Consider the following 56,579-nt stretch of genomic DNA (forward strand, 5'->3'; position numbering starts at 1 on the left):
GACCCCGTCCGTTCAGGTCCTGATGGCAAAGCTTCTGAAGCTTGTCTTGCTGTCGATCGCAGTTTTGTTTGCGCTGTCGACCATGGGTGTCGATCTGACCGCACTCGCCGTATTTGGTGGTGCGGTTGGTGTCGGGATCGGCTTTGGTCTGCAACGCATTTTCGCCAACCTGATCAGCGGCGTGATCCTGTTGCTTGACCGTTCAATCAAGCCCGGCGATGTCATTGCGATTGGCGATACCTTTGGCTGGATTCAATCACTGGGCGCGCGTTACACCGCCGTTCGAACCCGCGATGGCACGGAATTCCTGATCCCGAACGAAGACCTGATCACCAATCAGGTCGAAAACTGGAGCCACTCGGACGTCAAGCTGCGCCTGAAGGTACCAGTCGGCATTTCCTATAACTGCGATCCCCACCTTGCGATCAAGCTGTGTAATGAGGCGGCGGCAAAATGCGCACGCGTGCAGGACAATCCGGGGCCCAATACCCTGATGCGCGGTTTTGGTGACAACTCGGTCGATCTTGAAATCCGGTTCTGGATCAACGACCCGCAAAACGGACGCGGCAATATCATCAGCGAAGTTTTGCTCAATGTCTGGGATGCGTTCATCGAACACAATATCGAAATCCCGTTCCCGCAACGCGATTTGCACCTGCGCAGCAGCGATGAACCGATCCGCGTGGAAATGACCCACGCCAAAGCCCCCTGACGCAACGACTAACTTATGATGTCAGTCATATCTTTCTGATTGATATCGTCTTGTTTCTCGTGGTCCGGGTCTTTCTCGATCTGTTCGGGGATTTTGTCTTCGGGTCGCGGGGTATCAAGCAGATCGCCCACCTTCACATCCAGAACCGTTTTGCGTTTTTCTTCCAGTTCGATCAGGCGTTCGCGCATGGCAATCGGCCAGCCGCTATCGGTCTGCACAACCAGCAACCGGTCGTAATCCAGAAACAGGCCAAGGCGGCTCATCAGATCCATCAACGAAATCCGCGACAGGTCCCCCGAAAGCAGCCAGCGATGATTTTCGGAACGATCAATCAGTTTTTCGCGCCGCAATGCTGCCAACGCCCAGTTCAGATCACGCCCACCCAGTTTGACGTCGCGCATCATCCTGCGATAGGTCGGCGGCTTGTCGGCCTCGTGGAAACGACTTTGCAGATATTCCAAAACCCGCAGCACGGCGATAATCCGTTCCATATGCCCCGGTACCGCACCGCGCGGATCAGGGATCTGGCCCGCTGCACGTGCCGCACGCCATTCGGACCGCGCGGCTGCCACCTGCGCGCCCAAAAGGATCACGATCCAGGTCAGATACATCCACAACAAAAAGATGGGCACAATCGCAACCGCGCCATAAATCGTCTGATAGGTCGGAAATGTCGTGACATAGTACGCAAACCCCTTTTTCAGGCTTTCGAACAAAACGGCCGCCACCACGCCACCGGCCACACCATCAATAATCTCGACCGAACGGTTCGGCATGCCGATAAACAGCAACGAAAAGGCCACCGCCGACAGGACAAAGGGCGCCAAGAATGTCAGTTGGCCGATATGCTGGGCAACCGCTTCGCCACCCACCAGGTATCGCATGGCAAAGAAATACGACGCCAGTGACAAGCTCAAGCCCAGCAACATCGGCCCAACCGTCAAAAGTGTCCAGAACACCACAAGGCGCGCCAGAAGTTTTCGCGGGCTGGTCACGCGAAACACATCGTTCATCGCCCCTTCGATGGCGCTGAGCAACATCACCGCCGTCAGGCCAAGCACGATCGTGCCAATCGCCGTCATCTGTCCGGTATTCTGCAAGAAATTGCCAAGATAGTCTGTGACCTGCGCGCCGGTTTCCGGCAGGAAATTGCTCAGAACCACGGTCATGATCTGGTCCTTGAACTGATCAAAAACCGGAAACGCCGACAAAACCGTTAGTGCAATCGCCAGAAACGGCACCATCGCCAAAAGCGTCGTATAGGACAAACCGGCGGCACGTTGTATGGATTTGTCATGGACAAAACGCATACCGGCATAGCGCCAGAATGCGGTTCGATCAGCGAGCAATTTCTGAATTTCGGCCATTAAACGCTTATCCCCACGCATTTTCCGGTTATACTGCACCTGATCAACAAGATAGCGTGCCTGCACACATTATGACAGGTCAGATTGACCTTGGCCGCGCTTTGTGTAGGATGCGCAAAATGTCTAATGCCTTCTGGGCCGGTCGCGGCTTTTCTTGAATGCCTCTACCTGCCAGAGAGAGATCGTGGGAACGAGAGGAAATATGAGCCTGTCCACCGACAATATTTCGGGCCTTATGGCCGGTAAACGCGGCCTGATTATGGGTGTCGCCAACGATAAATCGATTGCCTGGGGCATTGCACGTGCGGCCGCTGCGGCTGGCGCCGAGATCGCCTTTACCTTCCAGGGCGAAGCCCTTGAAAAACGTGTGCGCCCGCTCGCAGAGTCCGTTGGCAGCAACATCGTTCTGCCATGTGACGTGACCGATGCGGCCAGCATGGATGCCGTGTTCGAGACGCTTAAGGAAAAATGGGGCAAGCTTGACTTTGTCGTGCATGCCATCGGTTTCTCCGACAAGAACGAACTGCGTGGTCGCTATGTCGACACCTCGCCGGAAAACTTTGCGCTTTCAATGAACATCTCGGTCTATTCCTTTACCGCGATCGCACAGCGCGCGGAAAAACTGATGACCGATGGCGGTTCGCTTCTAACACTTTCCTATTACGGCGCAGAAAAGGTCATGCCGCACTACAACGTCATGGGCGTTGCCAAGGCAGCCCTTGAAGCCAGCGTGAAATACCTTGCCAATGACCTTGGCCCGGATCGCATTCGCGTCAACGCCATTTCGGCGGGCCCGATGAAGACGCTTGCCGCATCCGGGATTGGCGATTTCCGCTATATCCTGAAATGGAACGAATACAACTCGCCGATGCGCCGTAACGTCACGCTTGATGATGTTGGCGGATCGGGTCTGTATTTCCTTTCGGATCTTTCGACCGGTGTTACGGGCGAAACCCATCATGTCGATTGCGGTTACCACACCGTTGGCATGAAACAGGCAGACGCACCTGACATCACTGTCCAGAAATCCTGATCTGGGCCTGATACGATTTTGCGGGCTGCCCTGATGGGCGGCCCGTTTTGTCTCTTAATTATTTGAATTCTGGATAATCGGTTATGGCTGGCAACAGTTTTGGAACACTTTTCCGCTTCACCACCTTTGGCGAAAGCCACGGCCCGGCCATTGGCTGTGTCGTTGATGGTGTGCCGCCCCTGCTTGAGCTTACCGAGTCCGATATTCAGAATTATCTCGAAAAACGCAAACCCGGTCAGTCGCGCTTTACCACCCAGCGCCGCGAACCTGATCAGGTCAAAATCCTTTCGGGCGTGTTCGAAGGCAAAACCACCGGCACCCCGATTGGTCTTCTGATCGAAAACGTCGATCAGCGTTCCAAGGATTATGGCGAGATTAAAAACCAGTTCCGCCCGGGTCATGCCGATTACACCTATTGGGAAAAATACGGCACCCGCGACTATCGTGGCGGCGGCCGTTCATCGGCCCGCGAAACCGCCATGCGCGTTGCCGCCGGTGCAATTGCCCGCAAGGTGCTGGGCGACGACATCAAAATCCGTGCGGCCCTGGTCAAAATGGGCACCAAGGAAATCAACCGGGCCAACTGGGACTGGGCCGAGGTTGATAACAACCCGTTCTTCTGCCCCGATCCCGAAGCCGTTCCGGTATTCGAAGAATATCTTGATGGCCTGCGCAAGGATGGATCATCGGTTGGTGCGGTGATTGAGGTTGTCTGTTCCGGTGTTCCGGTTGGCCTGGGCGATCCGGTGTATGACAAGCTTGATGCCGATCTGGCCAAGGCGATGATGACGATCAATGCCGTCAAGGGGGTAGAGATCGGCAACGGGTTCGAGGCCGCCGAACTGACCGGTATCGAAAATGCCGATGAAATGCGTCTGGGCGAAGATGGCAAACCTGTCTTTGGCTCCAACCATGCCGGTGGCATTCTCGGCGGGATTTCATCAGGTCAGGACATTGTCGTGCGCTTTGCCGTCAAGCCGACCAGCTCGATCCTCACACCTCGCAAAAGCCTTGATATCTATGGCAAGGAAGTCGATGTCGTCACCAAGGGTCGCCATGATCCGTGTGTTGGTATCCGTGGCGTTCCGGTGGGCGAAGCGATGGCTGCGATCACGCTTGCCGACCACCTTTTGCGCCACCGCGCACAGTGCGAAGGCTGGAACACCAACAAGCATTTTCCGAGCTAGTTTTCGGGCTAGTTTTCCGACGCAATCGGAACGGGCGAATATCGCATCACAACTGGTTTCATGCCGCGTCTAAGTGGCATGAACCCGATATTGCTCAAAACCCTGATCCAACTTGCTGCATCCAACAAAAAACCGGCTCCCAGCGGAACGGTTGGCAGTGACGCGCAGCTCAAAAATCGCATCGTCCTGTTTGCGGACGAAGCCGTCGCCCTGCCTGACTGGGGGATTTCAGGGCTGCCGTCCATGATCCTCGGCGCGGCACCGCAAACCTGCCTGTTTGTCAGTGACCTCACTGTCGATGATGAGGGCGATGACAAGGACGATACCGGCAGTTCCGATAGCAGCAGTGACGACGCGGCAGATGCAACGGCCAGCGGATCGGTATCTTTTTCCCTGACCATCAAAGCCCCGCCTGCCGCTGAAAGCAGCCTTAAATCGCGCACCATTGTCTGGAAGCTGACCTTGCCCGTTGCGGGCTTTCGCGATGTGCAAACCGGCGCCAGCACCCCGCCCGTGCACGCCCCTGTGATCAAAACCCGCATCAAGCTGGGCGGCGTTATCCGTGATGTCGAAATCGGCCTTCTGGAAATGGGGCCACTGGATCAACCGCTTCTGATCGGCAAGGACACGCTGTCAAATAAATTCCTGATCCGCCCCGACCGGCCCGAAGATCAAAAGACGCCGGCCGCCCCGACAGTTGACCTGACACCACCAGTTGCCGAAGCAGCAAAACCGGACAACGACAAGACCGAGGCAAACACCGATAAAGATCCGGCCGCGTCCCCATCAGATAAGAGCCCGGAAACTTCGCCTGCGGCCACAGATGCCAAGGCACCCGACGCAGCTGTCAAGCCAGACACCACCCCGGCGTCTGAAACACCAGATGCAGCACAAGCAGATGCAGAGGCAAGCGACACCTCCAAACCCGCCCCGGATCCGCAGCAATCCTCAGACGGCACGCAATCGTCCGATGCGTCCCAAACCGCCGCATCGCAGAACACCCAGGCACCGGCAACCGACGATGACGGGAAAACGGCCGATGCTGATCCGGCCCAAGACAGCACGTCGTCAGAAGACAGCGATAAACCGGAAAACGCAGCTGAAGCCGATCCAAACGACAGTTCGAGCAAGCCAGAGCAAGACACCACTACACCAACGACACCAGCGCCCCCAGACACACCAACCGCACCAGAACCAGCGGCAACCAACGCAGACACCCCGAAAACTCAACCGGCTGAGCAGGAAAACAACTCCGCCTGAAGCAGCCCCGAACCCTGAAGCGCCAGACTTCCCTCGCGCCATCCCGTCACGGGTGGCGCATTTTTTTTGTTGATCAAAGTAATTTTCGCCCATCTCACCTTGTAGTTTCGCGCCGCGACCACATCTGTACCTCATAACAAAAAAACACGGTCCCAAACGCGGTTGGGAAAAGGCAAAACCAATGACCATCGATCTGGACTTGGCCGGTCTGTCGCGCAGGTCTGCGCTTAAGGGCTGGTTTGCTGCAGGCTCGGCACTTATCGGCAATTCCATTCTTTCACCGGTTTCCTACGCCAGTGACAGAACCCTTCCAGCGACCCCGGCCTGCGGGGAGGATATCGGCCCGACACGCGCCATGACCGAAGGCCCGTTCTATAGCGAAAACCCGCCCGAAAAGCGCAACTTCCGAACCGATACTGGCGGCACGCCGGTGACCCTGCTGGGTTATGTGCTGAACTCGGCCTGCACGCCGATTGCCAATGCGATTGTCGATCTGTGGCATGCGGATGCCGACGGCCGTTACGACAATCAGGGCTTTAACATGCGCGGCTATCAACGCACTGACGGCCAGGGGCGCTATTATTTCGATACCATCCGCCCGGCCGAATATGCCGGACGCACCCCGCACTACCACGTCAAGATCACCCCGCCGAATGGCCGAACCTTGACCACCCAGCTCTATTTCCCGGATGAACCGCTTAACGAGCTTGATCACCTGTTTGACAGCGCGCTTTTGATGAATATGCATCCGGCAAGTGACGGCGAAATCGGCCGGTTTGATTTCGTTCTGGCCTGATTGGCCAGCCCCCTCACATCACGATAACCCGCAGCCTTCCGCGATCAGATCCGTATGAAAAAACGTGATTTTTGGTCTTGCGCACTCGTGTGTCACGCTTTAATGTTAACAAAGTTAACATAAGAAAAACGAGATACGTGCAAATGGGAAAGTATCACCACGGTGATGTCCGGAATGTCCTCCTGCAACAAGCTGAAAACATCCTGACGGACGAAGGCCCGGCTGGCTTGTCGCTGCGCCGTCTGGCGCGGCTGACCGGTGTGTCGGAAGCCGCCCCCTATCGCCATTTTGACGGCAAGGATGGCATTTTGGCGGCAGTCGCGATTGCCGCCTTTGAACGGTTCGCCGAACAACTTGAAAGTGCTGCGGAAAGTCACCCCAATCACGAAGAACGCATCATGGCGCTGGGGGCTGCCTATGTGCAGTTTGCTGTTGAAAACCCGCAGCATTTCCGTCTGATCTTTGGCCGCGAACGACCGCCACTGGATCAATATCCCGAATTGCGCGATGCCGCCGATAACGCCTTTGACGTCTTGCAACGCGCCGTCACATCAGTTGATCGCAAGGCCGAAATGACCCTGGCCGAGGCCGCCAGTGCCTATAACCGCGCCCTCGCCGCCTGGAGCCGCGCACACGGCATCGCCATGCTGGTGATTGACGGCATGATCGTACCGCCCGCTGATCAGGATCTTTCAAGTTTTGTTCTGGGCCTTCTGGCCGAAGACCTGACCATGCCGGTCAACTCCACTAAAGCCCCTTAACCCATAACGGGCAGCCGCCTGTTACCAACCGGAAAATCAGATGGAATACGCAACCGTCAAACTCATACACGTCATTGGCGCCATCCTGTTTTTGGGCAACATCATCGTATCCGCCGTCTGGAAAATACAGGCAGACCGCACCAACAACCCGGTCGTTATCGCCTTTGCCTGTCGACTGATCAACGTCACCGACCTTGCCTTTACGGCACTCGGTTCGGCCCTGATCGTGATTGGTGGTATCGGACTTTTTCATGCGACCGGCATCGCGCTTTCAGACGCCCCCTATCTGATCTATGGCATTGGCCTGTTTGGCATGGCAGCGATGCTGTGGTTGGTGGGCTTGCTCCCGCTTCAGATCTATATGTCAAAGATCGCGGCCAGGACCGTCGCAAACGGCGAAACCGAAATGCCCGCAAGCTATGAGAAATGCCGCAGGCTGTGGAACATGGTCGGGCGGATTGCCATCCTGTTTCCGCTGGGCGCACTTTACCTGATGATCATGCGCCCCGACTTCTAAGTGGCGGGCGCAACATGCTGCGCCTTCCACCATACGGAAAGCCGTTTTATCTGATTGATCGACTTTTGGCGCAGGCCCTAAGATGCCGCAAGTTAATTGCATCAAAGAAAACGTCCCGGGAGAAGTCCAATGCTGACCATCAAACGCCTGTCCATTGAGGATGCCTATATCCTGATCGAAGGCGCACGCAACCGCGCCAACGAAATCGGGGTTCCGATGTGCATCGCGATTACCGACGAATCCGGTGTGCTGATCGCATTTGAACGCATGGATGGCGGCAAGGTCACCAGCACCACCATCGCCCAGGACAAATCCTTTACCGCATCGGGTGCGCGCAAGGGCACGCATGAATATGCCGCCGCTGCCCAGCCGGGCAAACCGGCCTATGGCATCGATTCCGAAATTGGCGGTCGCCTGTCGATTGTCGCGGGCGGCCTGCCAGTGTTCGTTGATGGCGAATGCGTCGGTGGTATCGGCGTCAGTTCCGGCACCCCGCCGCAAGATCAGGACTGCGCACAGGCCGGCATTGATTTCTTCATGAAGAAAATCGGCAAGTAATCTGATGAGGACGGGTGGAAATCGGGCCTGTTGATCAGGCTGCTTTCCGCCCGCAAATCAGGAATTCAACATTCCCTTCGGGACCAGTGATCGGGCTTTTGGTGATGCCCAGCACTTCCCAGCCCGGAAGATTGGCAAGCCAGTCGGAAATCGTATCGCAGACTTCCTGATGCAATTCAGGTTCGCGCACGACACCCTTTTTGCCAACCCGTTCCTTGCCGACTTCAAATTGCGGCTTGATCAACGCGATCAGATACCCGCCATCCTTTACCCGTTCCATACTGGCCGGAAGCACGGTACGAAGGCCAATAAAGCTGGCATCGCAAACGACAATATCAATGGCGTCGGGGACCTGTTCTTCGGTCAGGTGGCGCGCATTGGTCTTTTCCATGACCACAACGCGGTCATCATTGCGCAGCTTCCAATCAAGCTGCCCCTGCCCGACATCAACGGCATAAACCTTGGCCGCCCCGTTCTGAAGCAGAACATCGGTAAAGCCGCCGGTGGATGCGCCGACATCGACCGCGATAAAATCGGTCACGTCGATCTCGAACTCGGCCAACCCTTTTTCAAGCTTGAGCCCGCCACGTGACACCCACGGATGGGGCTGCCCGCGCAGCGTAATGGAAATGTCTTCCTTGCACGGCATGCCCGGCTTATCAAGCCGTTGCTCGCCGCTAAAGACATTGCCTGCCATGATGAAAGCCTGCGCCTTGGACCGGCTTTCCACCAGTCCACGTTCCACAAGCAACTGATCCAAACGTTTCTTTGCCATGAGCGCGTTTTAACGCACCCGCCCAAAAAGGTCACGCATTTGGTGTCGCTTTTAAACCGGAATTAGCTGGCCAGCGGTTCGAGGTATCCGCGCGGCACAATCGCCAGCAGATCATTAAGCGACTCACCCTGAACCGCCACATGCTGCTGCATCAGTTTGCCGGCCGTCTCGGCCTCGCCATTGGAAATGGCACTCAGGATATCGGCATGTTCGTTGTTGGATTTCTTCACACGCCCCGGACGGTGCAATTGCAGACGACGATAAGGTGCAAGTCGGTTGCGCACATTCTTGGTCTGACGTTCAAGGAAACTGTTGCGGCATCCGGCATAGATCGCCTCGTGGAAGCGAACATTGGCCTCGTAATAGGCGTCCGCATCGGCATGATCCTTAAGCCCGTTGCACTCTTCGGACAGCGCAATCAGGTTTTCGATATCCACCCGCGGCATGCGTCGTGCCGCAAGCCTCGCACACATGGCTTCAAGTTCTGCCATGACTTCGAACATTTCAATCAGTTCGGCAACCGTGATCGAGGCAACAATGGTGCCGCGGCGTGGCATGGTCGCAACCAGTCCCGAACCGGCAAGTGTCTGAAGCGCCTCACGCACAGGCGTGCGTGAAACACCGAACCGTTCGCTTAAAGAACGCTCGTCAAGTTTGTCGCCAGGCTTGAGCACACCGGTCACGATATCGCGTTCAAGTTTCTGGACCAGATCGGTGGCAAGCTTTCCGTTTTGCGACATGTGGGACCTCGTTTTTCGTCACTTACTGGTATACCAGAACACATATTCTGGTACCAATCAAAGCCTTTTCGATGCTGCTTTGCGATGATTTCCTGCTGCATCGCAAAAGTTCAGGCGCGGTTTTCCTAAATCCCCCGGCAAATACTAGGGCGCGGATTTGTGGCACTGCAAAATGACGTTCTGGTATACAAAATTGCATAGACAGCATGCCAGAAATCTGTAACGCTTTCTTCCAATGCGAAAACCGCATCAATAATAAGACGTGCAAAAAGCCGTTAAAATGCATTCAAAACGCATGCTTCATCCGGGAGGATAAAGATGAAGATTTTCAAGAAGACTCTTACGGCGTCTGTTGCCGCCATCTCCATGTCTGTTGCTGCCTTTGGCATGTCCGCATCTGCTGGCGCCGAGACGCTCAAACTGTCTCACCAGTGGTCGACCAGCGACATCCGTCACAAGGTTGCACAGATCGTCGCCGATGAAGTCAAAGCCGCAAACGTTGATCTGGAAATCCAGATCTTCCCGTCCGGCTCCCTGTTCAAGGCAAAAGAACAGTGGACCCCGATGACACGCGGACAGCTCGACATGATCGTTTATCCGCTGGCCTATGCCGGTGGTCGCGTTCCGGCAACCAACCTGACCCTGATGCCGGCACTGGTCAAAAACCACGATCATGCCAACCGCATCAACGAATCCCCGTTCATGGCTAAAATCGAAGAACTCCTGAACGAAGATGGTGTTGTAACCGTTGCCAAGGGTTGGCTGGCCGGTGGCTTTGCCTCGACCAAGGGCTGCATCCGCAAGCCGGAAGACGTAAAAGGCCTTCAGATTCGTGCCGCCGGCAAATCGTTCGAGCAGATGCTTGAAGGTGCCGGTGCATCCATCGCCGCCATGCCGAGCTCGGAAATCTATCCGGCCATGCAGACCGGCGTTCTTGATGCCACCAACACCAGCTCCTCAAGCTTCGTTTCCTATCGTATCTACGAGCAGGTCAGCTGCTACACCCCGGCCGCAGGCAACGCACTGTGGTTCATGTATCAGCCGGTCCTGATGTCGAAGAAAAGCTACGACAACCTCAATGATGCGCAGAAAGAAGCCCTGGCTGCTGCTGCGAAAAAGGCTGAAGAATACTACACCACCGAAGGCCGCAAGCAGGACTCTGACAGCATCGACGTCTTCAAGGAAAACGGCGTTGAAATCGCCGAGTTGACCGATGAAGACTTCGCTGCCTGGCAGGCTCTGGCCAAGGAAACCTCCTACAAGAAGTTCGTTGAAGAGACCCCGAACGGTCAGGAACTTCTTGATATGGCACTTGCAGTCGAATGATCGGTTCTTGACGTGAAGTGATGGTGGTGCCGGTCCGTCCGGCACCACCCCATTCCTCAAAATACAAAAATATAGACCAATACGGTTCCGTCAGAGGAGAACGCGCGTGTCGAACGCCATGTCCCCGCACCCACTTCCGATTGATCTGCCAGACGATTTCACGCAGACACCAAGTGCGTCGCATTCCGTTAAATCAGATATGCCTCCCCCGCCTGATGTCGAGCCGATCGACCATCAAAACGCCATGGCCGCAAACCGGTCTCAGGCGCCAAAGGGCCCGCTTGATGGCGTCATCTCTGCCATCCATTTCCTATCGCGCATTTGCGGGATCGCATCGGCAAGCATGTTTGCCATTGCGATGCTGATCATCTGCCAGCTGGTCTTCATGCGCTATGTGCTCAATGAATCCACCGTCTGGCAGACCGAAGCCGTCATCTTCCTGATGATCGGCGCAACACTGGTCGGCCTGCCCTATGTTCAATTGCTGCGCGGTCACGTCAATGTTGACCTGTTCCCGATGTACCTCAAACGCGGCGCACGCATGACCCTTGCCATCCTGACCCTGTCATGTGGCATGGCGATCAGCGCACTGTTTGGCTTCTATGGTCTGGAACTGGTGATCGAGGCCTATGAAGGCGGCTGGTTGTCTGAAACCATCTGGGCCGTCGCACTCTGGAAACCTTACACCGCGCTGCCGATCGGCTTTGGCTTGCTGTTCCTGCAGTTCTTTGCCGATTTCCTGTCGCTTATCACCCGCAGATCGACACCGTTCGATATTCGCGACGACATTTCCTAAGGAGGCCGCATCATGGATCCCTTGCTTCTTGCGGCCGTTGTCGGCATCGCAACCACTCTTGTTCTTTTCTCCGGCATTCCGGTCGGTATCGGCCTGCTTCTGGTCAGTGTCGGCTTCATCATCACCTTTGATGGCACCGGATCACTACCGCTGTTGCCGGAAATCCTGTTCGGCAAACTCGAAAGTTTCGAAGTTCTCGCCATCCCGATGTTCATCCTGATGGGCGCGGTTGTTGCCTCATCAAGGGCCGGTGGTGACTTGTATTCTGTTCTTGATCGCTGGCTGACCCGTATTCCGGGCGGGCTTGTGATTTCAAACCTTGGCGCCTGCGCGATCTTTTCCGCACTGTCGGGTTCGTCCCCTGCCACCTGTGCCGCAATCGGCAAGATGGGCATCCCGGCGATGCGCGAGCGCGGCTTCCCCGATACGGTTGCGGCCGGCTCGATTGCCGCTGGCGGTACCCTGGGCATCCTGATCCCGCCAAGTGTCACCATGATTGTTTACGGCATCTCGACCGAAACCTCGATCGGGCGTCTGTTCCTTGCCGGTCTTCTGCCGGGTCTTCTGGTCACCGCCCTGTTCATGGCCTGGTCGCTCTATTCGACCTGGCGTCAGGGTAACGCCCAGGCCGCCCTTGGTGTTGTCAAATACACCTGGAAGGAAAAGTTTGAAATCCTTCCGCGTGTTCTGCCCTTCCTTGTCATCATCGGTGCGGTTCTGTTCGCCCTTTATGGCGGTGTTGCGACTCCTTCGGAAACGGCTGGCGTTGGCGCACTGTTCTGCCTGATCACCGCGATGATCGTGTATCGCATGTGGAAACCGGGTCAGCTTTGGAATGTCATGCGTGACACCACCAAGGAATCCGTGATGATCCTGCTGATCATCGGGGCTGCCGGCCTGTTTAGCTACATGCTGTCATCGCTGTTCATCACCCAGTCGATTGCACAGTGGATTTCCGCCCTTGAGGTCAACCGTTGGGTTCTGATGGGCTTCATCAACGTGTTCCTGCTGATCAGTGGCTTCTTCCTGCCGCCGGTCGCAGTCATCCTGATGAGCGCGCCGATCCTGCTGCCGGTGATCATCAATGCCGGTTTCGATCCTTACTGGTTTGCCGTGATCCTGACGATCAACATGGAAATCGGCCTGATCACCCCGCCGGTTGGTTTGAACCTGTATGTCATCAATGGCATTGCACCCGACATTCGTCTGCAGAGCATCCTTAAGGGCGCCTTCCCTTATGTGATGTGCATGATCGCGGCTATCATCATTCTGTGCTTCTTCCCGCAGATCGCCACCTGGCTTCCGGAAACCATCATCGGAGGACGCTAATGTCAGGCATGTCTGTCAAAAGCTGGCTTTCAAGCATTGCCGACCGTGGTCGTGAACTGCTTGATCTGCCACTCTCGACCCCGCAGGACCCGCTCAAGCAGCTTGGCGCCATGTGTAAGGACCTTGTTTCGCAAAAGGGCGAGGCACGTGGCACCGCGGCTGCACGCGAAGTGGTGCGGCTTTGGGAAAACCTGCCCGAAGAAGACCATCTGGCCTTCTTCCGGATGATGCAAAATGACTTTAGCGCTGATCGCGCCAAGGTCACCAAGGCCGCCGAGGCCTTTGCCAAGGACCCGTCCGAGGCAAACCTCGCCGTCCTGACCCAAACGTCCGAGCCGATCCGTCAGGAACTGCTGCGCAAGATCAACATGGCACCGGGTGGTACCCGGGCCATTGTCGATATGCGTGAAACCCTGATCGCGCTTCTCAAGAACAACCGCGACCTTGAACCGCTGAATGCCGATATGCAGCACCTGCTGACCAGCTGGTTCAACCGTGGCTTCCTTGAGTTGCGCCACATTGATTGGGATACCTCGGCGGCCATCCTTGAAAAACTGATCCGCTATGAGGCGGTCCATGAAATTCAGGGCTGGGAAGACCTGCGTCGTCGTCTGGCGACCGACCGGAAATGCTTTGCCTTCTTCCATCCGGCCATCCCCGACGATCCGCTGATCTTTGTTGAAGTCGCCCTCGTGCATGGCTTGGCCGATAGCGTTCAGGCGCTTCTGGCCCCGGAAATCGATGAAAAGGCGCCGGAAACTGCCAACACTGCGATCTTCTATTCGATCAGCAACTGTCAGGCGGGTCTTAAGGGCATTTCGTTTGGCAACTTCCTGATCAAACAGGTGGTCGAGGAACTCAAACGCGAATTCCCGCAGCTCAAACAATTCGCCACCCTGTCGCCTATTCCGGGCTTCATGGGCTGGTTGCGCACCCGCCAGAAAAGCAAGGCCGATGACGCCGAGCTTGCCGGTCAGGTGCTTGACGGGCTGAGCGAAGACGACTGGATCAACGATCCGATCAAGGTCGCCAAGCTGCAAAAGCCGACTTTGGCGCTGTGTGCCACCTATCTTGCCACCTGCAAACGCGGCAAGTCCCCGCTTGACCCCACTGCCCGCTTCCATCTGGGCAATGGTGCACAGCTTGAACGCCTGAACTGGCTTGGCGATACCTCCGAAAAGGGTCTGCGTCAGGCGGGCGGCATGATGGTGAACTACGCCTATCACCTCAATGATATCGAGAAAAACCACGAAGCACTGATGAATGACGGAAAGATCGCCACATCGAAATCCGTCGCACAGCTTGCCGGAATTTAAACAGGTATGACCATGTCAGATAATCTTCTTCAAACATTTCTGGACCGTTTTCCGGCCGACAAATCCCGCACGTTTCTGATTGAACGCGACGGCACCGAACGCAGTTTTTCGTGGCTGCTTGATCGCACCGGTCGTTATGCCGCCGTGCTGGCATCCCATGGCGTGGTCAAGGGTGACCGCGTTGCCGCACAGGTCGACAAATCATCCGATGTGATCGCGCTCTATCTGGCTTGCCTGCAACTTGGCGCCATTCATCTGCCGCTTAACACCGCCTATACCGGCGACGAGATCGCCTATTTCCTCGGTGATGCCGCACCGCGTGTCTTCGTCTGCCGTCCGGCCCATATTGATGCGGCCAAGGAACTGGGCACCAAGAATGACGTGGCGGCAGTTCTGTCGCTTGGTTCAAACGGCGATGGCAGCCTCAATGACGAAGCCGCAAACGCCACCGCCATGACCGACATCGTCGCCGCCGACAAGGATGACGTTGCCGCCATCCTGTACACATCGGGCACGACGGGCCGGTCCAAGGGCGCGATGCTGACCCACAACAATCTGGGCTCGAACGCCAAAACCCTGCATCAGGCATGGGGCTTCAAGCCGGGTGATACTCTGCTGCATGCCCTGCCGCTGTTTCATACCCACGGGCTGTTTGTTGCGATCAACATCATGCTGATGAATGGTGGCAAGGTGATCCTGCTTCCGAAATTCGATGCCGATGACGTGATTGAACGCCTGCCGCAATCAACCGTTCTGATGGGCGTTCCGACCTTCTATACCCGCCTGCTGGCGCATCCGAAATTCACCAAGGATGTGACCGCCAACATGCGTCTGTTCGTCTCGGGCTCGGCCCCGCTTCTGGCCGAAACCCATGACGCATTCTTTGAACGCACCGGTCACAAGATCCTTGAACGCTATGGCATGACCGAAACCTGCATGAACACGTCCAACCCGCTCGATGGCGAACGTCGTCCGGGTGCGGTTGGTCCGACCCTGCCGGGGATTGAGGCACGCGTTTGTGACAAGGATGGCAATGTTCTGGGGGCTGGTGAAATCGGCGTGCTTGAAGTCCGTGGCCCGAACGTTTTCAAAGGCTACTGGCAGATGCCGGAAAAAACCGCGTCCGAGTTCCGGTCTGACGGCTTCTTTATCACCGGCGATCTCGCCACCATCGGTGAAGACGGCTATGTCACCATCGTTGGCCGTGACAAGGACCTGATCATTTCCGGTGGCTTCAACGTCTATCCCAAGGAAGTCGAAGAAGTCATCGCCGAATATGACGAGGTCGATGAAGTCGCGATCTTTGGCCTGCCACATCCCGACTTCGGCGAAGCCGTTGCCGGTGTGATTGTGGCGGCCAATGGCGATCAGGCCGACCCCGAAGCCATCATCAAACGCACCCAGGACAAGCTGGCGAAATTCAAGGTGCCCAAGCGCATCTGGGTGATCAAGGAACTGCCGCGCAACACCATGGGCAAAATTCAGAAGGCCCAGCTGCGCAAACAATACGAAGACACCTTTACCTCCCCTGCAGCATAAGCGTTGCAGTCTTATACTCCCGCTGCCCGGAGCCTTTCCTGCTAACAGAAAGCTCTTTCCCGCAGCACCCATCGGGTCTCTGACCCTACCTCCCCGGCCGGATTTATCTGGCCGGTTTTTTTTGTCTGCCCCCCCAAAACCCGAACGTCACGAATTCCGCCGTTATGCAATTTTTAGGGAATAACGCCAAACAATGCTAAATTAGACAACGACCAAACAGCCAATCTGAAGGCCCGTCTTGAGTACCAGCACGAAAGTAACTGGGATTGATGACCAAGCTTGATGACGCAATAGACCGGGTTTCGCGCAACATCGCCCAGACCGGCGCCCTGACGACCGAGGCCTCGCGGCGCTACGAACAGATGTTTGCCGATTTCCGCACCGAACTGGACCACGCCCTTGATGCGGCCGATACGCTTGCCGATGCCGCCGGGGCCACCATGGCGATACTCGAACAGGCATCAAGCCTCTTGCGCCAAAGCTTCCCCAATCCGCACCCGCGCGCCTGTCGCGATCAATGCAGCGCCTGCTGCCACCTGTTTGTCAGCGTCCCACCCGGTGTGACCGACCTGATCGCCGCACACATCACGGCAACTTTCACCACGCCACAGATTGATGCCCTGAAAGATCGCCTGCGCAGTGCCGCAACCGATATCGAACAATATACAAAAACCGCGGACGTCCGGGTACGTTGCCCGTTGCTTGATGAACAGGATCGTTGCAGCATTTACGCCATCCGCCCGCTGACCTGTCGCGCCTTTACCTCGGCCAATGCCGGTCTGTGCCATGCCATGGTGTTTGGCGACAGTGCGCAACAATCAACCCGCATTGATCAGGATCCCGGCCATTACCGCCTGCATATCGCAGCAACCGAGGCGCTGCAAAATCTCGCAACCCGTCGCGGCCTTAACGGGCGTCAGGAAGGCTTCGTTCATGCGCTGCTCGATCGGCTTGAAAACGGGTCAGTATCTGCCTGATACAAACGCCTTGCAATTTCGCGCAAACAAGACCATTTCCCAAAAGTTCCTCAAGGGCTGCGCATCCGCCCGGCCTTGCCATCAAAACCAAATGGGGCAGACATGGATAACCCGTCCGCAAAATCACCGCGCGTGGCCTTTGTCACCGGTGGCGCCCAGGGCTTGGGCCTTGGCATCTCAAAGCACCTTCTGGGCCTTGGCTGGAAGGTCGCGATGTTTGATCTTGATGCCGATGCGGGCGAGGACGCGCTTGATGGCCTGACGGACGCTGAACGCGACCGCACATTGTTCCTGCAGGGCGACGTCGCCAGTGAGCCCGACATCAAACTTTGCATCCAGCAATGCGTTGACCGGTTTGGCCGCATCGATGGCCTGATCAACAATGCCGGGATTGCCAATCCCCATGTTCCCAACATCGAAGACCTTGAATGGGATCAATGGCAACGCGTGATCAATGTCAATCTGGGTGGTGCGTTTCTGGCAACCAAGCACGCCACACAGCATCTGCGCGATACCAAGGGCGCGATTGTCAATATCGCCTCCACCCGCGCCTTCCAGTCAGAGGCCAACACAGAACCCTACGCCGCGTCCAAGGGCGGCATCGTTGCCCTGACTCATGCGCTGGCCGTCAGCCTTGCGGGCGACATTCGCGTTAACGCCATCGCACCGGGCTGGATCGAAGTTGGCGACTGGCAGAAAAACGCCAACAAAACCGAACCTGACCACAGCGAAGCCGACAAGACCCAACACCCGGTTGGCCGTGTCGGCACGCCCAAAGACATCGCGCAGGCCGTCTCCTTCCTGCTGGATGGTGATAAATCCGGCTTCATGACCGGCGAAACCATCCGCATCGATGGCGGCATGACGCACAAGATGATTTACGTCGACTGACGAACTTCAGGAACGAAAAAGGCCGGTCTGTCATTTCCGACAACCGGCCTTTTGTTTATCTCGAAATCTTTGACCTGATCAGGCGCGTGCCTTGCTTTCGCTCATGCCAAGCGCGCCAAGGGCGGTCTTGACGATGGACTTGGCATCAAGCCCGGCTTTCTCGTACTGAATTTCCGGCTTGTCATGATCAATCAGCGCATCCGGCAATGCCATGGTGCGGATCTTAAGCCCGTTATCAAGCAATCCGTGTCCCGCCATATGTTGCAGGACCATCGCGCCAAAGCCGTTGATCGATCCTTCTTCGATGGTGATCAGGACTTCGTGGTTGCGCGCCAGATCGGCAATCAATTCATGATCAAGCGGCTTGGCAAAGCGTGCATCGGCAACCGTGGCAGGCAAACCCCGTGCGGCAAGGTCTTCGGCGGCAATAAGCGCCTCGGCCAGTCGCGTGCCATAGGACAGGATGGCGATCTTGCCACCTTCGCGCAGGATACGGCCCTTGCCGATTTCAAGGACTTTGCCCTCGGCCGGCATTTCAACGCCAACACCCTCGCCCCGCGGATAACGGAACGCACTGGGTCGATCATCAATCGCCCAGGCGGTCGTGGTCATATGGACAAGCTCTGCCTCATCGGCCGCCGCCATCAAAACAAAGTTCGGCAAACAGCCAAGATAGGCAATGTCATAGGCCCCGGCATGGGTCGCCCCATCCGCCCCGACCAGTCCGGCACGGTCCATGGCAAAGCGCACCGGCAGGTTCTGGATCGCGACATCATGCACGACCTGATCATAACCGCGCTGCAGGAAGGTCGAATACAGCGTGCAGAACGGCTTGTACCCTTCGCACGCCATCCCGGCGGCAAAGGTCACCGCATGCTGTTCGGCAATCCCGACGTCAAAGGCACGATCGGGGAAATGATCGGCAAAGATGTTCACACCCGTGCCCGATGGCATTGCGGCGGTAATCGCGGTAACTTTCTCGTCCTTTTCCGCAAGCTTCACCAGCGTTTCGCCATACACCTTGGTGTAGCTCGGCGCATTCGGGGTCGGCTTGGCCTGTTTGCCGGTGACAACGTCAAACTTGGCAACGCCATGATATTTGTCCGCGGCATTTTCCGCCGGGCCATAGCCCTTGCCCTTTTGCGTGACGGCATGGATCAGGATCGGGCCATCAACATCGGCATCGCGCACGTTTTTCAAAACCGGCAACAGATGATCCATGTTGTGACCATCAATCGGCCCGACATAGAAGAAGCCCATTTCTTCAAACAGCGTACCGCCCGTGACCATGCCACGGGTATATTCTTCAAGCTTGCGCGCGGCCTCTTCGATCTGACGCGGCAGATGCTTGGTCAGGCCCTTCGCCGCATTGCGCAGGCCCTGATATCCCTTGCCCGAAATCAGGCGCGACAAATAGCCCGACATCGATCCCACCGGCGGGGCAATCGACATGTCGTTGTCATTGAGGATGACAATCAAGCGCTGATCGGTGGCGGCGGCATTGTTCATCGCCTCATAGGCCATGCCCGCACTCATCGATCCGTCGCCGATCACGGCAATCACGTTCTTGCGCTTGTCATCCGATAGCTGGTTGGCCACCGCCATACCGAGGCCTGCCGAGATCGAGGTGGAGCTATGCCCCGCCCCGAACGGATCATATTCGGATTCGGATCGTTTGGTGAAACCGGACAAACCGCCACCCTGACGTATGGTGCGGATACGATCACGCCGACCGGTCAGGATTTTATGCGGATAGCATTGATGACCAACATCCCAGATCAAGCGATCATAAGGCGTATCAAACAGGTAATGGATCGCAACCGTCAGCTCGACCACACCAAGGCCAGCACCCAGATGCCCACCGGTCACCGATACCGCATCAATCACCTCGGCGCGCAATTCGTCGGCAACCTGCTTCATCTGGGCAGGCTGCAACTTGCGCAGCTCTTCGGGGGTGTTGATGGTATCCAGCAGCGGGGTCTTGGAGGTCGTGCTCATTCCGATCTCGATTTCAATTTTTTATATGGCGTTGGTTAGGGTCAGGACCCATTAATTTGGTTTGAATGGTTCACCTGATTTGTGCGGATACGCGGAGCAAAGCCGACGGAAGATATTCATCTTTCAAGGCTTTGCGACAAAGTAGTCCGTGCAAATCAGGTTAATCCGAAGGACAGACGTTATATTTGCAAACTCCTGCGTCAAACCCCTTGGCCGGGATACCAGCCCGCCCGGCAGGCCTTTCCTTGGATTTCACAAATATAACGTCTGCCATTCAAATCAAATTAATGAGTCCTGACCCTGCAACAGGGTGACTGTTATGGCGCCATGTTGCAAGCTGCGTAAAATAGCGAGGTTCGACCGAATTAGCGACCCTGAATTTCACCGGTTTTTACCTTATCGAGGAAACGGTGGATCACTTGCTCGACAGTGCGGTGAATGGTGTCGCGATCCTGACCAAAATCGCGGCATAAATAGCCAAAATTCTCTGCAATATATGGTGTGCATTTCGGCAAGAATGAATAGTGCCCGGCCCCCTTGACCTTCACAAACTTTGCCCGCCCGCGCAACAGCTTGCGAAAGTGTGCGGCGTTAACATGCTCATGCAGGATTTCATCCGTATCGGCCTCGACAAACAGCATCGGGATATCAATATCGCTCAATCCCGCATCGGTCGCTGCCACGCCAAAGGCTGGCGCAATCGCGATGATGGCCGCAATCCGGTCATCGCGCTCGGACACCACCGGCCCGCCATACACAGTGTGCAACCGATCAAGGTGATCATCGCTTGGCGCATGCTGGCAAATCACGTGATCCGTATCAGCGTTGGTTTCGCAGTAATCCTGCCAGGCCTTGGCATCAAAATCCCAACCGGCCAGCTTCAAGACCGTCGCCCCACCCGCCGAATGACCAAGGGCATAGATTTTGTCCTGGTCAATCTGCGGCCCGATTTCGTCATGCGCCAACAACAGATCAAGTGCCAGACGCATTTCCTGCGGGCGGCGCTCGATAATCGCCAATTGCCGGGCTTCGGACGCATCAAGGTAGTTGTCCCCAACATGCTGCGGGGCCGCAACGATATAACCCCGCCGTGCCAGATATTCCGCCAACCAAAACTGATTGAACCGATGCCCTTCGGACCCATGCGAAAACAGCACGATGGGAAACGGGCCATCATCGGCAAAGGCGGCCCCGCGCGCCGCACTGGACACCACGCCCATATGACGCACGGAACTTTCCGGTGCGGTCGCCGGATACCAGATCGCTAACGGAAACGGGTCCTTGTCAAACAGCCGGTCGCGAAAACCGGCTGTGTATGGCGCGTGATCGGTCATGGTGATGATCTAGGGCCACAGCCGATTAACGGCCGCGTTCAACCACAAAACGCGCCACCGCACGCAGCGGTTCGGCCTCGTCGTCAAAGCAGTTCAGATGATTAATCGCCTGATCGCACAGCATTCTCGCCTGCTCGCGGGCCTGATCAAGACCCAGCAATTTGACGAAGGTCGATTTTTCCTGATCAACATCCTTGCCGGCCGTCTTTCCGAGTTCTTCCGAACTTGCCTCGACATCAAGGATGTCATCCTTGATCTGAAACGCCAGCCCCATGTCGTGCGCATAGGACCGCAGGGCCAAGCGAATGCTTTTCGGTGCCTTGCCAAGGATTGCGCCTGCTTCGCAGGCAAAGGCAAACATCCGCCCGGTCTTAAGCAAATGCAGGTGTGTGACCTGCGCCTGATCAAAGCTCTGTCCTTCCCCGGCCAGATCGATCATTTGCCCACCGACCATGCCATACGGCCCTGCCGCACGGGCAAGGGCGCGGACAAGATCGGTGCAAACACGCGGATCAGGATGAGTGTCTTCATCGGCCAGCACTTCAAACGCCTGGGTCAGCAACGCATCACCAGCAAGGATCGCTGTCGCCTCGTCAAACTGCTTGTGGCAGCTGGGCTTGCCGCGACGCAGATCGTCGTCATCCATCGCCGGCAGGTCATCATGGATCAGTGAATAGCTGTGCACCATCTCGACCGCGGCGGCAACGCGCAGAGCAGACCGGCGCGATACCTTGAATAACCCGGCAGAGCTCAGCACCAGAAACGGGCGTAAGCGTTTGCCATCGCCCAACGTCGAATAGCGCATCGCCTGATACAGGCGCTGCTCGATCTGGCCATTGGCGCGGGGCAGGATCCCGTCAAGCGTCTCGCCCAGATCAGCAGACGCCGCACTCAGTTCGGCAATCATGTCGTAACTCACGACGGTCTCCGATTATTCAATTTCGGTCGGGGTTGCCGACGGGCGGCCATCCGCATTCAGGGTGATTTTTTCGATGCGCTCTTCAGCCGCACGCAGTTTGTCCGCGCAATGGCGTTTCAGCGCCGCACCGCGTTCATAGGACGCAATGGCGTCATCAAGCCCGACCTGCCCCTGTTCAAGCTGACGCACAAGGGTTTCAAGCTGCCCAAGCGCCTCTTCGAAACTCAGTTTCGCGATATCTTCAGGAAGTGCGGGAGATGCAGTAGCCTCGGACATGTAAGCTCCATTTCTTAGATCGGCGCGGAGTTTACGCGCAAGTCACGATCAGGGCAACCGAACAGAACGCAATTTCGTCTGACTGAAACGCTTTTGTCAGGCAACAGCAGGGTGATATCGGCTGCCCTTAATGGGCACCCATCAAGGTCCGCACATGTTGCACGGCACTGGTTGCAAGCGACGGCAAATCATAGCCCCCTTCAAGCAAGGACACCACACGTCCACCACACTGTTCCTCGGCAAGATCCATCAACTGCTTGGTCATCCAGACAAAATCATCCGCCACATAGCAAAGCCCCGCCAGCGGATCATTCTTGTGCCCGTCAAAGCCCGCCGAAATGATCAGAAGTTCCGGCTTGAACGCTGCAATACCGGGCAAGACCGTCGAATTGAATGCTTCCTGTACTTCGGCAGTGCCCGATCCGGCAATCATACCGACATTCAGGATATTGTTGGCACATCCGCGCTCGCTTTCGGCCCCGGTGCCGGGATAAAGCGGCCATTGATGGGTGGAGCAGTAAAACAGGTCCGCATCATTATAAAACAGGTCCTGCGTGCCGTTGCCGTGATGGACATCGAAATCCATCACCGCCACCCGCTTGATGCCGAATTTGTTGCGCGCATGGTGGGCCGCAATGGCGGCATTGTTAAACAGGCAAAATCCCATCGCCCGGTCATATTCGGCGTGATGTCCCGGCGGTCTGGTCGCGACAAAGGCATTCTTTTCATGCCCCTCCATCACCGCATCGACCGCAACACAGGCCCCGCCAACTGATCGCAATGCCGCCCTGCCCGACCCCGGCGACACATACGTATCACCATCAAGCGGCTCGATGCCGTGGTCGGGAATGCTTGCCATCACCTTGTCGACATAGGCCGGGTCATGCACTTTCTTGATCAGGTCGATATCGCCCAGCGGCGCTTCTTCGCGGTGAAGGAACATGAATTCCTCGGCCTCGAAAACGCGCTGGATCACGCGCAGACGATCGGCGCATTCCGGGTGTCCCGGGCCGGTATCATGTTCAATACAATCGTGATGGGTCACGAACAAAGTCGCCATTTTTCTGCGTCGCCTTCCTGAATGGTCCGATATGGTGCGGCGCCGGGACCAAGCCCGGGTCAGGGGATCGCGTTGACCGCGTCCGTTGTTTTTATCCTGCTTTGCTTGTTCTAGCGCAAAACAGGATGCTTCTCTTTGTTCTAAATCAGCACATCACCGAACGATAAGGCAAGCTCTTTGGCCTTCGATCTTCGCATCATTTGGCGCGTGTCACGTCTGCTACTAATACTTTCACAGTTTTGCCGTTTTCTCGGGTTTGTATATGCTGGTATCGATTATGTTTCAAACCGAGCAAACGGGAACATAATCAAATAAAAACAGGTCCTGTCGGAATCGGTGCAAAGGTTTCATTCGCCCGCACACCGCCCAAGGGATCACATTCGCGATCGCCAGAGAAAAATCTGGTGCATGGAAGGAAGTTCGACAGGCCGGAATCCGGCACAAACACCATCAGCCGCAGGTCAGATCCGAGTAAACACTCTCTTGACAGATTTGTAATATACTTGAGAATAAGTTTACCGATGAATTCCTGTAATTTGTTGGTGGCAGAAGTCACTATCCTTTAGGTATCATTACCGCAGTGACTTCGCGCCAGTCGGATCAGAAGCCACCCGATGGCTCCGTCTGGTGATTTGTCGAATTTTCATTGGGACAATGGCCGCTTGCGGTCAGGCTCATAAGGAAGCCAAATGGAACTTAACAACTTAGAAGAAAAGGCCGAACAGGCTAGCACCCTGTTAAAGGCCATGAGCAATCAGAGCAGACTGCTTATCCTTTGCCAACTCAACGAAGGCGAAAAGTCGGTTGGCGAACTCGAACGCATTGTCGGGCTAAGCCAGTCCGCCCTCTCGCAGCATCTTGCACGCCTGCGTCGTGACAAGCTCGTCCAGACTCGTCGCGAAGCACAGACCATCTACTATTCGCTGAATGGTAACGATGCTCTGCGCGTGATCGAGACCCTCTACGGGCTTTATTGCAACGCCTCACGCAATTCTGCTGCTGCGTAAAACACCCGGGCACTCCCCACTAAAAAAGCCTGCCTTTTTTAGGCAGGCTTTTTTACGTCTGGATTTTAAAATCTGTCTATTGCGATCCGCATTCCGGCAGCGGCAGCTTGGTGACCTTGTCAAGGGTTCCCAGAACTTCAAACTCGCCATAGTCAAATCGCATACCATGCGCGACACCGTTATCACCAAAATCAACCGCCATCTCGGTTGACGGGCCGTTTTCCGCCGCCCCGATCGGATAAAATGCCAGGTTCATGCGATGGAACGCACCGCGCGCAATCGCATCGGGATCGTTGGCGGTATTATCGGCATCCTTGCTGCCTGAAATCACCACAGCCACCCGGTTGGTCGGGGTATCGCCGCTGCCATCAAACACCAGATCATTGGCAAACCGCACCCCGTCTTTCGCACGTTTCAGCAACACCAGCGAATGCTGGGTCGGGAACATGGCATTGGCCGGAAGCTCCTCCTCGACCTCGACCGGGATTTCGTAACTGACCTTGACCATATCGTCCTTGCGGACCGCCTTGCCGACGATCTCGTCGACCTTGGTGCCATCAAGATAATCACGCATGCGGAAACGATATTCCGTGCCGTCGAAATCTTCCCACTGGGTCATGGAATAGGCCGAATTGATCGGCGTGCCTTCGCTGCCCTGAAGGATCATGATCTGCTGCATTTCCGTGACCCAACCATCGCACATCTTCTCAAAGCGATAGCCAAGCACACCGGACGCATCAACGATCGAGCTGCCCTGTTCGGCATGGCTCAGCTTGAAGTGATATTCCGCCACATGCGGCACGATGGCATCTTCGATGCCCGTCACATTACCAGCCTGCGCGGCACAGCCACCAAGACCCAAACAAAAGATCAGCGTTCCTTTAAGGGAACGCTGACGTTGCTTAATCTCTGAAAAAAATCCAGACAACATCACTCTCCGGTGGCGCCAACTCCGACAATCCAGGGATCTTTAACCCCCTTTTTGGCAGCAAGAAGGCGCAAATCATGTGCGTGTTCTGCCGAAAGCGGCCCGACCGCAACACGAAGATACGGCTTGCCCTTGACCTCGGCATTCAAAAGGCGCGGCTGGTATTCCTTATAAAGGCCCAGCGCCCTGTTGGCACGCGCTTCATCTGCAAAGCTTGCCAATACCACATAATCACCGGGCAGCGGCGCGGCAAGGTCATCCCCTGCAAGGGCCTCCCCGTCAAGTGCTGCATCCACCGGTTTGACCACCACATCATCCCCGTCACCCATAACCGCCGGATCGACCAATGCGGCAGTAACGGTTTCCTGTGGCGCGGCAATTTCGGCTGCCGGTTCATCACTGACATAACCTGCAACGGCGGCATCCGCCTCGACCTGCGGGTCGATCGGGCCAAGGTCACTGCGATCAACGGCAACGTCTTCGACTTCGATCTGATCGCGTGCAGAGGCAACCTCAACCGCATCAACCGCATCTTCAGGCGTCTTTTTCGGGGTCAGTGGCGGCAGGTTGGTGGTGACAATCGCGTTGGATTTGAGCGCCGTCGCACTCGGGCGTGACCAGTCTTCTGCCGGGGCATTCACCGCATAGATTTCCGGGCGGGCAACGCGCAGTTCCTGTTTGATCTCAGGCTCGCCCATCACGGCAAGGGCTGCGGCCTCTTCGGCCAGGATGGTTTCGTCGTCCTTGCAGATGGTCTGTTCGAGAAGCGGGCGATGCAGCGCGCAATCGCGCTCGGCAACGAAAGAAACCGCATGGTCGGTTGTGCTTTTGCCGGTCGACACATAGCTGATCAAATCACCGGCAAGCTTTGCCACCGTCAACTCAATCGGACCACCGCACGCGCCAAGCGCCAAAGGTGCCGCCACCACAAGAATTTTTCTCAACAGGCCATCCCCCGAAGGATCGAATTTGCTTTTCCTCCGCTACAGTGGCCCAATGGCGGTTAATATTAGGTAACGATTGCCAATAGATTTCCCCAAAAGAAAACGGCCCGGAAAGCTCCGGGCCGTCTGTATCTTCAGCATTTCGGGCAAGGCCCCGAACACATCAGTCTTTTTTCGCTTTCGGCGGCAGCTGCACACGCAGGTGCAATTCTTTAAGCTGCCTGTCATCGACCTCTGCCGGCGCATTCATCATCAGATCCTGTGCCTGCTGGTTCAGCGGGAAGGCAATGACTTCGCGAATGTTCGGCTCATCAGCCAGCAACATGACGATACGGTCAACACCCGGGGCCGAACCACCGTGCGGCGGTGCGCCGAATTTGAACGCGTTGATCATGCCGCCAAAGCGGTCATCGACAACGTCCTTGCCATAACCGGCAATTTCGAACGCCTTGTACATGATGTCCGGGCGATGGTTACGAATGGCACCCGATGACAGCTCGATACCGTTACAAACGATGTCATACTGCCACGCCTTGATATCAAGCGGGTTCATGTTTTCCAACGCGTCCAGACCACCTTGGGGCATCGAGAACGGGTTGTGGCTGAATTCGATCTTGCCGTCATCGTCTTCCTCATACATCGGGAAGTCAACAATCCAGCAGAACTTGAACATGCCTTCTTCGCGCAGTTCCAGCTCGTCACAAACCTTGTCACGGACCTTACCGGCGAACTTGGCCGCGGCCAGTTCCTTGTCACAGGCAAAGAACACCGCATCGCCATTGGCAACACCGGTGATTTCCTTGATCTGTGCAATACGGCCGGCATCAAGGTTCTTGGCAATCGGGCCTTTTGCTTCGCCGTCTTCACCGTAAACGATGTAACCAAGACCAGCCGCACCTTCATCACGTGCCCAGTTGTTGAGCTTGTCAAAGAAGCTGCGCGGGCGCGATGCAGCACCGGTTGCCGGGATCGCACGCACAACCGAACCTTTTTCGATGTTCGATGCAAAGATGCCAAAGCTCGATCCGCGGAACGGCTCGGTAACGTCCGAAATGATCAGCGGGTTACGCAGGTCCGGCTTGTCGGATCCATATTTCGCCATCGATTCATCAAACGGAATGCGCGGGAACGGATACGGGGTCACATCACGACCACCGCCGAACTCGACAAAGATGTCATGCAGAACCGGCTCGATTGCGGCAAACACGTCGTCCTGGGTGGCAAAGGCCATCTCGAAGTCGAGCTGGTAAAACTCACCCGGCGAACGGTCGGCACGTGCATCTTCATCGCGGAAGCACGGTGCAATCTGGAAATATTTGTCAAAGCCCGAAACCATCAGCAGCTGCTTGAACTGCTGCGGTGCCTGCGGCAGGGCATAAAACTTGCCCGGATGCATACGCGACGGCACCAGGAAGTCACGTGCGCCTTCCGGCGAACTTGCGGTCAGGATCGGCGTCTGGATTTCAAGGAAGCCCTGCGCAGTCATTTTCTGACGCATGGCCGAAATCACCTGCGAACGCAGAACGATGTTCTTGTGCACGCTCTCGCGACGCAGATCGAGATAACGGTGACGCAGGCGAACTTCCTCGCCGTATTCGACATCGCCAAACACCGGCATCGGCAGAACTTCGGCCGAAGACTGAACCTCGATGTTCGATGCATAAACTTCGATCTCGCCGGTCGGCAAGTTGGGGTTGATGGTCTCGGCGGTACGTTTGACAACCTTGCCATCGACCGTGATCACGCTTTCAGCACGCGCTTTATCAAGCGTCTCGAACAGCGGGCTCGAAATATCGATCACGACCTGGGTGATGCCGTAATGGTCGCGCAGGTCAACGAACAGAAGGTTGCCGTGGTCACGTTTACGGTGAATCCAGCCAGACAGGCGAACTTCCGCATCGGCGTCAGTCGCGCGCAGCGCATTACAGTTATGAGAGCGAAAAGGATGCATTGTCATTCCAGGTTGCTTTGTATTTTGGGCCGCAAATTTGGCCGCAAAGGTGCATGCCAGACCCGCGCTGTCAAACAAAAAACGCACCACAACATGCCCGCCAACCAGTGATTCATGGCGCTTATGTGTGATGTTCCCCTGCCCAACCGGCGCGGTATCTCAAAATTTCAGCGGTATAAAACGCGCAGACAGGCCCTTCGTCAAGTGCCAGTAACGCAGACCAGCTAACGCACACCAGCTAATGCAGATCAGCAAGTCATTCCGCGCTGATCTTGATCGCCTGAAGATCCTTGACCTTGATAAAGTCGATCAGCCGTCCGCTGCCCGGTGTGATTTCACCCCAGTGATCAACATCGAACTCGAAATGCGCAAGCCCGCAGGTCGGGTATTTGCGCGCCATGATCTCGCGGGCCTCATTATTGCCACCGCCATACAGCGACTGGGCAAAAATCTCGATCCCCGGGTTATGGCCGATGAACATCACATGCTTGGCGTCTTCATGGGTGTGATGCAGGCTTTCAAGCAACACCCGCTCGCTGGCCATATACAGATCTTCGTTATAGATCACATCGGCATCGGTTGCGAAATCCCGCCCCAACAGACCAAGTGTCTGCACCGCGCGTGCCGCCGTCGAACACCAGATCAGGTCCGGCACCAGTTCATGCTGACGCAGATAGCGGCCCATAAAGGGCGCTGCCTTTTCACCACGACGGTTCAGTTCGCGGTCATGGTCGGCCCGACCCGGATCCGCCCAGCTTGATTTGGCATGCCGAAGCAACAACAGCGTTTTCATGTCTTCGTGTCTTAAGCAGTCGCGAACGATGATCAAACGGTGTTCTTCCATGCCATATCACACGCCGTGACGCCATTATAAAAACTGACACATAAATTTAAGAAAATTGCACCCACCCAAGCAGTTATCCTATACTCCATTTGCAACCGGGAACTGTCGCATAAGTTCAAGGACGTTCCCTCAATCCGCAGGAGGCATAGCGTGACACACGCCGCTGCAGTTCAGTCAAGCGCGATCACCATTGATTCGGAAAGCCGCTTCATTAACCGCGAATTATCGTGGCTGGCATTCAACAATCGCGTTCTTGAAGAGGCCCAAAATACCGGCCACCCGCTGCTTGAAAGACTGCGTTTCCTGTCGATTTCGGCCAGCAATCTTGATGAATTCTATATGGTTCGCGTCGCCGGCCTCGTTGGGCAGGTCCGCGCCGGCATGACCAAGGTCAGTCAGGATGGCATGAGCCCGTCCGAACAGCTGCGCGCCATTACCTTTGATGCCAACCAGTTGATGCAGGATCAGCAACGCGTCTGGCGCCAACTCAGCAGCGAGATGGAAAAACAGGGCATCTCGGTCATTGATCAGGGCGACCTGACCCAGACCGACCGCAAATGGCTGGATGGCTATTTCACGCGCGAAATCTTCCCGACTCTGACCCCGCTTGCCATTGATCCGTCGCACCCCTTCCCGTTCATTCCCAACCTTGGCTTTGCTATCGTCATGCAGCTGTTTGATCCGGCGGACGGGCATAATATGCGCGGGCTTATTCCGGTACCGCAAAAAATCGGCCGGTTCCTCCGCCTGCCGGGCCGCAATGAACGTTATCTTCCGGTCGAACAGGCGATCTTGCTCTATCTTGGCAAGCTGTTCCCGGGCTTTGATATGATCGAACACGGTTTCTTCCGCGTCATCCGGGACTCGGACGTTGAAATCGAAGAAGAAGCCGAAGATCTGGTGCGCGTTTTCAAAACCGCACTGAAACGTCGCCGTCGCGGCAGCATCATCCGCCTTAAGGTCAACGCGGCGATGCCCGAAGACCTGCTTGATTTCGTCATTGATGAACTTGATGTCGCACTGGAAGAAGTCGTCAAGGTCGATGGCCTGCTCGGCGTTGTCGATGTCAAACAGCTGATCGATTCCGATCTACATCATGACTTGCTGTTCTCGCCCTATGCCGCACGTTATCCGGAACGGGTGCGTGACTTTGGCGGCGATTGCTTTGCCGCGATCAGCAAAAAGGATCTTGTGGTTCATCACCCGTTCGAAGATTTCGACGTGGTGGTGCAGTTCCTGCTTCAGGCCGCCCGTGACCCGGATGTGGTCACCATCAAACAGACCCTGTATCGCACCTCGGAAAACAGCCCGATCGTCAAGGCGCTGATTGCCGCGGCCGAGGCAGGCAAATCCGTCACCGCCATGGTCGAACTGAAAGCCCGCTTTGACGAAGAAGCCAACCTGCGCTGGGCGGCTGACCTTGAACGTGCCGGCTGTCAGGTGGTCTATGGTTTCCTTGATTGGAAAACGCACGCCAAGGTGTCGCTGGTGGTCCGCCGTGAAACCCACGGCCTTAAGACCTACACCCACTTCGGGACCGGCAACTATCACCCGATCACGGCCAAGTTCTATACCGATATCTCGTTCTTCTCGTGCGATCCGGCACTCGGGCGCGATGCGGCCAGCATCTTTAACTTCATGACCGGCTATGCCACCCCGCGCTCGCTTGAAAAAATCGCGATTGCCCCGCATACCCTGCGCCCGACCCTGCTCACCCACATCGATCAGGAGATCGAGAACTGCAAGGCCGGCAAGCCTTCTGGCATCTGGGCCAAGATGAACAGCCTGGTCGACCCGGTGGTGATTGATGCGCTTTATCGCGCAAGTCAGGTTGGCGTTCATATCGAATTGATCGTGCGGGGTATTTGCTGCCTGCGTCCTGGGGTTCCGGGCCTGTCGGAAAACATTCGCGTCAAATCGATTGTCGGCCGGTTCCTTGAACACTCGCGCATTGTTGTCTTTGCCAACGGGGCGAAGCTTCCGTCGCGCAAGGCCAAGGCGTTTATTTCATCCGCCGACTGGATGCCGCGCAACCTGAACCGCCGTGTTGAAACCCTGGTTCCGGTTGAAAATCCGACCTGTCAGCAACAGATTGTTGAACAGATCATGATTGCCAACCTGAAAGACACTGCACAAGCATGGCATCTGCAGCCGGACGGCTCTTATGAACGCTGCGAGGCCGATGAAAACGCATTTTCGTCGCACAAGTATTTCATGACCAACCCGTCACTTTCGGGCCGCGGAAGTGCGCTGGATCAAGCCGACCCGAATGTTCCCGTGCTACAGCTTGACGACTAAAGACGACCAACAGGTGCCAACATCTTATGCTGACTGACCAACGGGCTTCCAACCGCATCGCGATCATAGATGTTGGCTCCAACTCTGTGCGGCTTGTCATTTTTGATGGCATGACCCGCGCACCGATGCCGATCTTCAATGAAAAGGTCATGTGCGGCCTTGGCCGTGACCCAGAAAACACCGGTCGCCTCAATCCCGAGGGGGTGGAGCTTGCCGTGGTTGCCATGCACCGCTTTGCCAAGCTGTTGCGTGCGATGAAAGTCACCCATGTCGATGTACTGGCCACCGCTGCTGTGCGCGCTGCCAGCGACGGCAAGGAGTTCTGTGATCGCGTGGCATCGGAAACCGGTCTTACGGTCAAGGTGATTGACGGCCTTGAAGAAGCCCGCCTGTCGGCCCTTGGCATCATTTCCGGTGATCCGATGGCATCGGGCATCATGGGCGATATCGGCGGCGGGTCGCTGGAACTGGTTTTACTTGATCAGGGCGAGATCAAAAAACGTGTCAGTCTGCCCTTGGGTGCGATGCGCCTGCATACAGTCTTTGGCTCTGACCGGGCCCGTCTGACGGCTGAAATAAATCAGCACCTTGATACGGTCGATTGGCTGGCAGAGGGCAAGGGCCAACAGCTTTATGCCGTCGGCGGCTCCTGGCGATCAATTGCCAAGCTGTTCATTGCCCAGGAAAACTACCCGATTTCGGTTGTGCATAATCTTGCCATGCCGCAATCGGAAATGGCCGAACTGACCCATATCATTTCCCAGCAAAGCCGGGTATCGCTTGAAAAGATCGGCGGTGTGTCCAAACGTCGTATCGACAGCCTGCCGCATGCGTCGCTTGTCATGAACATGCTGATGACCCGCATGCAGCCAAAGGAAGTTGTCTTTTCAGGCCACGGGCTTCGCGAAGGTTGGATGTATGAAGTCCTGCCCGAAGATCTGCGTCAACGCGACCCGGTCCTTGAAGCCTGCTTCAGCTTTGCCGAAGACGGCGAACGTTTCCATCAGCACGGCGAAGAAGTCGCCCAGTGGTGTGCGCCGATCTTTTCCGAACTGCCGGTCAATATCGAACGGCTGCGTTTGGCCGCCTGTATCATCGGTGATATCGGCTGGAACGAACATCCCGATTACCGCGCAGAACAAAGCTATAACCGCATTCTGCGCCATCCCTATATCGACCTTAATCACCATGACCGCGTGTTCCTCGCCTACACCATCGGCTCGCGCTATACCGGCAATTTCAAGGGTGATGAGGCCAGCGACCGCATCCTCAGCGACGAGGACCGCCTGACGGGCCGTTTGTTTGGCCATGTCATTCGCCTGGGCCATACGCTGTCTGGCGGGGTCGAAGGCATCCTGCCGCAAACGCAATTGCTGCTCGAAGATGGCAAGCTGATCTTGCAATTCGAAAAGCAGGCATCGGCCCTGTATGGCGAAGTCGTTGAACAGCGTCTGTCGAAACTGGCCAAGCTGATGAACCGCGAAAGTGTTGTCCGCCTCGCCGAATAGAGTTCAGACGCGCACAATCAGACCGCGCATTTTATTGACGCCCCACACCAAAACCGGCACGATTATCGATCTCTTTTCTGATCAGGAGTGCCGTGTCATGACCGACACCAAACAGCCATCCGATCACACCGCGCGTGACATCGTCGGCGCACTGGCACATATGTCGTTTCAAACGCTTTGTCAGGAAATAACCGTTCTGCCAGATACCGACGACGACATTGAAAAGCTTCGCGCTGCGGCCCGTGATGATGAGAAATCACTGATTGACCTTCTGATTGCGCTGAGGTCTGCCCGACTTGGTGACATTGCCCCCTTGTTTGCCAATCCGGACGACGATCCGGCCAATGCCAAAATCGCCGCATCCGATGTGCCCGACAACATGCTCTCATTGCTAAGTGCCCTTCGGGCGAGCACGGGCGTCCCGATCCCAGGCGAATAATGAAACCGCTCGACACCCAAGCCACGCTGCATGTCCGTTGCGGATCCGATATCCGCGATGGCCTCAAGCAGGCAGGCTTCATCGGCGATTTTCTGGAATTCTCCGATCCGTTTTGTCAGGGCCCGGTGCCCGATCTGCCGCGCGATGCCTTCATCGAAACCCGTGCGGCCTTTATTGCCGGTGCTTACGACCTGCCAAGTGATGAAGCACTTGAACGCCTCAGGCGCGAATATGACGCGCTGGGTCGCCTTGGGCAGTATGACCATGTCGTGCTCTGGTTCGAACATGACAGCTACGATCAGCTGATTCTGGCCTTTCTGATGGATGCCATCGCCACCATCCAGCCCGAAACCAACATCGACGTCATCTCCGTCAATCACCCGCCCGCGTCCGAAACCATCGACCGCTTCATCGGTCTTGGCCAACTCTCCACCGATGGTCTGATCTGGTGCTGGAACACTCAACGCCAGCCGCTTAACAGCGACATGCTTACATTTGGCAGCAAAGTCTGGAAGGCACTGCGTCAAGACACCCCGAAAGATCTCCAAACACTTGCGGAAATATCCAGCGCGCCCCTGCCCCACATGCCAGAGGCCGTCAAACGCCATCTCGCCGAACTGCCCGACCCGCAAAACGGTCTAAGCCTGACCCAAAAACTCACCCTGCAAATCATCAAGGATCACGGCCCGCTCCCGGTCGGCAAGGTCTTTGGCCACCTGATGCGAAGCGTTGATCCGCTGCCCTATCTCGGCGATCTGATGTTCTGGTCAGAAATTCAGTGGATGATGGACTGCCAGGACCCGCTCTTCACCCGCACGCCCGCCACCCCCGAAATCAACTGGGCCGAACGCACCATCTCACTCACCAACACCGGCCACGAAACCTTGGCTGGCAAACGCAATTTCCTCGATAACTTTACCGGCACCCGTTGGGTTGGCGGTATCCAGATCAATCCGTCGGATGCGGTGTAACAAACACAATTTATCGCCTGCTGTTACCCCACTCCGCGCGACGCCCGGAAAATCTCGCCTCGAAGCCACTTATGCGCGGCATTGGCGGCATTTCGCACATGCCAGTATTGGGCAAAGCCATATTCCCGGAATTCAAACGGCAGATCGAACGTGCCAAAGCCCTGCATCATGGTGCCGGAAAGGCGCGATGGCAGGGTGGCGATGATGTCAGTACCCCGGATCAGGTTGGCGACACTGGCAAAGGTCGGCACCTGAAGCACTGTGCGGCGTGATCGGCCAAGGCCACGCAGAATGTCATCGATTTCCGAACTGTCATTGGCCCCGATCATCACGCGCGCATGACTGGCCGCACAATACCGGTCCAGCATATCGGGCGGCCCGTCGTGAAATGCCGGATCATAAAAGCACCGCATCCGTTCGCGAAACAGGCCCTGGCGGGCGATATCGCCATGCTTGCCCGACTGATCAATCGTGATCGCATGATCAATCGTGCCATCGCGCAGCCATTTGACCATGCGGTCTACCCCCGGCACCGATACGACCTGAAGCCGCACATCAGCAGAACAGTTTTGCAACCGCTTCATCAGGGCCGGCAGGATCACCGCCACCTCGTAATCATTAGCACCAAGCACAAAGCGCGCAGAATGATCGGCATTATCGGGATCAAACGCCACCACCCGGGTCAGGCCGCGCATCCCCTGCAACAACCCACGCACCTGCGGCGCAATTTCATCGGCATGTGCGGTTGGCGCAACTGATCTGCCTGACCGGACAAACAACGGATCGCCAATAATCTGGCGCAACCGATCCAGCCCGTGACTGACCGTCGGTTGCCCGACATCAAGGCGGTGCGCGGCTGCTGTCACCGATCCCTCGTCATAAATCGTCAGGAACAGCCGAAGCAGGCGATAATCAAGATCCAATTCATCGATTTTCATGTATAAGTATTATCATACCCATCGAATTGATCATATGCATTATTGGGTCCAGATTTCTCCCATGAACAGGCGATGCCTGACCCCTTAACGGAGAAACTGACATGACCATCCTCATTACTGGCGCCACCGGCCAACTCGGAAGCCTTGTTGTCAAACATCTGCTCGATCGCATCCCGGCAAGCGACATCGCGGTCAGTGTCCGCAAGCCGGAAAAGGCCGCAGACCTGAGCGCCAAGGGCATTGATGTCCGCGCGGGCGATTTCAATGACCTTGCCCTGATGACCAAGGCGTTCGCCGGTATTGACACAGCCCTTATCATCTCGGCCGAGGACGACAACGCAACCCGCATCAAACAACACCGCACCGCGGTCGACGCCGCCAAGGCCGCAGGCGTCAAACACATCGTCTATACCGGTATTGTCGATCCCAAGGCGGATGCCGATTTCACCTATTCGGCCATTCACCTTGATACCGAAAATTACATCCGCCAAAGCGGTCTTGCCTTCACCATTTTGCGCAACAGCTTCTATGCCGATCTTCTGCTGGCGGGTGTGCCGCATGCGCTTGAAACCGGGGACTTTGGCGCCCCGGCCGGTGATGCCAAAATCACCTATATCCCGCGCAATGACCTGGCAGAAGCCGCCGCCGTGGTTCTTGCCAAGCCGTCTGACCACGTGAACAAGATTTATGACCTGACCGGCACCAAGGGCGTAACCCATGCCGAAATCGCAGGCTATATCGCAGACGCCACCGGCAAGCCGGTCAAATTCGTCGATCTGCCCGCCGAAATCCATACCGGCATCCTCAAAAGCCTCGGCCTGCCCGACCATCTGGTTGAGGCCCTTTCGGGCCTTTATGTCGGGGCGAAAAAAGGCGACTACGAAACTGTCAGAAACGATTTCGAAACCGTGGTGGGCCGCAAACCACAATCGGTTCAAGATTTCATCAAATCCGCACTGGCAAGCTGACCCAAACCCATTACAAACACACAAAAAACGGGCCCCGAAAGGGGCCCGGCAAGTTTTCAGGGAGGCAGCAGAAACGGACCAAATGGTCCCTGACCTTCAGGGGGTAAAGGTCAGCAGAGAAGAGACAAAAAGCACAGCAGTCGAGGTAATCGAAAAAGCGATATATTTGATAATCATGTTCAGGTTCCTTTGCGGGGGGCGGGGGAACAGGCAAGACAGCACCGGGGACGTACCATCTTGCCTGCCGGGTAGAACGCGTTTCCGCCGAACTTTCCTGTCCATTGCCGGAACCGGAACATGGCGGGGTTATCGGGACTAAAGTCCCAGGTCTGACAGCCCCGGATGATCATCCGGACGGCGGCCAAGCGGCCAATGAAACAGCCGGTCTTCAGCCGAAATCGGCTTGTCATTGATCGATGCCACGCGATGGCGCATCAGGCCGTCTTCATCAAATTCCCAGTTTTCGTTGCCATAGGCCCGAAACCAGTTGCCGCTGTCATCGCGATATTCATAGGCAAAGCGCACAGCGATGCGATTTTCGTGAAACGCCCAGAGTTCCTTGATCAAACGGTACTCCAGCTCCTTGGCCCATTTGCGGGTCAGGAATTCAACGATGTTTTCCCGGCCCTCGAAAATCTCGGCGCGGTTCCGCCAACGGCTGTCTGGCGTATAGGCCAGCGACACCTTTTCGGGATCGCGGCCGTTCCAGCCATCCTCGGCCATACGGACCTTCTGTTTGGCGGTTTCGACGTTAAAAGGCGGAAGAGGTGGCCGTGACATCATCTGATCCTTTGGTGTTTGGTCGATAAAGGAACCCCGGTCGGCGCGCAGCAACATGCGGAGGGGGGAATGCCGACCGGGGGAGTTGCCGGAAGTGGACCCTGCCTTAGGCAGCAGAGGCATTCACCACCGGGAAATCAATCGGGGTATCAAAGGCTTCGTTGAGGTAATTGGTCAGGGTATTGAGCGCGACATGGGCCACGATCTCGACCAGTTCGGCCTCGCTGTAACCGGCAAGCTTGGCGGCACTGACGTCACCCTCACTCACCTGGCCACGGTTTTTGACCAAAGCGACGGCAAAGCGCACAGCCGCATCGGCCTTCTGATCGCTCGACGTGCCATTGCGGTTTGCCGCGATCTCGGCGTCATCAAGTTTGGCGATGTTTTTACCCAGATAGGTATGCGCCGACAGGCAATAGTCACAGCCATTAAGCTGTGCGACCGCAAGGGCAATGCGTTCACGGGTCTGCGGATCAAGCGCCCCTTTGGCAAGCGCCCCATTCAGACCAAGATAGCCCTCAAGGGCCGCCGGGCTGTTTGCCGTCAGACGAAACAGGTTCGGAACCGAACCGAGCATCTTGTTCACACCTTCAAGAAGCGGCTGGGAATCTTCCGGTGCAGCATCGATCGAAGCAGGCAGGGAAATACGGGTCATTGAAACTCTCCTAAACAAGTTCGGGTTGATCAGTGTTGAAAACATATATACAGACAGGTCTGTCTACTTGTCAAATATATTTTTGGAATGACCGTTCCTGCATCTGAAACGCTTGCAATTCTGCGGCTTTCCCGCCACAAGAATACAGACCGGTCTGACTATTGGAGTAAGAAAATTGAAGTCTAAACGCGACGTTCTCGTCGATACGGCCCTGCGTCTTTTCTATACACAGGGCTTCAACGCCACCGGAATCGACAAGATTCTGGCCGAGTCCGGCGTCGCCAAAATGACGATGTACAAACACTTCAAGTCAAAGGATGAACTGATCCTGGCCGCCCTTATGCGCCGCGATGAACAATTCCGCGACTGGCTAACCGCTGAAATGCAAAAGGCATCAACCAATCCGCGCGATCAGTTGCTTGCGATGTTTGATGCGCTCGAAGAATGGTTTCATGGTCGCGCCTTCAAGGGCATGGGCTTTTCCGGCTGCGCGTTTATCAACGCCTCAAGCGAGTTCGCCAAACTTGATCACCCGGCCCACCAGATCGCCGCCGAACACAAACGCTGCGTGCTCGAACATATTGCCGATCTGTGCACAAAGGCCGGCGCGCCCGATCCCAAACAACTGGCCGAACAACTCGCCCTTCTCAAGGAAGGGGCGATTGTCACAGCCCAGGTGCGCGGCATGCCCGAATCGGCCCAAATCGCCAAAACCATGGCAACCGCCCTGCTGGATGCCGCCCTGCCCGCCTGATCGTTTGGTCAAACCGGTTCAAAAACAAAAACGGGGCCATCGGGCCCCGTTTTTTGTTCATCACGACAATAAGCTACCTAGTCCTCAAGCTCGACAAAGACCACTTCGCCGTCTTTCAGCTTGAGGCCAAGCTGGCCGTGCTTGAGACGCAGCGCGTATTGCCCGAAAAGCTCGCGCCGCCAGCCACGCATGGCCGGAACATCGGCATTGTCATCAGCCGCGATATTCTGAAGATCGTCGCTTGATGCCACCAGACGCTGGGCAACGCCCTTTTCCTCGGCACAGAGTTTAAGCAACACCTTCAGAAGCTCCACCGTCGGGCCGATCCCGGCTGGCAGTTCAATGCGTTCCTTTGGCTTCGGCCACTGATCCTGCGGGCTATCAAGGGCTGCCTTGATCGCCTCGATAATTGCCTGCCCGGGTTTGGAGGTGCCAAAGTTGCGACCAACGCCACGGGTTTTATCAAGGTCCTTGTCGGTCATCGGCTGACGGGCAGCGATATCAAGCAAGGTATCATCGCGCAAAACCCGGTTGCGCGGCAGGTTCTTGCGCTGTGCCTCGGTCTCGCGCCATTCGCCAAGCGCACGCGCCACGGCCAGGAATTTCGGGCTGTTGGATCGGGTTTTAAGCCGCTTCCATGCCTCGGCCGGATCAATCGAATAGATCGACGGATCGGTCAGGCGTTCCATTTCTTCAAACAGCCAGACCGCACGGCCATTGGCCTCAAGGCGTTCGTGAAACGCTTCATAGATCACGCGCAGATGGGTCACATCCGAAAGCGCGTAACTGATCTGCTTGGTCGAAAGTGGCCGGCGCGACCAATCGGTAAAGCGCATCGATTTATCAATGCTCTTGCGCGCCACCTTGTTGACCAGCGTCTCATAGCCGACCTGATCGCCATAGCCGAGCACCATCGCCGCCACCTGGGTGTCAAACACCGGATGGGGGACCTTGCCCGACAGATGGACGAAAATCTCGATATCCTGGCGGGCGGCGTGAAACACCTTGACCACCGCCTCGTCCTGCATCAGCTCGAACAGCGGCGTCAGGTCAATGCCCTCGGCAAGCGGATCGACCGCAGCCCCGTTATCGGACGGCTCCGGACTTGCCAGCTGCACCAGACACAGTTGCGGCCAATAGGTCGAGTCCCGCATGAATTCGGTATCGACAGTGACATATTCGAACTTGCGCAATCTTTCACAGAGACTGCGAAGTTCTTCTGTAGTTGTAATTGGTTCCATGCCGACTGCTATAGCATTGCCTGCCACAATTCGCCAGTGGCTTCGATGCAGGGCTGATCTTCGCCGTATTCGGGCAACATATACCCCAAGGCGCTCCAGAGAATAGGGTCCTGACCCTAGATAATCTCGTCCTCATCCAGAAGCGGATCGGATTGCAGATGGGTTTCGATGGCGTCCATGCGTTCCTGGACTTCTGACGGGCGCTTGATCGACGCGATATGAAACAGCGCATCCCCCTGATTGACAATCGGGTGGTTGGTCCGCCCGATGATCAATCCTTCCTCGCGCACGATGACTTCTTCGTCACGCTGCCCGAACGGATCGGATACCGCCGCGGCCACATCCCCGGCCCGGACAAACTCCCCGGCCAGTTTGAAGGTCCGCAAAATGCCGCCCGCCGGTGCGCGCAGCCAATGGCTGTTGGAGGATTTGAACGACGGCACGCGCGGTTCGCGCACGGTGCGCTGCGATGTCATGCCCAGTTTGCGCATCACGCGCAAAACACCTGACACCCCGGCACGGATCGACATTTCATCAAAACGAAGCCCCTCGCCCGCCTCAAACAGCAGGATCGGCACGCCAAGCTCGCGCGCGGCCTCACGCAGTGATCCGTCGCGCAGCGGGCTGGTCAGGATGATCGGCGCGCCAAACGCCTCGGCATATTCCATGATATTCGGGTCATCTTCATTGACCCGGATCTGCGGCAAGTTAACCCGGTGAACTGCTGCTGAATGCAGGTCGATACCGAAATCGGATCTTTCGACAATTTCATGCAAAAACAAATGTGCCAGCTGTGCGGCCAGGGATCCGCGCGAATGCCCCGGGAAGCAGCGGTTCAAATCGCGCCGGTCAGGAAGATAGCGGGTGTTGTTAAGGAACCCGAATGCATTGACCACGGGCACGGCCAGCAACGTGCCGCGCATGCCGCGCAATGCGGTTGATTTCAAAACGCGGCGGATAACCTCCACCCCGACAATCTCGTCGCCATGGACAGCGCCACTGACGAAAATCACCGGACCCGGTCGTTTGCCATGCACGACATTGACCGTCAGATTGACCGGCGTGTGGTTGGACAAAAGCGAGATCGGGATATCAACAATCTGGCGCGTGCCCGGAGCAACCTTTTTCCCAGCGATTTCAAAATCAGGGGTCTTAGGGGTTCTGGGCGCTTTGCCTTTCCCCTTGGGTGATCCGGTTTCGCTCATGGTGATATCCCTTGTTCTTATCCCTTGCCTTTGGTCCGCACCTTACCGGGTTTGAAATCTTTTTCCATAAATTCAATGATCATGCCGGCAATGTCCTTGCCGGTTGCATTCTCAATGCCTTCCAGTCCCGGTGACGAATTCACTTCCATCACCACCGGACCGTGATTGGATCGCAGGATATCAACACCACAAACATTAAGCCCCATCGCCTTGGCGGCTTCAACGGCGGTCGAGCGTTCCTGCGGGGTGATGCGGATCGCACGCGACGAGCCACCACGATGGATGTTGGACCGGAAATCACCCTCCGCCCCTTTGCGCTCCATGCTGGCAACCACCTTGCCACCAATGACAAAGCAACGGATATCGCTGTTGCCGGCTTCCTTGATGAATTCCTGCACCATGATCGCAACATTGGCGCCACGAAACGCCTCGATCACGGATTTGGCGGATTTTTCGGTTTCGCCCAGAACCACACCGATGCCCTGTGTGCCTTCCAGAAGCTTGATCACTACCGGAGCGCCCCCCACGATCGACAGAACTTCATCGGTCTTTTTCGGGTCATGGGCAAAGGCCGTCACCGGCAGGCCAATGCCACGGCGTGCCAGGATCTGCAGCGAACGCAACTTGTCGCGCGACCGGCCAATGGCAACGGACTCGTTTAACGGATAAACACCCATCATTTCAAACTGGCGCAAAACCGCCAGACCGAACTGGGTCACCGACACACCGATACGCGGGATCACCGCGTCATAACCTGTAAGCTTGTCACCGCCGTAATAGATTTCCGGTTTCAGCGACGTGATGTTCATCGACACCCTGAGCGTGTTGATGATGTCCAACTCATGTCCGCGTGCTTCGGCCGCCTCGACCAACCGTTTGTGGGAGTAAAGGTTTGGATTGCGTGCAAGCATCGCGATTTTCATAAGATGTCCCCCAAGGTCGGCAAAACGAAGTGCGACCGGTATAATACCGGTGGCTGGCGAATGCGGAATTGTCAGAAAGCAAAACGCCCCAGTCGGATGTTAGTTCCGATCTCGGGCCGTTCTTCTGCGCGTCTATCTCTGTTCCGGCTTCCCTGCAAGATAAGATTTCGATGGCAGCACCAAAAATCTTCCTGCTTTCATCGCTGTGCGGCCCAAAAGCATGGGAAAGCCCATGATTGACCGGTTTGCCAGCGATACTTCAACTTTCAATTTGTGATGCCCAACCTGGATATGGGTGGCAATCACAAACCGTTCTTCGGCATTTCCATTCGAAGAGCGAATCTCGCGCATTTCAATCAGCGGCGCCAGACAATCGATCCGCCCATGCCCGTCCCCGCGATAATGCGGCAGGGTAAATGATACAAAATCCTGCCCGTCACGCACGACTTTCTTTGGATTAAGCGCATGCAGCGATGATGTTCGGGCCCCGGTATCAACCTTGGCCTTGATCAAGGGCACGCCAAGATCAGGAAGGCCGATCCATTCCCGCCACCCCAAAACATGTCCATCGGAAATCAGGGTATCGGTCTGGCTCTTAAGCGACGGTTTTGCTTTTACGCGTTGCGGGCTCACATGCAGCTTCCGGTTATTGAATGCAATCTGTTAGGTGGTGGTGATGATAACCTGTAACAACCTGATCGGCTTACGAAATTCGTTTCGATGTTACGATTGCGTGGTCATGTCATCCATGACACTGCGCACCAGCGGCAAGGTCACCGCCCGTTTTTCGGCCAGTGCCCGACGATCAATCGCTGCCACCAATTGACTTAACGCCGCAAAGGATCGCTCGATCCTTGGCAAAACATAACTGATGATTTGCGGGCTGGCCGGGATTTGCCGGTCGGCAAACAGCTTGATCAGAAGTCCGACAATCAAATCATCATCCGGCGGGGAAATCTCGCACACCAGCGCCGCCCCCAGCCTTGATTTCAGATCGGGCAAATCAATCTGCCAGCGCGATGGCGGCTGGCTTGCGGTCAACAACAAATGGCCACCGCGCTCCTTCAGCATATTGTAAATATGGAAACAGACGGTTTCATCAAGGCCCGCGCCGGCCACAAGGTCCGCATCCTCGATCACAAGACCGGTGGCATCGCCCAGAAGCGCGTCGGGATTGATCCCGTTCAACTCCGATGCCGCGACCTGCAACGCACCGGATCTTGCCCGCCACACTTCTGCCAGATGACTTTTGCCGCATCCCTTTGGCCCATACAGGCACAAGGCCGGGGCGGGCCATTTCGGCCACTGGTCGATCCACGCCACCGCCTCGCTATTGCAATCGGCGACCATGAAATCATCACGGCCAAGTGCCGGGCGCATTTCAAGCGCCAGCGGCAATTGCTGCGGGTCGTTATCTTTGTCCGGCTTGGATGTCACCCGGGTCACAGTAAACTCAATTTGCTGATCTCGATCTCTGGGGTCTATTTCTCGGTCTCGGTCGTGGCATTGTTGCCAGCGTCCGGTCCGTGATCATAAAGCCTGCTATCGAGATACTGCCTTAAGCCATAACGTACAAGCACGCCGATCACGGCGGCCACCGGCACGGCCAGCATCACGCCAAGAAGTCCGAACACCGCACCCCCGGCAAGCAAGGCGAACATCACCCAAACCGCATGCAGCCCCACCTTGTCGCCCACAAGCTTGGGGGTCAGGAAATTGCCCTCAAGCACCTGACCGATCAAAAACACCAGCGCCACCAGGCCAAGATCAAGCCCAAAGCCAAACTGGGCCAGCGCCACACCCATGCCAACCGCAAAGCCGGCAATCATCCCGAAATAGGGTACAAAGGACACAAGCCCGGTCATCAAACCAATGACAAAGCCAAACTCAAGCCCCGCCAGCGTCAGGCCAAGCCCGTAAAACAGGCCAAGCAATATGCACACCGTCGCCTGCCCGCGGACAAACCCGGCAAGGGTTTCGTCAATCTCGCTGACACACTGGCGGATATCCTTGGCCGACCGCCTCGGCAAGTAACTGTCCACCTTGGCAACGATCTTGTCCCAGTCACGCAGCAGGTAAAACGACACCACCGGCGTAATGAACAGCAAGCTCAGGAAGTTCAAAAGTGCCAACCCGCCCGAAAGCACATTGGTCAGAACATTACCGACCCATTTAAGCGCATTGGCACTCTGTCCCTTGATCGCATCCGATACACTTTGCAGGGTCTCCGGTGCGACGCGATCAAGCACATTTTGCAAATACGGCGCGACATTGGTGCGCAACGTATCGACATAGCCCGGAAACCGTTCAAGAAAGCCTGCCAACTGGCTGCCGATCATCGGCACGACGATCAACATCACCAGAATGAACACAAGGAAGAAAAGGAACGTGATGATGCTGGTCGCAATCACCCGGCTGGCCCCGCGTTCCTCAAGCCGGTCGGCAAGTGGATCCAGGAAATAGGCAATCGCCATCCCGGCCACGAACGGCAACAGGATGCCCGAAAACAGCCAGATCAGGAAAAAGAATCCAACAACAAAGATCAGCCAGAAACGTGCTTGCTGTCGTAATGTCATTCCCCGGCCCCTGTTAAACTGTCCCTGTCCTGCAAAAGGTTTATCCGCCTAACGACAGCCCCTGCAAACGATCCGCGCCGCTTGGCTGGATGAACCAAAGTTCCCCCATCCGCGACAGGCTCAGGTTCTGCTGATTAAGCGCTGTCTGCAACTGATCGGTCGATCCGACATATTCAATCGATACCTGCACTTCGCGCGTCGACATGGCAATCACCCGGGAATTGCGCACCACCGGAAGCCCGATCAGCTTGTTCTCAATCCCCGCCCAGTCCGCAAGACCGGTAATCGGGATAAACACCATCAGGTTACCACCCGTGCTGTAATTGATCAGGTTGGCGCGTTTCCAGCCATCAGCCAGTTGCTCCTGCACCGACTTGGCGGCGCGCACCAGCGTTTCGTTCAATGTCTCGCCCGCTTGCGTCTTTTCCTGCACGCCGAAAATCTGCGGTGCGCCATTGGGTTCATAGCGGGTCACGGAAACATCAACCGTCTCGCCGCCCTCGGGCCCGCTGACCTCGGCACTGGCCACAACAGCCACATCCGCGCCATAACGCTTGGCAAGCTGGGACAGACGTTCCATCGATCCGCTTTCGGCCTGCTCGGCCGAGACGGTGCTGATATCGGTCAGATCACCAATCGGTGCCTTGATCGGCACCAGTCCCGATGTCGCGATATTGCGCGCCCAGACATCGCGCCACGGATTGGGATCATCCCACAGATTGACGAAATTATTCGTGCGATAGACCGGCACGATCATCACCGGTTTGGACTGCAATTCGGCAAATGAAATATCACGGAACCGCAAGAACCGGCGAAGCTCGTCATCCTTGAAGCGCACGGTCATGTCCGCGATATAGCGCACCGATGATGTCTTTTCGTTCGACACCCCGAAATCGCGCACCATATTGATAATCGTTGATGTATCGGGCATCGCAAGCCCGGCGCGATCTTCGGGCAGGGTCAAGCGGGCAACCACTTCTTCAAACGCCTTGCGCTGACCGATTTCAAGTGCACGCTCGCGCGCAGCAGCGGCGGTTTCGGCGCGCTCGTCAACATGAACACCGCTGACGGTGAAAATGTCCTGTGCCGCGACCGGAAAGGCCATAATGGCTGCTACCGTGGCGGCACCCGCCCACATCTTGATGTTTTTCAATGAAGTAAGCACGTATGCCTCTTTGCCCTAATCGTGTCTTGTTGCATTATTCTATAACGCTCTTTGTGGCATGTTGAACGCATTCTGCAAAGAAAACTCTGTCATGCGCAGGTGATCATTGCATATTGCCCGCGTTTGAGTATTTTCGGCCCAGCGGAAATTATCAAGCCCGCGTTTTTTATCAGCAGGATCGCGTCATCCTCTATATCTGATTAAAGGCGTCAGTAAGGCGGATTGGTCAAACAGCAGGTTCCCTGCGACCCGGACCGCAATACGACAGGTGCCCGTCGATTGGACGTCTATACGTGCTGATGAAAAACGCGGTTTTGCCGCCTTTTATTCATGCATGTTTGATGCCAGGGACCCCGAAATGACCACCTCTAACGGCCTTACCTATAAGGACTCCGGTGTCGATATCGATGCCGGGAATGACCTTGTCGAACGAATCAAACCGCTTGCAAAAGCAACAACCCGTTCCGGTGTTGCCGGTGGTCTTGGCGGCTTTGGCGCCCTTTTTGATCTGAAGGCTGCCGGATATAACGACCCGGTTCTGGTATCCTGCACCGATGGTGTCGGCACCAAGCTCAAAGTCGCCTTTTTGGCCGACAAGCATGACACGGTCGGCATCGACCTTGTCGCCATGAGTGTTAATGACCTCGTCGTTCAGGGCGCAGAACCGCTTCTGTTCCTCGATTACTTCGCAACCGGCAAGCTTTCGGTCGATAACGCCGCAAGTGTCGTTGGCGGCATTGCCGAGGGCTGCAAACAGGCGGGTTGTGCGCTGATCGGTGGCGAAACCGCCGAAATGCCCGGCATGTATGCCGACGGCGAATATGATCTGGCCGGTTTTGCGGTCGGTGCGGCCGAACGCGGCGAACTGCTTGATGGTTCCAACGTGGCCGAGGGCGACGTTATCCTTGGCCTCGCCTCAAGCGGCGTTCATTCCAACGGCTATTCGCTGGTGCGCAAGGTTGTCGATATGGCGGGCCTTGGCTACGGCGACGAAGCCCCGTTCGCACCGGGCAAAACCGTTGGCGAAGCCCTGCTTGAACCGACCAAGGTTTATGTCAAAAGCTGCCTGGCCGCGCACAAGGCCGGTCTGGTCAAGGCGCTTGCCCACATCACCGGTGGTGGCCTGACCGAAAACGTTCCGCGCGTTCTGCCCGAAAACCTGACCGCTGTGTTTGATGCCAGCACCTGGGAATATCTTCCGGTATTTAAATGGCTCGCCAAACAGGGCGGCATTCCGGCGACCGAAATGGCACGTACCTTTAACTGCGGCATTGGCATGTGCGTCGTTGTTCCGGCCGACAAGGCCGATGAGGCCGAAGCCATCCTGCGCGAGCACGGCGAAACCGTCAGCCAGATCGGTGTCATCGGCCCGCGTGCTGGCGATGGCCCGCAGGTCGTGATCAAAAACATGGGCCCTTCATGGGAAAAGTAAACAAGTTGAAGCTCGCCGTTCTGATTTCAGGCGGCGGGTCCAACCTGCAAGCCATCATCGATGCCTGCAAGACGCCCGACTACCCGGCCGAAATCGTGCTGGTCTTTTCCAACCAGCTTGATGCGGGCGGGCTTGAACGCGGCCGTCGTGCGGGCATCCGGTCGGAGGCCATCTCGCACAAGGGTTATCCCGGCGGACGCGAAGCCTATGACAATGCCGTCAGCACCCTGATCGAAGAAAGTGGTGCCGACCTTGTCGTTCTGGCCGGTTACCTGCGTCTGGTGAGTGAAAGCTTTGTCACCCGCTGGAAAGACAAACTGATCAACATCCACCCGTCGCTTCTGCCAAGCTTCAAGGGTCTTGGCGTGCATCAGGCCGCCCTGGATGCCGGGGTGAAATTCGCTGGCTGCACCGTGCATTACGTCGTCCCCGAAGTCGATAGCGGCCCGATCATCGCCCAGGCCGTGGTTCCGGTCCTGCCGGGCGATGATGCTGGCAAACTGGCCCAGCGTATCCTCAAACAGGAACACCGCATCTACCCGCAGGTCATCCGCTGGATCGCCGAAGGCCGGGTTTCGGTTGACGCCAAGGGCATTGTGACGGTGGCCGACGCGCCCAAGGCCGACTTTGCCGAAATCAACCCGGCGCTCGAGCCCGGATGAAAGAACCTTTGGCGCTGGCTGCGCAGGTTTCTGAACGCATAAAGGGCGGGGCATAATCATGTGCCCCGCCTTTTTCTTGGCCTGCTGCCAGATCCGCAAACCGGGGTCATAATCTTTGCGCATTCTGATGCTGTTATGGGCTTACCAAATGCCACCACCGCCACGGAAAACCGATATCATGATGCGCAAGCTCTTAGGACTGATCATCCCTCTCGCCCTTTTGGCCATGCTCGCCAGTCCTGCACTCACCAGTCCTGCACTGGCCGATTCCGATCCGGAACTGGATTCCTACAAGGCCGATATGCAAACAGGTGAAAAATCCTGGCGGGCGCAAAAATGCGCTGTCTATCAGGAAACCCGGGATGAAATGCTTGATGAAATTCCGCGCGGCGCACTCAGCCCCGAATTTGCCAAGGCCGAAGAAGACTATATCGAAAATGGCTGTGCCGGCCGCGCCTATGCCTGCCCGAAATCCAAGACGGAACTCGACTATGCCAACAAGATGTCGTTCGCGATGATGAGCCACGGGCTTTCGGGTACCTTCCTGCCCTATGGTTGCAAATCGAGCATCCAGTAACCCCTTGGGATCAAAGGTGAACCACAACAGGTGTGAAGTCGGTCAAATGTCTAACATCTATGGTTAATCTGCATCTTGCACTGCATCAACTTCGTGGATATACATTTGAACAATCCCAAAATATCCAATCCAAGGAGGCAAATTTGCAGGGTAACGATTACGAACTGACTGAAACCCATGTCAGCATCTATCACGGCTACACCAACTTCGTGAAATGGGGCACCCTCTCGATCATTGCCCTGCTGGTGTTGATGGCAATTTTCCTTCTGTGATTTGCCTGTTGCGAAAAACTAAAAGCTGCCGTTTTCCGGCAGCTTTTTTTATGCTCAAAGCGTATCTGTCTCATAGCGCACAATATTAAACCCTTCCTCCGCGCTTGGCGGGACAAAGGCCGCATTGATCTGATGGAATTGCGCGTCACTGGCTGCGAACTGATGGGTTCCGGCCCGGTTGCGCACCCGAAGACGGTTGATGCACACCGCGTCCTGCATATCAAGATAATGTAAAACATGATCGGCCCCGGCATCGTCAAGGATGCCCCGCATCCAGCGCCTGAGGCCAACTGTATTGGCCGGAAAATCCAGCACCACCGAAACACCCGCGCGCAGCACCATCGCCACATGCGGCCCCATCACGCTGCGCAATTTGTCCGATAGCCGGACATAATCCGCAACCGAGCACATCTGATCACCAAAAAGCGTCGAGAGCCATTCATCCTCGGCAATCAGAACCGTGCCGGGCTTGCGCGCCAGTTCGGCGGCAAGGGTTGATTTACCCGCAGCAATCTTGCCACACAGCAAATGAAGGGTTCCGACCTTGGTGCCGTCTTGCGGCATCAAGGATCGCTCGGCTGGTTGTAACGCTGATAGGGGCTTGGTCATTGTCATCTCCCGGATTGCACATCGCTGGTCTGGCCGGGAGACAGCCACAAAAAAAACCCGCCTCGCCGGCGGGTGGGTCTCATTTGGTCAAAACGTCGCTACCCCGCCACTCTATGAGAGGCGGTAAAAATTCGTACCGATTTCTGGGTCAAAACGTTTTCCATGCGCAAATACTGCCACACGCAACACCACCTTGTCCATCCGGTTGAACAGATGAAAACAGTCAACAACATCAAAGCAATTCACCCTTGAGTTGATTTGCGCTACCATCACCTTGTTGTCTTGCGTGATAACAGCAAACCAAACAATGGTCCCAACAACAGGGAGGAAACAATGCAAGGAAGCGATTACGACGAAGGCCTGGTGCACCACCACGAGGAAGGCTGGCACCACTGGACAAAATTCATGCTCTGGAGCGTGATCTCGATCGGGGTTCTCCTGCTGCTGATGGCCGCATTCCTGATCGACTAAACTCGCCTCAATTCCCTTTTATGCCGTAATTGAGCTGCCCGCTTTGCACGCCGCAAACGGGCAGCTTTTCTATGTTTTCACCGCAAAACATTGAAAAGAACGCCCCCCGGCCCAACCTCAAGACCTAACGCGCCACCAAATTGGAACCGCTCAAAAAACGTCTGGGGTGGAATCTATGCTCGACCGTTTTCGCATCAGCACAAGATTGATGATGGCCTTCATCACAATGGCACTCGTCACCACGCTTACCGGTGTTGCGGGCATTGTGTTCACCAAACTGCTGTCATCTGAAAGCAAAACCATCGCGGTCGATCTTGCGCCGCTGGGCGATGCCGCGATGGAAATCAAGCTCACCGCCACCAACGCCCATTTGCTGCTTGAAGAAATCATGGGCGGTGATACCTCCGAAGACATTAACGAGGTCTGGGCCCTTCTCGATGAATCGCGCTGGTACGCCACTGCGATCCTTGAAGGCGGCACCAATGACGAAGGAACCTTTGTCGCCTCCCAAAGTCCCGCTGTCCGCGCCCAGATCGAAGAGGTGCTTGTCGCCCTTGATACCCTGATCGCGGTCAGCGAACGCCGCTATGCCCGCATAGCCTCTCAGGAAGGTGTCGGCACCGGTGCAGATCAGCAATTCGACAGTCTCTATGAAAACCTGCAAACCGACCTTGGTAAGCTCCTCCCGCCGCTCCGCCAAGGTACTGATCCTGCCGCCCTTGCCGCCATCGAAAACGTTGGCGAGGCCCGCTATCGTCTGGCCAACGGCCACCTGTTTCTCGAAGAACTTCTGAGTGGTGATCCCGAACTGACCTATGACGGGGTTGCCGAAAACTTCACCGAAGCCCGCAACCGCATCACCGCGATCAATATCCCGGTGCTGTCCGATCAGACCACCAAGCTTGCCAATGATATCAACGCACTTGCCAACACCGCCAAGACGCGCGCGGACAATACCCTTGCCAATCTGAGTGCTGATGCCGAGGCCGATGTCGAATTTGATGCCAGCTTCGAACGTTTCATAAGCCTTGCCGACGCGGCTGAAGAAATCGTTCATGACGACATGGATGCCGGCCTGTCGGGCATGGAAAGGCAAATCACCCTGTCCGAAGCCACGATGATCACAGTCACCATTGTCGGCTTTGTTCTGGCCATCCTGTTTACCATCGGTGCACGCCGCGGGATTGTCTATCCGATCACGCGTCTTGCCGATGACATGGGCAAACTGGCCGGGCGCGACATCAATGTCGACATCCCCTATGTCCGTGCCCAAACCGAAATCGGCGACATGGCCCGCTCCGTTCAGGTTTTCAAGGACAATATGATTGCCTCTGACAAAATGACCGCCGAAAAGGAGCAGGAACAAAAGGCCCTTGATGCCGCCAATACCGCCCGCCTCGCATCGATCAAGAAATTCGATGGTGAAATCAGCCGCATTCTTGGCTCTGTGACCGGATCGGTCGGCACCGTCAAGGATACCTCCGACAATCTCAACGAAACCGCGGATATCAACGCCGCCATGGCAAACGACGTCAATCAGGCATCGTCGGAGGCCAACCGTAACGTCCAAACCGTTGCATCGGCGGCTGAAGAACTCAGTGCCTCGATCAATGAAATTCGTGCCCAGGTCGACCGCTCGCTTGAGATTTCCGGCAGTGCAGTTTCCCAGGCCGAACACACCAACCAGCTGGTCGAAGGTTTGGCCGTATCTGCCGCCAAGATCGGAGAGGTACTTGGGCTTATTTCCGATATTGCCGAACAGACCAACCTGCTGGCCCTTAATGCCACGATTGAGGCGGCCCGCGCAGGCGACGCTGGCAAGGGCTTTGCCGTTGTCGCATCCGAGGTCAAGAACCTCGCCAATCAAACCGGCAAGGCCACCGATGAAATCGGATCACAGATCACCGGTATTCAGGATGCCACCAAACAATCGGTCGATGCCATCAAGGGCATCACTACCGTTATTTCCGATATGAGTGAAATCGCATCATCAATTGCCGCTGCCATCGAACAACAGGGTGTCGCCACCGCCGAAATTGCCGCCCGCGTCCTTGATGCCTCGGACGCAACCAGCAAGGCGTCCGATCAGTCTGACAGCATTCAGTCCGCGGCCGAGCAAAACCGTGCACGCGCATCCGAACTGGCCAAGGCCGCCCACGAACTCGCCTCTGGGTCAAACGCGCTGCGCCAGTCGGTCGATACCTTCCTAGATGATGTGCGCCAATGATCCATCGCGTTTCGCACAATCACCAAACATTACCGTAAAACAAAAAACGCCCCGCAACTTGCGGGGCGTTTCATGCCGGAAAAACCGGTAATTCGGTATTCTTGGCTTAGCCGACGATTTCGGTCTGAGCGAAGAAATATGCAATTTCGATTGCAGCGTTTTCGAGCGAGTCCGAACCGTGGACCGAGTTCGCTTCGATGGATTCTGCAAACTGTTTGCGGATGGTGCCTTCCTCGGCATTTGCCGGGTTGGTTGCGCCCATTACTTCGCGGTACTTAACGACGGCATCTTCGCCTTCGAGAACCTGGACAACAACCGGGCCAGAGACCATGAAGTCTACCAGCTCGCCAAAGAACGAACGTTCTTTGTGAACTGCATAGAAACCTTCAGCCTGAGCGCGGGTCAAAGCGACGCGCTTCTGTGCGACAATGCGCAGGCCAGCTTCTTCGATGACGGCATTGATTTTGCCAGTCAGGTTGCGGCGCGTTGCGTCCGGCTTGATGATCGAAAGAGTGCGTTCGACAGCCATTGGTTTCACCTAAGCTTTGTAAAAATTCGTTACCCCCAAAGAGGGCCCCCAAGAAGCCCCCCGAGTACAAAGGGCCTGCGGAAGATAAAGGCGGCACCAAAGACCGCCCTTATCATCCACAGACCCGAAGGTTGGCGCTATATAAACGGGGTTGGATCGCAACGCAACACATAGTTCTACCGCTGCAAACCAGACCTGCAGCCGTTGCATTCACCCGTTTCGCCTGCAAAACGCCCCCAAAAGGCATGAAACTGCGATTTAACGCCGGTTTTGCCCGGATCTGTCATCGAAATCACACCGGCCATGACAATTTGAAGAATCCTTGCGTCAAACACGCTCCTGCCCTATTGAAAGCACAGAAATCCTTGCGATTCCCCCTAAACTGCGCCCAAAGCGCCCGCAAACCAGTTCAAGAGACCAACCGAAAATGCTGCAAATTACCGACCTCACCTATCGCATTGGCGGACGTGTCATTCTTGACCGGGTATCGCTGACCATCCCGGATGGCCACAAGGTCGGCCTGATCGGGCGCAATGGTGCGGGGAAATCGACCCTTCTCAAACTGATCTCGGGCGACCTGCCCGGCGATGGCGGCGATATTGTCCTCTCCAAACGGGCCCGCATGGGTGTGGTATCGCAAGAAGCCCCGGCAGGTTCGCGGTCGCTTCTTGAAACCGTGCTGGCGGCCGATACCGAACGCGCCGATTTGCTGGCAGAGGCCGAAACCACCACCGACCCGCACCGCATTGCCGAGGTCCATACACGCCTGGCCGATATCGAAGCTCATACCGCCGAGGCGCGTGCTGCCGCCATTTTGTCCGGCCTTGGTTTTGACGGCGATGCGCAACAACGCCCCTGTGATGATTTCTCGGGTGGCTGGCGCATGCGTGTGGCCTTGGCGGCCACCCTTTTCCTGCGCCCGGATCTGCTGTTGCTTGACGAGCCGACCAACCACCTTGATCTCGAAGCCACCATCTGGCTTGAAAACTATCTGATCAACTATCCCGGCACGATCATCCTGATCAGTCACGATCGCGATCTCTTGAACCGGGTGGTCAAATCGATTGCCCATCTGCATGACGGCACCGTGACCCTTTATGGCGGCAACTACGATAAATTCGCCAAGACGCGCCGCGAACAGATGGAACTGGCCTCCAAACATTACGAAAAGCAGATCGCCCAGCAAAAGCATCTGCAATCCTTCATCGACCGCTTCCGTGCCAAGGCCAGCAAGGCCAAGCAGGCGCAAAGCCGTGTCAAAATGCTTGAAAAAATGGGCCCGGCCATCCCGGTGGTCGAGGATCGCGGCATTTCCTTTGACTTCCCAAGCCCCAAGGAACTGCCACCGCCGCTGATCAACATCCATGATGGCGATGTCGGCTACGAAGAAGGCAAACCGATCCTGCGCAATATCAGCCTGCGCATTGATATGGATGACCGCATTGCCCTTCTGGGTGCCAATGGTAACGGTAAATCGACCCTGGCAAAGCTTCTGGCCGATCGCTTGCAGCTGATGTCGGGTGAAAAGCATTCCTCAAACAAACTGCGCATCGGCTATTTTGCCCAGCACCAGACCGACGAGCTGCGCGGCGATGAAACGCCCTATCAGCATATGGCATCCCTGATGCCCGATGTCATCGAACACAAGGTCCGCGCCCAACTCGGCCGCTTTGCCTTCGAAGGGGCGAAGGGCGACACCAAGGTCAAGGACCTCTCGGGTGGTGAAAAGGCGCGTTTGCTGTTTGCGCTGATGACGCTTGATGCCCCGCATATGCTCATCCTCGACGAGCCGACCAACCACCTTGATATCGACAGCCGCGATGCGCTTAACCACGCGCTCAACGCCTATGAGGGTGCCGTCATCATCATCAGCCACGATCCTTATCTGATCGAAGCCTGTGCGGATCGTCTGGTTCTGGTGGCGGACGGCACGGTCACATCGTTTGACGGCGACGTTGCCGAATACCGCCAGTATCTTCTCGATCGTGCGCGCATGGAACGCCGTGCCAACAAGAACGGCGGCGAAGACGGTAACGGCAACGGCAAACCCGCCAAACGCGACCGCAAGGCCGAACGCCAGCAGGCGGCTGAAAAACGCAAAGTCGCGGCCCCGATCAAACGCGAAGTCGAAAAGCTCGAAAAGCAGATGGAAAAGCTTTCCGAACGCAAAGCCGGCATCGAAGAAAAAATGGCCGACCCGACCCTCTACGAAGACGCCAACGCCCAGAAACTGGCGGACATCCAAAAGGAACTCGGCCAGATCGAAAACGAACTCGCCATGGTCGAACAGAAATGGCTCGACAAGCAGGAAGAATACGACGCGATGGTGGCGTAAGCCACCACCGCCCTCTCAAGCACGCCCCTCTCTCCCTCAAAAACCGTCATCCCCGCGAAAGCGGGGATCTCGCCCAAAAAACGCCGCTCTCCCAACTTTTTCTTCGTCATTTCCGCGCAGGCGGAAATCCATCCATGCGGTCCCCAAAAACGACAATCGTATTATCGGGAAAAGGGACTGTCTCCTTTTCTGCCCTTCTTTTCTGCCCTTTCAGCCGTGAAACTTGAGAAAAGGTCCGCAACCTTTATTCAAGCGCAAAAAACGTATATGATAAGAGTATAAACATCGGAAATGGCGGAGAACAAATGGGCACAGCACCTGAAATCACCGATAACATATTCGAACTCGTCCACAACTCTGTTCGAGTATGCCATCCCGAGGACGGGATTGATGTTGAGTTTTCAGTTTTCTCATCAGCAGAATCCTCCGTCAAAACTAACCCCAAATACTCAGAAGACCTTGGCTCTCTTTGGGTAAGGATAACGCCATCCGCTAGGGCTATTCTTACAAGCATCACGACAGAGCTTGTTGGCAACCGAGAGGCGATTGGAGCAAAAACAGATATCCAAAAGCTGGCAAAGGTCTCATCGAGAAAAATGACCCGTAAGACCAAGAGACATCCGTTAATCATAACCGCTGAAGATTTACTTGAGTTAAACTCGACAGAAGATGCGGCATAATCCAGATTACACGGCAACCACTTACCTCTCGCTGAAATGATAACCGCGGAAACGGGGACTGTCCCCTCTTCCCGTCATGCCCTTATGTATTTGAGCGGTTGAACAACAGCACCAAACCTCATGCAGTCAAAACTGGCCTCGAAAAGCTTGATCGGCGAAATAGGAGCATAAGGATTTCGTGAATTATGCGCCTAGTCTCAACCATTGTCGGCCATAAACCTCCAAACGCGACGCATTGATGAAATGACAATAACTTGATTATTGTCCCATTGAGCGGTACAATACCTCAAATTTGATGGAGCATAGCCGTGTGATTGGATCTTTTCGCGACAGGTGGCTTGAAGACTTTTTCGTCCTTGACCAGGCAGGAAAGAAAATTCCCGCCGATATCAATGCCCGATTGTTCCGAAAATTGCAGTTGATTGACGATGCCACATGCAGCAGCGATTTACGCATACCACCCAGTAACCACTTCGAAGCCTTGCAGGGCAAACTGACCGGCTATCATTCCATCCGAATCAATCGCCAATGGCGGCTGATATTTCGATGGGATGACGCCAAAGGCGAAGCAACTGATCTTTATCTCGACAATCACAGTTACCGATGAGGCCCCCCGCCATGATCATGACAGCAAGAAAACCCGTCAGCGTTGGTGAAATGCTCGTCACCGAGTTCATGGAACCGATGGAATTGACACAGACTGCCTTGGCCGAGGCCATGGGCGTTCCGCGCAAACATGTCAACGAACTGTGCAACAACCGTCGCCGGGTCACCGTTGATACCGCCCTTATTCTGGCGCGTGTTTTTGGCAACAGTGCGGAATTCTGGATCAACACCCAGACCCGCAATGATCTTTGGGAAGCCAACAATATCCCTGATCGCCGCGAGCGGATCGAACGCGCCCGCCCGGTCACCTCTCCTGTTGCGGCATAGGCCCTTCCCGCCTGCCTGAAAAACCTGGGTCCCACACTGCTCCTGACACCAGCTTGTCAGGAGCGATATGTTTTTATCCCGCCGCAAACAACCCATGATTGACTCAGTCGATTTTTTCCTCAATACTTAACCTCATGGTTAAGTATCAAGAAGCCGAACTGAACGACATTTTTGCCGCCCTCGCCGATCCGACGCGCCGGGCCCTCCTTGCCCGGCTGGAGCAAGACGAAGACGCGCTTTCGGTCAGCGAACTGGCAGAGCCGTTTGATGTGTCATTGCCAGCGGTGATG

58 protein-coding genes (2 of these 58 only partly in view) are annotated in these 56,579 nt (G+C 56.1%); 33 read left to right on the top strand and 25 right to left on the bottom strand.

What is annotated here, in order from left to right:
• Positions 1–712, top strand: partial view of a mechanosensitive ion channel family protein gene (locus tag AC5Q5A_RS15900; RefSeq protein WP_493895869.1) — the 3' portion only. 620 nt of this gene lie to the left of the window's left edge; the window shows 712 of its 1,332 coding nt (coding positions 621–1,332); its start codon lies beyond the left edge, outside the window; it ends in the stop codon at positions 710–712.
• Between the two features lie 8 nt (positions 713–720).
• Here the strand turns inward: AC5Q5A_RS15900 and AC5Q5A_RS15905 are convergent, their stop codons facing one another.
• Positions 721–2,079, bottom strand: coding sequence for a YihY family inner membrane protein (locus tag AC5Q5A_RS15905; RefSeq protein ID WP_493895870.1), 1,359 nt, complete (start codon positions 2,077–2,079; stop codon positions 721–723).
• Between the two features lie 202 nt (positions 2,080–2,281).
• On the opposite strand from AC5Q5A_RS15905, the gene fabI reads away from it, so the two are divergent.
• The 7 genes from fabI (at position 2,282) to AC5Q5A_RS15940 (ending at position 8,191) form a co-directional block, all read left to right on the top strand.
• Entirely contained in the window at positions 2,282–3,112 is an 831-nt protein-coding gene (gene fabI / locus AC5Q5A_RS15910; protein ID WP_064780587.1) for an enoyl-ACP reductase FabI, read from the top strand.
• Positions 3,113–3,195: 83 nt separating this feature from the next.
• A complete protein-coding gene (aroC, locus tag AC5Q5A_RS15915; protein WP_120225070.1) occupies positions 3,196–4,299 on the top strand; it encodes a chorismate synthase in 1,104 nt (367 codons plus the stop codon).
• Between the two features lie 60 nt (positions 4,300–4,359).
• A complete protein-coding gene (locus AC5Q5A_RS15920; RefSeq protein WP_493895871.1) occupies positions 4,360–5,559 on the top strand; it encodes a hypothetical protein in 1,200 nt (399 codons plus the stop codon).
• Between the two features lie 181 nt (positions 5,560–5,740).
• A complete protein-coding gene (locus AC5Q5A_RS15925; protein WP_493895872.1) occupies positions 5,741–6,355 on the top strand; it encodes a dioxygenase family protein in 615 nt (204 codons plus the stop codon).
• Between the two features lie 143 nt (positions 6,356–6,498).
• Complete coding sequence (locus tag AC5Q5A_RS15930; RefSeq protein WP_287445154.1) at positions 6,499–7,116, top strand: TetR/AcrR family transcriptional regulator; 618 nt, start codon at positions 6,499–6,501, stop codon at positions 7,114–7,116.
• Between the two features lie 40 nt (positions 7,117–7,156).
• Positions 7,157–7,633: a DUF2269 family protein gene (locus AC5Q5A_RS15935; protein ID WP_493895873.1), complete on the top strand. Its 477-nt coding sequence runs from the start codon at positions 7,157–7,159 to the stop codon at positions 7,631–7,633.
• 129 nt (positions 7,634–7,762) lie between these two features.
• The gene (locus AC5Q5A_RS15940; RefSeq protein ID WP_008891292.1) at positions 7,763–8,191 is read left to right on the top strand and encodes a GlcG/HbpS family heme-binding protein; all 429 of its coding nucleotides are present in this window, start codon (positions 7,763–7,765) and stop codon (positions 8,189–8,191) included.
• A 34-nt stretch (positions 8,192–8,225) separates the two neighbouring features.
• Here the strand turns inward: AC5Q5A_RS15940 and AC5Q5A_RS15945 are convergent, their stop codons facing one another.
• Positions 8,226–8,966 (bottom strand): TlyA family RNA methyltransferase, encoded by a 741-nt coding sequence (locus AC5Q5A_RS15945; RefSeq protein ID WP_493895874.1) that lies wholly within the window; start codon positions 8,964–8,966, stop codon positions 8,226–8,228.
• Positions 8,967–9,028: 62 nt separating this feature from the next.
• On the bottom strand, positions 9,029–9,706 hold the full coding sequence (locus AC5Q5A_RS15950) for a GntR family transcriptional regulator (RefSeq protein WP_008891290.1): 678 nt from the start codon (positions 9,704–9,706) through the stop codon (positions 9,029–9,031).
• A 318-nt stretch (positions 9,707–10,024) separates the two neighbouring features.
• Here AC5Q5A_RS15950 and dctP point away from each other — a divergent pair, with 318 nt between their 5' ends.
• The 7 genes from dctP to AC5Q5A_RS15985 all read left to right on the top strand — a co-directional run bounded on the left by dctP (position 10,025) and on the right by AC5Q5A_RS15985 (position 17,880).
• Entirely contained in the window at positions 10,025–11,032 is a 1,008-nt protein-coding gene (gene dctP / locus AC5Q5A_RS15955) for a TRAP transporter substrate-binding protein DctP (protein WP_063087123.1), read from the top strand.
• A gap of 106 nt (positions 11,033–11,138) precedes the next feature.
• Positions 11,139–11,828: a TRAP transporter small permease gene (locus AC5Q5A_RS15960; protein WP_008891288.1), complete on the top strand. Its 690-nt coding sequence runs from the start codon at positions 11,139–11,141 to the stop codon at positions 11,826–11,828.
• Positions 11,829–11,840: 12 nt separating this feature from the next.
• A complete protein-coding gene (locus AC5Q5A_RS15965) occupies positions 11,841–13,157 on the top strand; it encodes a TRAP transporter large permease (protein ID WP_008891287.1) in 1,317 nt (438 codons plus the stop codon).
• Positions 13,157–14,473 (top strand): malonyl-CoA decarboxylase, encoded by a 1,317-nt coding sequence (locus tag AC5Q5A_RS15970; protein WP_008891286.1) that lies wholly within the window; start codon positions 13,157–13,159, stop codon positions 14,471–14,473. The genes AC5Q5A_RS15965 and AC5Q5A_RS15970 overlap by 1 nt, the downstream gene beginning before the upstream one ends.
• 12 nt (positions 14,474–14,485) lie before the next feature.
• Positions 14,486–16,012, top strand: coding sequence for a malonate--CoA ligase (locus tag AC5Q5A_RS15975; protein WP_493895875.1), 1,527 nt, complete (start codon positions 14,486–14,488; stop codon positions 16,010–16,012).
• Between the two features lie 269 nt (positions 16,013–16,281).
• Positions 16,282–16,989 (top strand): YkgJ family cysteine cluster protein, encoded by a 708-nt coding sequence (locus tag AC5Q5A_RS15980; protein WP_493895876.1) that lies wholly within the window; start codon positions 16,282–16,284, stop codon positions 16,987–16,989.
• A gap of 102 nt (positions 16,990–17,091) precedes the next feature.
• Positions 17,092–17,880 carry an SDR family oxidoreductase gene (locus AC5Q5A_RS15985; protein ID WP_493895877.1) on the top strand — a complete coding sequence of 263 codons (789 nt, stop codon included), beginning with the start codon at positions 17,092–17,094 and terminating at the stop codon, positions 17,878–17,880.
• Between the two features lie 78 nt (positions 17,881–17,958).
• On the opposite strand, the gene dxs is transcribed toward AC5Q5A_RS15985, so the two are convergent.
• The 6 genes from dxs to AC5Q5A_RS16015 form a co-directional block, all read right to left on the bottom strand.
• Positions 17,959–19,878: a 1-deoxy-D-xylulose-5-phosphate synthase gene (gene dxs / locus AC5Q5A_RS15990; RefSeq protein ID WP_493895878.1), complete on the bottom strand. Its 1,920-nt coding sequence runs from the start codon at positions 19,876–19,878 to the stop codon at positions 17,959–17,961.
• Positions 19,879–20,243: 365 nt separating this feature from the next.
• Positions 20,244–21,212 (bottom strand): alpha/beta hydrolase family protein, encoded by a 969-nt coding sequence (locus AC5Q5A_RS15995; protein WP_493895879.1) that lies wholly within the window; start codon positions 21,210–21,212, stop codon positions 20,244–20,246.
• Between the two features lie 25 nt (positions 21,213–21,237).
• A complete protein-coding gene (locus AC5Q5A_RS16000; RefSeq protein WP_008891280.1) occupies positions 21,238–22,119 on the bottom strand; it encodes a polyprenyl synthetase family protein in 882 nt (293 codons plus the stop codon).
• Positions 22,120–22,143: 24 nt separating this feature from the next.
• Complete coding sequence (locus tag AC5Q5A_RS16005) at positions 22,144–22,407, bottom strand: exodeoxyribonuclease VII small subunit (RefSeq protein WP_008891279.1); 264 nt, start codon at positions 22,405–22,407, stop codon at positions 22,144–22,146.
• A 127-nt stretch (positions 22,408–22,534) separates the two neighbouring features.
• On the bottom strand, positions 22,535–23,467 hold the full coding sequence (locus AC5Q5A_RS16010) for a histone deacetylase family protein (protein ID WP_493895880.1): 933 nt from the start codon (positions 23,465–23,467) through the stop codon (positions 22,535–22,537).
• Positions 23,468–23,774: 307 nt separating this feature from the next.
• Entirely contained in the window at positions 23,775–24,023 is a 249-nt protein-coding gene (locus AC5Q5A_RS16015) for a hypothetical protein (protein ID WP_493895881.1), read from the bottom strand.
• Positions 24,024–24,156: 133 nt separating this feature from the next.
• Here AC5Q5A_RS16015 and AC5Q5A_RS16020 point away from each other — a divergent pair, with 133 nt between their 5' ends.
• Positions 24,157–24,474, top strand: coding sequence for an ArsR/SmtB family transcription factor (locus tag AC5Q5A_RS16020; RefSeq protein WP_008891276.1), 318 nt, complete (start codon positions 24,157–24,159; stop codon positions 24,472–24,474).
• 76 nt (positions 24,475–24,550) lie between these two features.
• On the opposite strand, the gene AC5Q5A_RS16025 is transcribed toward AC5Q5A_RS16020, so the two are convergent.
• The 4 genes from AC5Q5A_RS16025 to AC5Q5A_RS16040 form a co-directional block, all read right to left on the bottom strand.
• Complete coding sequence (locus AC5Q5A_RS16025) at positions 24,551–25,405, bottom strand: EipB family protein (RefSeq protein WP_493895882.1); 855 nt, start codon at positions 25,403–25,405, stop codon at positions 24,551–24,553.
• Entirely contained in the window at positions 25,405–26,346 is a 942-nt protein-coding gene (locus tag AC5Q5A_RS16030; RefSeq protein ID WP_493895883.1) for an SPOR domain-containing protein, read from the bottom strand. Before AC5Q5A_RS16030 ends, AC5Q5A_RS16025 begins: the two co-directional genes overlap by 1 nt.
• 163 nt (positions 26,347–26,509) lie before the next feature.
• Positions 26,510–28,297 carry an aspartate--tRNA ligase gene (gene aspS / locus AC5Q5A_RS16035; protein WP_493895884.1) on the bottom strand — a complete coding sequence of 596 codons (1,788 nt, stop codon included), beginning with the start codon at positions 28,295–28,297 and terminating at the stop codon, positions 26,510–26,512.
• A gap of 256 nt (positions 28,298–28,553) precedes the next feature.
• Positions 28,554–29,090, bottom strand: a complete 537-nt coding sequence (locus AC5Q5A_RS16040; protein ID WP_493895885.1) for a SixA phosphatase family protein — start codon at positions 29,088–29,090, stop codon at positions 28,554–28,556.
• Between the two features lie 201 nt (positions 29,091–29,291).
• Here AC5Q5A_RS16040 and AC5Q5A_RS16045 point away from each other — a divergent pair, with 201 nt between their 5' ends.
• From AC5Q5A_RS16045 to AC5Q5A_RS16060, 4 genes are all read left to right on the top strand, one after another.
• Entirely contained in the window at positions 29,292–31,439 is a 2,148-nt protein-coding gene (locus AC5Q5A_RS16045; RefSeq protein ID WP_493895886.1) for an RNA degradosome polyphosphate kinase, read from the top strand.
• 26 nt (positions 31,440–31,465) lie between these two features.
• Positions 31,466–32,947, top strand: a complete 1,482-nt coding sequence (gene ppx, locus AC5Q5A_RS16050) for an exopolyphosphatase (protein ID WP_493895887.1) — start codon at positions 31,466–31,468, stop codon at positions 32,945–32,947.
• A 97-nt stretch (positions 32,948–33,044) separates the two neighbouring features.
• Positions 33,045–33,386, top strand: coding sequence for a hypothetical protein (locus tag AC5Q5A_RS16055; protein WP_493895888.1), 342 nt, complete (start codon positions 33,045–33,047; stop codon positions 33,384–33,386).
• On the top strand, positions 33,386–34,357 hold the full coding sequence (locus AC5Q5A_RS16060; RefSeq protein ID WP_493895889.1) for a DUF1835 domain-containing protein: 972 nt from the start codon (positions 33,386–33,388) through the stop codon (positions 34,355–34,357). The genes AC5Q5A_RS16055 and AC5Q5A_RS16060 overlap by 1 nt, the downstream gene beginning before the upstream one ends.
• A gap of 23 nt (positions 34,358–34,380) precedes the next feature.
• On the opposite strand, the gene AC5Q5A_RS16065 is transcribed toward AC5Q5A_RS16060, so the two are convergent.
• Positions 34,381–35,295, bottom strand: a complete 915-nt coding sequence (locus AC5Q5A_RS16065; RefSeq protein ID WP_493895890.1) for a LysR family transcriptional regulator — start codon at positions 35,293–35,295, stop codon at positions 34,381–34,383.
• Between the two features lie 101 nt (positions 35,296–35,396).
• Here AC5Q5A_RS16065 and AC5Q5A_RS16070 point away from each other — a divergent pair, with 101 nt between their 5' ends.
• Positions 35,397–36,263: an SDR family oxidoreductase gene (locus AC5Q5A_RS16070; protein ID WP_493895891.1), complete on the top strand. Its 867-nt coding sequence runs from the start codon at positions 35,397–35,399 to the stop codon at positions 36,261–36,263.
• A 315-nt stretch (positions 36,264–36,578) separates the two neighbouring features.
• On the opposite strand, the gene AC5Q5A_RS16075 is transcribed toward AC5Q5A_RS16070, so the two are convergent.
• Together AC5Q5A_RS16075 and AC5Q5A_RS16080 are read right to left on the bottom strand one after the other, a co-directional pair.
• Positions 36,579–37,043, bottom strand: coding sequence for a nuclear transport factor 2 family protein (locus AC5Q5A_RS16075; protein WP_064780559.1), 465 nt, complete (start codon positions 37,041–37,043; stop codon positions 36,579–36,581).
• Between the two features lie 106 nt (positions 37,044–37,149).
• The gene (locus AC5Q5A_RS16080; RefSeq protein ID WP_493895892.1) at positions 37,150–37,698 is read right to left on the bottom strand and encodes a carboxymuconolactone decarboxylase family protein; all 549 of its coding nucleotides are present in this window, start codon (positions 37,696–37,698) and stop codon (positions 37,150–37,152) included.
• Between the two features lie 175 nt (positions 37,699–37,873).
• Here AC5Q5A_RS16080 and AC5Q5A_RS16085 point away from each other — a divergent pair, with 175 nt between their 5' ends.
• On the top strand, positions 37,874–38,452 hold the full coding sequence (locus AC5Q5A_RS16085) for a TetR/AcrR family transcriptional regulator (RefSeq protein ID WP_493895893.1): 579 nt from the start codon (positions 37,874–37,876) through the stop codon (positions 38,450–38,452).
• 77 nt (positions 38,453–38,529) lie between these two features.
• Here the strand turns inward: AC5Q5A_RS16085 and rnd are convergent, their stop codons facing one another.
• The 7 genes from rnd to AC5Q5A_RS16120 all read right to left on the bottom strand — a co-directional run bounded on the left by rnd (position 38,530) and on the right by AC5Q5A_RS16120 (position 45,562).
• Positions 38,530–39,693: a ribonuclease D gene (gene rnd / locus AC5Q5A_RS16090; protein ID WP_493895894.1), complete on the bottom strand. Its 1,164-nt coding sequence runs from the start codon at positions 39,691–39,693 to the stop codon at positions 38,530–38,532.
• Between the two features lie 116 nt (positions 39,694–39,809).
• The gene (locus AC5Q5A_RS16095; protein WP_493895895.1) at positions 39,810–40,898 is read right to left on the bottom strand and encodes a succinylglutamate desuccinylase/aspartoacylase family protein; all 1,089 of its coding nucleotides are present in this window, start codon (positions 40,896–40,898) and stop codon (positions 39,810–39,812) included.
• 17 nt (positions 40,899–40,915) lie between these two features.
• A complete protein-coding gene (gene rimK, locus AC5Q5A_RS16100) occupies positions 40,916–41,821 on the bottom strand; it encodes a 30S ribosomal protein S6--L-glutamate ligase (RefSeq protein ID WP_064780554.1) in 906 nt (301 codons plus the stop codon).
• Between the two features lie 132 nt (positions 41,822–41,953).
• Positions 41,954–42,454, bottom strand: a complete 501-nt coding sequence (locus tag AC5Q5A_RS16105) for an ATP-dependent zinc protease family protein (protein WP_008891259.1) — start codon at positions 42,452–42,454, stop codon at positions 41,954–41,956.
• Between the two features lie 90 nt (positions 42,455–42,544).
• Complete coding sequence (locus AC5Q5A_RS16110) at positions 42,545–43,267, bottom strand: HdaA/DnaA family protein (protein ID WP_493895896.1); 723 nt, start codon at positions 43,265–43,267, stop codon at positions 42,545–42,547.
• Positions 43,268–43,302: 35 nt separating this feature from the next.
• Positions 43,303–44,397 (bottom strand): AI-2E family transporter, encoded by a 1,095-nt coding sequence (locus AC5Q5A_RS16115; RefSeq protein ID WP_064780553.1) that lies wholly within the window; start codon positions 44,395–44,397, stop codon positions 43,303–43,305.
• A 40-nt stretch (positions 44,398–44,437) separates the two neighbouring features.
• Positions 44,438–45,562, bottom strand: coding sequence for a DUF2066 domain-containing protein (locus AC5Q5A_RS16120; protein WP_493895897.1), 1,125 nt, complete (start codon positions 45,560–45,562; stop codon positions 44,438–44,440).
• Between the two features lie 358 nt (positions 45,563–45,920).
• On the opposite strand from AC5Q5A_RS16120, the gene purM reads away from it, so the two are divergent.
• From purM to AC5Q5A_RS16140, 4 genes are all read left to right on the top strand, one after another.
• The gene (purM, locus tag AC5Q5A_RS16125; RefSeq protein ID WP_493895898.1) at positions 45,921–46,994 is read left to right on the top strand and encodes a phosphoribosylformylglycinamidine cyclo-ligase; all 1,074 of its coding nucleotides are present in this window, start codon (positions 45,921–45,923) and stop codon (positions 46,992–46,994) included.
• On the top strand, positions 46,982–47,656 hold the full coding sequence (gene purN / locus AC5Q5A_RS16130) for a phosphoribosylglycinamide formyltransferase (RefSeq protein ID WP_493895899.1): 675 nt from the start codon (positions 46,982–46,984) through the stop codon (positions 47,654–47,656). The genes purM and purN overlap by 13 nt, the downstream gene beginning before the upstream one ends.
• 178 nt (positions 47,657–47,834) lie before the next feature.
• Positions 47,835–48,233: a hypothetical protein gene (locus AC5Q5A_RS16135; RefSeq protein WP_493895900.1), complete on the top strand. Its 399-nt coding sequence runs from the start codon at positions 47,835–47,837 to the stop codon at positions 48,231–48,233.
• A 143-nt stretch (positions 48,234–48,376) separates the two neighbouring features.
• The gene (locus tag AC5Q5A_RS16140; protein ID WP_493895901.1) at positions 48,377–48,505 is read left to right on the top strand and encodes an aa3-type cytochrome c oxidase subunit IV; all 129 of its coding nucleotides are present in this window, start codon (positions 48,377–48,379) and stop codon (positions 48,503–48,505) included.
• Between the two features lie 54 nt (positions 48,506–48,559).
• Here AC5Q5A_RS16140 and AC5Q5A_RS16145 read toward each other — a convergent pair whose 3' ends face one another.
• Positions 48,560–49,114 (bottom strand): P-loop nucleotide/nucleoside kinase family protein, encoded by a 555-nt coding sequence (locus AC5Q5A_RS16145; RefSeq protein WP_493895902.1) that lies wholly within the window; start codon positions 49,112–49,114, stop codon positions 48,560–48,562.
• A 333-nt stretch (positions 49,115–49,447) separates the two neighbouring features.
• Between AC5Q5A_RS16145 and AC5Q5A_RS16150 the strand changes: the two genes are divergently transcribed.
• Entirely contained in the window at positions 49,448–49,585 is a 138-nt protein-coding gene (locus AC5Q5A_RS16150) for an aa3-type cytochrome c oxidase subunit IV (RefSeq protein ID WP_114129841.1), read from the top strand.
• 175 nt (positions 49,586–49,760) lie between these two features.
• Complete coding sequence (locus AC5Q5A_RS16155; protein ID WP_493895903.1) at positions 49,761–51,812, top strand: methyl-accepting chemotaxis protein; 2,052 nt, start codon at positions 49,761–49,763, stop codon at positions 51,810–51,812.
• Between the two features lie 106 nt (positions 51,813–51,918).
• On the opposite strand, the gene ndk is transcribed toward AC5Q5A_RS16155, so the two are convergent.
• Positions 51,919–52,341, bottom strand: a complete 423-nt coding sequence (gene ndk / locus AC5Q5A_RS16160; protein ID WP_008891250.1) for a nucleoside-diphosphate kinase — start codon at positions 52,339–52,341, stop codon at positions 51,919–51,921.
• Between the two features lie 427 nt (positions 52,342–52,768).
• On the opposite strand from ndk, the gene AC5Q5A_RS16165 reads away from it, so the two are divergent.
• The 5 genes from AC5Q5A_RS16165 to AC5Q5A_RS16185 all read left to right on the top strand — a co-directional run.
• Positions 52,769–54,676 carry an ABC-F family ATP-binding cassette domain-containing protein gene (locus tag AC5Q5A_RS16165; RefSeq protein ID WP_493895904.1) on the top strand — a complete coding sequence of 636 codons (1,908 nt, stop codon included), beginning with the start codon at positions 52,769–52,771 and terminating at the stop codon, positions 54,674–54,676.
• A 305-nt stretch (positions 54,677–54,981) separates the two neighbouring features.
• Complete coding sequence (locus tag AC5Q5A_RS16170) at positions 54,982–55,356, top strand: hypothetical protein (RefSeq protein WP_493895905.1); 375 nt, start codon at positions 54,982–54,984, stop codon at positions 55,354–55,356.
• A gap of 310 nt (positions 55,357–55,666) precedes the next feature.
• Positions 55,667–55,963 (top strand): type II toxin-antitoxin system RelE/ParE family toxin, encoded by a 297-nt coding sequence (locus AC5Q5A_RS16175; protein WP_493895906.1) that lies wholly within the window; start codon positions 55,667–55,669, stop codon positions 55,961–55,963.
• A gap of 11 nt (positions 55,964–55,974) precedes the next feature.
• Positions 55,975–56,289: a HigA family addiction module antitoxin gene (locus tag AC5Q5A_RS16180; RefSeq protein ID WP_493895907.1), complete on the top strand. Its 315-nt coding sequence runs from the start codon at positions 55,975–55,977 to the stop codon at positions 56,287–56,289.
• A 134-nt stretch (positions 56,290–56,423) separates the two neighbouring features.
• On the top strand, positions 56,424–56,579 hold the 5' end (the start) of the coding sequence (locus AC5Q5A_RS16185) for an ArsR/SmtB family transcription factor (protein WP_493895908.1). 231 nt of this gene lie beyond the right edge of the window; only the first 156 of its 387 coding nucleotides appear in the window; the start codon lies at positions 56,424–56,426; its stop codon lies off the right edge, out of view.

The organism is Thalassospira sp. CA1 (assembly GCF_059052855.1).

What these genes read in the sequence shown, in the direction of transcription:
- AC5Q5A_RS15905 (WP_493895870.1), bottom strand. Translation starts at nt 2,079, where the DNA reads ATGGCCGAAATTCAGAAATTGCTCGCTGATCGAACCGCATTCTGGCGC.
- fabI (WP_064780587.1), top strand. Translation starts at nt 2,282, where the DNA reads ATGAGCCTGTCCACCGACAATATTTCGGGCCTTATGGCCGGTAAACGC.
- aroC (WP_120225070.1), top strand. Translation starts at nt 3,196, where the DNA reads ATGGCTGGCAACAGTTTTGGAACACTTTTCCGCTTCACCACCTTTGGC.
- AC5Q5A_RS15920 (WP_493895871.1), top strand. Translation starts at nt 4,360, where the DNA reads ATGCCGCGTCTAAGTGGCATGAACCCGATATTGCTCAAAACCCTGATC.
- AC5Q5A_RS15925 (WP_493895872.1), top strand. Translation starts at nt 5,741, where the DNA reads ATGACCATCGATCTGGACTTGGCCGGTCTGTCGCGCAGGTCTGCGCTT.
- AC5Q5A_RS15930 (WP_287445154.1), top strand. Translation starts at nt 6,499, where the DNA reads ATGGGAAAGTATCACCACGGTGATGTCCGGAATGTCCTCCTGCAACAA.
- AC5Q5A_RS15935 (WP_493895873.1), top strand. Translation starts at nt 7,157, where the DNA reads ATGGAATACGCAACCGTCAAACTCATACACGTCATTGGCGCCATCCTG.
- AC5Q5A_RS15940 (WP_008891292.1), top strand. Translation starts at nt 7,763, where the DNA reads ATGCTGACCATCAAACGCCTGTCCATTGAGGATGCCTATATCCTGATC.
- AC5Q5A_RS15945 (WP_493895874.1), bottom strand. Translation starts at nt 8,966, where the DNA reads ATGGCAAAGAAACGTTTGGATCAGTTGCTTGTGGAACGTGGACTGGTG.
- AC5Q5A_RS15950 (WP_008891290.1), bottom strand. Translation starts at nt 9,706, where the DNA reads ATGTCGCAAAACGGAAAGCTTGCCACCGATCTGGTCCAGAAACTTGAA.
- dctP (WP_063087123.1), top strand. Translation starts at nt 10,025, where the DNA reads ATGAAGATTTTCAAGAAGACTCTTACGGCGTCTGTTGCCGCCATCTCC.
- AC5Q5A_RS15965 (WP_008891287.1), top strand. Translation starts at nt 11,841, where the DNA reads ATGGATCCCTTGCTTCTTGCGGCCGTTGTCGGCATCGCAACCACTCTT.
- AC5Q5A_RS15970 (WP_008891286.1), top strand. Translation starts at nt 13,157, where the DNA reads ATGTCAGGCATGTCTGTCAAAAGCTGGCTTTCAAGCATTGCCGACCGT.
- AC5Q5A_RS15975 (WP_493895875.1), top strand. Translation starts at nt 14,486, where the DNA reads ATGTCAGATAATCTTCTTCAAACATTTCTGGACCGTTTTCCGGCCGAC.
- AC5Q5A_RS15980 (WP_493895876.1), top strand. Translation starts at nt 16,282, where the DNA reads ATGACCAAGCTTGATGACGCAATAGACCGGGTTTCGCGCAACATCGCC.
- AC5Q5A_RS15985 (WP_493895877.1), top strand. Translation starts at nt 17,092, where the DNA reads ATGGATAACCCGTCCGCAAAATCACCGCGCGTGGCCTTTGTCACCGGT.
- dxs (WP_493895878.1), bottom strand. Translation starts at nt 19,878, where the DNA reads ATGAGCACGACCTCCAAGACCCCGCTGCTGGATACCATCAACACCCCC.
- AC5Q5A_RS15995 (WP_493895879.1), bottom strand. Translation starts at nt 21,212, where the DNA reads ATGACCGATCACGCGCCATACACAGCCGGTTTTCGCGACCGGCTGTTT.
- AC5Q5A_RS16000 (WP_008891280.1), bottom strand. Translation starts at nt 22,119, where the DNA reads ATGATTGCCGAACTGAGTGCGGCGTCTGCTGATCTGGGCGAGACGCTT.
- AC5Q5A_RS16005 (WP_008891279.1), bottom strand. Translation starts at nt 22,407, where the DNA reads ATGTCCGAGGCTACTGCATCTCCCGCACTTCCTGAAGATATCGCGAAA.
- AC5Q5A_RS16010 (WP_493895880.1), bottom strand. Translation starts at nt 23,467, where the DNA reads ATGGCGACTTTGTTCGTGACCCATCACGATTGTATTGAACATGATACC.
- AC5Q5A_RS16020 (WP_008891276.1), top strand. Translation starts at nt 24,157, where the DNA reads ATGGAACTTAACAACTTAGAAGAAAAGGCCGAACAGGCTAGCACCCTG.
- AC5Q5A_RS16025 (WP_493895882.1), bottom strand. Translation starts at nt 25,405, where the DNA reads ATGTTGTCTGGATTTTTTTCAGAGATTAAGCAACGTCAGCGTTCCCTT.
- aspS (WP_493895884.1), bottom strand. Translation starts at nt 28,297, where the DNA reads ATGCATCCTTTTCGCTCTCATAACTGTAATGCGCTGCGCGCGACTGAC.
- AC5Q5A_RS16040 (WP_493895885.1), bottom strand. Translation starts at nt 29,090, where the DNA reads ATGAAAACGCTGTTGTTGCTTCGGCATGCCAAATCAAGCTGGGCGGAT.
- ppx (WP_493895887.1), top strand. Translation starts at nt 31,466, where the DNA reads ATGCTGACTGACCAACGGGCTTCCAACCGCATCGCGATCATAGATGTT.
- AC5Q5A_RS16055 (WP_493895888.1), top strand. Translation starts at nt 33,045, where the DNA reads ATGACCGACACCAAACAGCCATCCGATCACACCGCGCGTGACATCGTC.
- AC5Q5A_RS16060 (WP_493895889.1), top strand. Translation starts at nt 33,386, where the DNA reads ATGAAACCGCTCGACACCCAAGCCACGCTGCATGTCCGTTGCGGATCC.
- AC5Q5A_RS16065 (WP_493895890.1), bottom strand. Translation starts at nt 35,295, where the DNA reads ATGAAAATCGATGAATTGGATCTTGATTATCGCCTGCTTCGGCTGTTC.
- AC5Q5A_RS16070 (WP_493895891.1), top strand. Translation starts at nt 35,397, where the DNA reads ATGACCATCCTCATTACTGGCGCCACCGGCCAACTCGGAAGCCTTGTT.
- AC5Q5A_RS16075 (WP_064780559.1), bottom strand. Translation starts at nt 37,043, where the DNA reads ATGTCACGGCCACCTCTTCCGCCTTTTAACGTCGAAACCGCCAAACAG.
- AC5Q5A_RS16080 (WP_493895892.1), bottom strand. Translation starts at nt 37,698, where the DNA reads ATGACCCGTATTTCCCTGCCTGCTTCGATCGATGCTGCACCGGAAGAT.
- rnd (WP_493895894.1), bottom strand. Translation starts at nt 39,693, where the DNA reads ATGGAACCAATTACAACTACAGAAGAACTTCGCAGTCTCTGTGAAAGA.
- AC5Q5A_RS16095 (WP_493895895.1), bottom strand. Translation starts at nt 40,898, where the DNA reads ATGAGCGAAACCGGATCACCCAAGGGGAAAGGCAAAGCGCCCAGAACC.
- rimK (WP_064780554.1), bottom strand. Translation starts at nt 41,821, where the DNA reads ATGAAAATCGCGATGCTTGCACGCAATCCAAACCTTTACTCCCACAAA.
- AC5Q5A_RS16115 (WP_064780553.1), bottom strand. Translation starts at nt 44,397, where the DNA reads ATGACATTACGACAGCAAGCACGTTTCTGGCTGATCTTTGTTGTTGGA.
- purM (WP_493895898.1), top strand. Translation starts at nt 45,921, where the DNA reads ATGACCACCTCTAACGGCCTTACCTATAAGGACTCCGGTGTCGATATC.
- purN (WP_493895899.1), top strand. Translation starts at nt 46,982, where the DNA reads ATGGGAAAAGTAAACAAGTTGAAGCTCGCCGTTCTGATTTCAGGCGGC.
- AC5Q5A_RS16135 (WP_493895900.1), top strand. Translation starts at nt 47,835, where the DNA reads ATGATGCGCAAGCTCTTAGGACTGATCATCCCTCTCGCCCTTTTGGCC.
- AC5Q5A_RS16145 (WP_493895902.1), bottom strand. Translation starts at nt 49,114, where the DNA reads ATGACCAAGCCCCTATCAGCGTTACAACCAGCCGAGCGATCCTTGATG.
- AC5Q5A_RS16150 (WP_114129841.1), top strand. Translation starts at nt 49,448, where the DNA reads ATGCAAGGAAGCGATTACGACGAAGGCCTGGTGCACCACCACGAGGAA.
- AC5Q5A_RS16155 (WP_493895903.1), top strand. Translation starts at nt 49,761, where the DNA reads ATGCTCGACCGTTTTCGCATCAGCACAAGATTGATGATGGCCTTCATC.
- ndk (WP_008891250.1), bottom strand. Translation starts at nt 52,341, where the DNA reads ATGGCTGTCGAACGCACTCTTTCGATCATCAAGCCGGACGCAACGCGC.
- AC5Q5A_RS16165 (WP_493895904.1), top strand. Translation starts at nt 52,769, where the DNA reads ATGCTGCAAATTACCGACCTCACCTATCGCATTGGCGGACGTGTCATT.
- AC5Q5A_RS16170 (WP_493895905.1), top strand. Translation starts at nt 54,982, where the DNA reads ATGGGCACAGCACCTGAAATCACCGATAACATATTCGAACTCGTCCAC.
- AC5Q5A_RS16180 (WP_493895907.1), top strand. Translation starts at nt 55,975, where the DNA reads ATGATCATGACAGCAAGAAAACCCGTCAGCGTTGGTGAAATGCTCGTC.